The sequence below is a fragment of the Pseudomonas sp. PvP100 genome (assembly GCF_017833055.1).
GTDB classification, from domain to species: domain Bacteria; phylum Pseudomonadota; class Gammaproteobacteria; order Pseudomonadales; family Pseudomonadaceae; genus Aquipseudomonas; species Aquipseudomonas syringae.
In genome coordinates this window covers 3,336,484-3,392,811 of record NZ_JAFIBO010000001.1, presented here as the reverse complement: position 1 = coordinate 3,392,811, position 56,328 = coordinate 3,336,484, and the positions used below count along the sequence as shown (strand labels likewise).

The following is a 56,328-nucleotide window of genomic DNA, read 5'->3' as shown; positions in this document are numbered from 1 at the left end:
GCGCTTGAGTTGCTGTTCGCGTGCTTCGATACGCGACAGCATGGTGTTGAACGCCTCGGCCAGGCTGCCGATTTCATCCTCGTTACCGGGTTCTGCGCGGAGTGCGTAGTTCTCTTCGCGGGTCACCTGCCGGGACAATTCTTCCAGCTGATAAATGGGTTCAGTAATCAGGCGCCGAATCTGCCGCGCCACCACCAGCCACAGCAGCACGCTGAACACCAGAATGCCCAGGCTGGCGGTCAGCGTGCCGGTGTAGAACGCAGGAGGCAGCTCACTGCTGGCAACCAGCAACAAGTGCCCTGGCGGCTCATCGCCCTTCGGTACGGTAATGACCTGCGTGCTGCGAAATTCGGTCAGGCGCCAGCTGTCCATGTCTTTGAAGTGCTTGGGCAGCTCTAGACTTTCGCCCTGATGCATCTGTTCAAGCCGCTCGCCGTTGTTGTCATACAGGGCTGCGGCACGCAACGGTCCGTAGCTTCTCAGCTCCTTGAGCAGCGCGCGCGCCTCGTTCGGCGAGTACAAGGCCCGCTCGTTGAGGTTGGCGCTGCTGATCAGCCGACCGATGGTCTGCAGGGCCTGCGGAGCCATCGCCTCCTGAGAGATGTAATAGGCCGCGCTGATGAAGGTCAGGTTGGCGACCAGCAGTACGGTGGTCATCAGGACCAGCAGGGCAGCCAGCAGTTTCTGGCCGACTGGCAGGTTTTCCAGGCGTTGGCGCAAAGGCATTGGGCAAGTCGCAGTGACGGGTGATGCGAGCAGGGTAGCGCGGGCTAGTCGGTACGCAAACCCTTGCTTGCCAGATGAGCGGTCAGACGCGTCTGCAAATGCTGCAGGTGCGGTGCCGGGCAGCCATGACGCGCTGCGGCTGCGCATGCGTAACCCAGCAGGTAGCTGACTTCGGTGCGTCGCCCGTGAAGCACATCCTGGTACATGGATGAGTAATTGGCGGCGGTCGCCTGGATGACCCGCAGCACTTCCGCATGCAATTCCTGCGCAGCCGCCGGCTGGCCGCAGCGGCCCAGCAGATCGCTCAGCTCGGCGCACAGCGTGGCGACCTCGCAGGGGTGCTCGAGCAGGCCACCATTACGGCAGTCGTGCAGGACCGTCAGCGGGTTGATCGCACAGTTGAGTGCCAGCTTGCGCCACAGGCGGGTCAGGATGTCCGGCGTCCATTCGTGGGGAATGCCACTGTCGTGCAAGTCCTGTAGAAGCGCGGGGGCTGTCGGGGCGGATACATCACCCAGCCAGTTGAAACCATGGCCAGCGAACCTGACTCGCCAGTCCGACTCCAGAAACGCGCCTTCGGTGCTGGAGGCAAACAGGCAGCGCGCGTGGGGGATTTGCGCCGCCACAGCGTCCTGGCTGCCCAGGCCGTTCTGCAACAGGATGACGTCAGCCTGCGCCGTCAATCGCGGAGCCAGCTGAGCGACAGCCTGCTCGGCCTCGTAAGCCTTGCAGGCCACCAGCAGCCGTTCGATAGGTTGTTGATGGTCGGCGGTCTGTGCTTCGACCGGGTACGCATGGGCAATATCGTTCTCGACCAGCGTCACGCTGCTGCCATTGGCTTGATAGGCGGCCAGCCGATCCGCGTTGCGAAGGATCAACCGCACCGGCAGATTCGCGCGTGCCAGTCGCGTCGCCCAGAGACTGCCCAGGCTGCCCGCACCGAGAACATGCCATGTCACCGCCATCACAGCGGCACGTTATGGCGCTGAAGCGGTCTGCAGAAGGTGAAAACAAGGATGTGCATGGAAGGCTCACAGTGAACGCGGGAAAAGTCTCGTTATAATGAGCGTTCTTTCACACCGTCAAGTCATGCGTGCCCGAATTGTGCGCACGCCGTTTATCTGGAGAACATACATGCCCTCGTTCGACGTAGTGTCCGAATTGGATAAACACGAAGTCACGAATGCCGTCGACAACGCTATCAAAGAGCTGGACCGTCGCTACGACCTCAAAGGCAAAGGCACGTTCGAGTTCAAGGAACTGACTGTCACGCTGACTGCAGAAGCAGACTTCCAGCTGGAGGCCATGATCGAAATCCTCAAGCTGGCGCTGGTCAAACGCAAGATCGACGCGAAGTGCCTCGAGATCAAGGACGCTTATGCTTCCGGCAAATTGATGAAGCAGGAAGTCATCCTGCGTGAAGGCATCGACAAGGAGCTGGCGAAGAAAATCGTCGCCCACATCAAGGAAGCCAAACTCAAGGTCCAGGCCGCCATTCAGGGCGAGCAGGTGCGGGTGACCGGCAAGAAGCGCGACGACCTGCAAGAAGCCATCGCAGCGTTGCGTGCCTACGATTCGGGCATGCCTTTGCAATTCAACAACTTCCGCGACTGATCGTTGCATTGAAAGCCGGGGAACCCTGCGTTCCCCCGCCAGTCCGAATCGCCCTGAGCATTGAAATGACGGCAGGCCGCCGTAGTTTTGATCGCAGTTCGTGACGAGTAAGGAGATAACGATGGATTTAAACGCAGAAGTCGGTCATCTGTGGCAAGCGTCGCAGGCCTGGATTCCGATGATCATGGAGTACGGCAGCCGCTTGCTGCTGGCAGTCGTCACACTGTGCGTAGGCTGGTGGCTGATCAACCGGCTGACCGGCAAACTGGGCGCCTTGCTGGCCTTGCGACACGCCGATCTGGCCTTGCAGGGCTTCGTCAGCAACCTGGCCAACGTCATTCTGAAAATCCTGCTGGTGGTCAGCGTCGCGTCGATGATCGGCGTGGAAACCACCTCGTTCGTGGCGGCAATCGGTGCGGCCGGTCTGGCGATCGGTCTGGCGTTGCAAGGCAGCCTGGCGAACTTCGCCGGTGGCGTGCTGATTCTGTTGTTCCGCCCGTTCCGTATCGGTGACTGGATCGAAGCCCAGGGTGTGTCGGGAACCGTCGACAACATCCAGATCTTCCACACCGTGCTGCGCACCGGCGACAACCGTACCGTGATCATTCCCAACGGCAACCTGTCCAACGGCATCATCACCAACACCAACCGTCAACCAACCCGCAAGATCACCTTCGACATCGGCGTCAGCCACGCTGCCGATCTCAAGAAGGCCTTGCAGGTCCTGCTGGACATGGCCGACGACCCGCGCGTACTCAAGGACCCGGCCCCCCAGGCTGTCGTGGCAGCGCTGGGGGAGAACGCGATTACCTTGTCCCTGCGTGTCTGGACCAGCAGTGGCGACATGGGCGACGTGACGTCGATGTTCAACATCGAAGCACGCGACCGCCTGAAGGACGCAGGCATCGAGATCCCACTGCCGCAGCGGATTGTGCGGATGGTTCAGGAATAGTGGTCTGTGCGGTAAGACAAAGCCCTGGCTCGTGAGAGTCGGGGCTTTTTTGTATGCGTTCGTTAAAGGCTGGTCTTTTGTGGCGGTTACCGCCTTTATGGCCGACTCATCATCGTCTGCTTGAATATTGCGTCTACATAGATCAGACATTTTTGGGTGTGACTTTTGGGACTCATTGCAGCTTGATGATTAAAAAGCACACAAAGGCTGACGTTGCCGTCAGGCCTCCCGCCAAGGCATGTAAGAAAAAAACTGTTCGGATTTTTCTGGAGCGTCTCCACGGTTTCTTCAAATAGGCGTATATAAGCAACATTCCAGTTGCGACAAACTCTATGCCCAGGAGTGAGAATATCGTTCCGACGACAGTCAGCGCGCCCATGCCTAAATTGCTGGCCGTTTGAAGCACGTATATACAAAGGGCTATACCGCTAATGGGCAGCCAGATTCCCAAGCCAATGAGCGTGAGAAGAAAATAGTGGCCGATATGATTTTCAGCTTCTGTTGTCATTGTTCGATCCTTGTTTTTCTATCCAGTTGGCGTGCAGGTTTTTTCTTCGATAGTGAAATGTCACACCTCTCGCACGGCTCGTACTTACGGTGAACCATAGGTAAACGGATCTGCGCCACGGTTCTGGCTGTTCTTCGCTTTGCGGGCTTCATCGGGCGGGCGGACCATTTGTACGGTCAGGCTGCCATCGGTGCCGGCGTAGACCACGGCGCTGACGCCGCCATCCTTGTAACTGGCGATGGTCGCCAGATTGATCTCGACCAGCGCACCACTGACCCCGGTATTACCCAGACGACGACCGATGTCGTAGCCCTCTTCAACATTGCCCAACTCAAGACCATGGCCGTCCTTGTTCAGGTCGTGCAGGGCGTTGTTCAGGGCGATTTCCGCTTCCGGGTTATTGGTGCTGTCGTAGAACACCCGCACAGGTTTCTGACCATCTGGCAAGGTATCCAGCGCCTGCACCCAGGCGGCTTGCAGCGCTCTGGCTTGCAATGCAGGTTTCAGGCGCTTGCCGTTTTCATCCTGCATGGGCGCCTTGATCGGGCGGTGCAGATAGCCGAGAACAGGCGCAGCGTCGAACTCCTTGATCTGATGCTGACCCCAGCGGATTGGTAGCCAGGGGGAGGGCTCGAAGTTGCCGGGGCCACGGTTGCTGATGGTTTTCCAGAGGGTGGGGAGTTGGGATTGCCAGTAGGCGGTGGACATGGTGCCGGGGGCTAGTGGAATTACAACGCCCTTGGCTCTTTGTTCGTTTTCGTACTGTTCTGTAAATGCGTCATCACGATTCCAGTAGAAAGCCCAAAGCTTGCCTAGGTCGGTGTTTTTGTTCTGATTGTCTTCCGTTTCGTCGGTCGCATAGGGACGAATATATCGATCTACCCTGTCTGAACGAGTGACCAGCAGCCCGGTCATGCTCTCGAATATAGAGGGTATTACTTGAGCATTTTTTTGCAGGCCTGGAGTGCCGGCCACGCGCAAACCGTTTCGCGTGACATCACCATCTTCACTTAAGATTAGCGCTTCAGGCACCTTGGGGTTGTCGTCAAAAAAACGGAATAAACGCTCAAGCATTTTTTGAGCATGAGTAGTATTTTCAGCGTCTTGCCACAAAACGAGAGTGACTCCTAGGGTCGCAGCATTTCGACCACTCATTATGTTACTTGCAGCTCCCGTGTCTGAAGGCTGTTTGGGAGGTGCGATTGCAAATGTTGGGACAGGCCAATACGCAACAGATTCTCCAGCGGAGTGCTGGAACGCCACGCGTGTGTTTATGCTTCTAGTGATCTCGCGCGAGCTCAGGCCTGAATCGTATTCTTTGGGGGATGATGGGTATATGGATACAAAGTTGTTGTTCTTCGCGACTATTTCTCGCCAGATTGACGATTGATGCCAGTCATGGACGGTGATGCCCGTTCCGCGTATTTCTAGCGAATAATTTCGTTTTTGCGCCTCTTGCTGTTCTGATGCCTGACTCATCACTTTGGATTTGTAGGCGACTAGCTCGGCTTTTTCATGTGCGACGGCTTTGCCCCACCAGTGTCCGCTGTACGCGAAGAGAGTGATGCCTAAAACCGCTGCCACACCCCAGCGTGTTATTGAATTTATGTCACGCAGTTCCATGTTGTTTTCCTGTGCTTCCCTTGCATAGCCTGATCACAAATAAAACCCCTAGACCACTTGCACATTCATGGCATGGCTGGCCACACCCTGACAGCCGCACGCCAGCCGATGGCCGTGCAGGACCACCGGGATGCCGTTCAGCTTTCGGGTGGGGTGGCCTTCGATAAAGGCGAACTCACCCGCATGAAGCGGGCAGGTGGCTTTGTCGCCCAGCACGGCCGGAGGCTTGCCGTTGATGGTATGGGTGCCTGCCAGTTGGCAGGACACCACTCGGCCACCACTGCTGGTGGCGTCGCCCAGGCAGACCGGATAACTCACTCTGCAGGTGCCCCGCCGGTTGGCGAGCCGAAGGTGAACGGATCTGCGCCGCGGTTCTGGCTGTTCTTCGCTTTACGGGCGTCATCGGGCGGGCGGACCATTTGTACGGTCAGGCTGCCATCGGTGCCGGCGTAGACCACGGCACTGACGCCGCCATCCTTGTAACTGGCGATGGTCGCCAGATTGATTTCTACCAGCGCACCACTAACTCCGGTATTCCCCAGACGACGGCCGATGTCGTAGCCTTCTTCGACATTGCCGAGCTCGAGACCGTGGCCGTCCTTGTTCAGGTCGTGCAGGGCGTTGTTCAGGGCGATTTCGGCTTCTGGGTTATTGGTGCTGTCGTAGAACACCCGCACAGGTTTCTGACCGTCGGGCAGCGTGTCCAGCGCCTGTACCCACGCTGCTTGCAGGGCTTTGGCTTGCAAGGCCGGTTTCAGGCGCTTGCCGTTTTCATCCTGCATGGGCGCCTTGATCGGGCGGTGCAGATAGCCGAGTACCGGCGCAGCATCGAACTCCTTGACCTGATGCTGACCCCAACGGATCGGCAGCCAGGGGGAGGGCTCGAAGTTGCCAGGGCCACGGTTGCTGATGGTTTTCCAGAGGTTGGGGAGTTGGGATTGCCAGTAGGCGGTCGATATCGTACCGGGGGCGAGCGGAGCTTTAACTCCTTTGGCTTTTTCTGCATCCTCATATATTTTTCTGAACTTTCGCGGCTGATCCCAGTAGAAAGCCCACAGTTTGCCCAGGTCAGTATTTTTGTTTTGATTGTCTTCGGGTTCTTGAGTCGCGTAAGGGCGAATATACCTGTCCACCCGGTCCGAACGAGCGACCAGCAGTCCGGTCATACTTTCGAATATTGTCGGTACTACTTGGGCGTTTTGCAGTGCCGGTGTCCCAGGCTTTCGATAAACGTCACGAGTAATATCTCCATCTCTGCTTGCGATGAGGGCCTGTGGCACCTGTGAATTGTCGTCGAAAAAATTAAATAGTCGTTCGATCATGGCCTGTGCATGGGTAGTGCTTTCATCGTCCTGCCAGAGAAACAGCGCAACTCCCAGTGTTGCTGCATTTCGGCCAGAGTTGATCAAGCCTGCAGCTCTATAGGCTTTATCGAATAGATTCGGAGGCCCCAGTGCGAACACGGGTATTGGCCAATAGGCGATCGCGTCGCCAGCCGAATGCTGGAAAGCTGCACGAATTTTTATATCTCTGCTAATTTTGCGTGAGTCAAGCGAGGCATCATAGTCCTTGGCGTCATTGGAGTAGATGGATGTAAAATTATTGTTTTTCTTCTTTATGAAACTCCAAATTTCTGATTGGCTATCGTGAAAAATGGCAATTCCCGCTCCTCTTATTTCCAGCGAATATGTCCGTTGCTGAGTTGCCATTTGCTCGTTCTTTTGAGCTGTAACCTCTGTTCTATAAGCTGCCAGCTCAGCTTTCTCATGGGCGATGGCTTTCCCCCACCAGTGTCCGCTATAGACCAGCAAAACCAAGCCTAAAATGCCTGCGATGCCCCACCGCATTACTGGGTTTATGTCACGAAGTTGCATATCGTTTTCCTGTGCTTTTAGGTAGACAAGCAGGACAAATCCAAGCCAAAGTACCTGCAAAACTACGGTTGCCCAGAAATATCTTTTCAATTTCGGGCGAAGTAGCATGCTTTGTGGACGATCGATCATTGGGCACCCCGAGATTTAGGAGCGCTCTGGGTAAGTTGCGGCGGAGTTAGTGAAACTAGATCCGTTGAAGGGAACTCCCCTTCTTCATAGTACAGGTAGCTAGCCCTGACTAAATCCTGAGCTTCCTCACTGAGCCTTTCCCAGCCTGGTGACTCACTAATTGTGGAAAATTGCGCCTCGTCGATCTTCCAATCCGCAATCGCCACCAGCACATCACGCATTGCCGGATCATCCAAGCATTTAGCTTGGCCAATAGCGATGTCCATTGCAGTCACCCAGCGATGATTTTCCGGGCTACGTAGTATGCCTGAGTGATAGGAGTTTTCGCTCCATGCATCACGGTTTTTCTCCATACGATCTCGAGCTTCTTTTGGCGTTTCTTCCCTTTGGTAAATATACCCTGTCAAAACGTTGGCATAGTTTCTGGGTCTTCCTACCCGTACTTGGCGGGTTTTTTTTTCTGGATCATCAGAAAGCGCGTTGAAGCGTTCTAATGCTTGGCGCTTCGTCACTTTTGGACCGTCATATTCAGTGGGCATTTCTATCCATAAGAACGTAGCGGCGTCCTTCCCTAACGCAACGCTTTTGCCAACGTCGTCTGGTCTATCCAAGCCTGAAGTTGTTGGTGTGCCAGTTTCCGCTTCGCCGCCGAACATTTCTGGTTCATGAGGCGGAGTCAGCGCTTCGGCATTAATAAGGCGTTCTTGCCTTTCTGGGATGGGCGCGCGGGCAATCATACCGGCTCCAAATGAGCTACCTGGGTATCGAGCTTCGCCTGAGGCACGCATGAGTTCGGGTTGTGGCGTGTTGCCGATCAGGATCGGCTCACCATAGCGATGGCGCTTAGTCCACATGCGTTGATAGAAGCGTAGTTGCTGGAGCACCATCATTGCCATTCGTCCATCAGGTAGAGCATCAGGCATTCCATAGGTCCCGATGCCTTGGACGTCATCCAGTGAGACAGTGGTGTCATCCGGGCAGAAATACAGATACACCTTTCCTCGGTTATCTCGCTCGGGAAAGACTGTCATGCTGCCCACTTTATTTTTGCGGATACCTTGAGTGGGTGACCATCGCGAACCGCTTCTGCCGCAGTAGGTTTTAGCGTCCCTGAGTTCTGACATGGCTGGTTGTGTGTGTGGCTTATTTGTTATCGCAGTTACGATCCCAACTAGCGTTGAAAATGTGTCTTGGTCTTTGGGAGTGTTACCAGGCAACACACAATAAGGCGTATCAACCATGATAAAAGTATCTGCGCAACGGTCTCCTCCATCTACCAGCAACGCTTGCGCCAGCAAGGTGACTATCGTGCCTTGGCTGTGGCCCATGATTGTTATTGTCTCGTCAGGCGACACGCGACGGATCTCGCGTATCAGCATAGCCAAACGGTGAGCCGCCAATACGCAATAGTGCCGCGCTGGCGAGTGACCAAAATATAAAGCGTTGTCTGGCTTAAACGTTTCCAGAGCGATGCTTTTCAGATTGGGCCTAAAACCTTCACCATAGACATCCGGTATGTTATTGGTCGCGTTGGCAATAAAACCTCCCGCCTTGGCAAAGTGGCGGTCCAGACGGTTGCCGTTGATGTCCTGAAACTGATTACGCATTCTGAACGGATCGCCCGCGTTATCACGCTTGATTTGATCGGGTGCTGCCCGATGTCCCCAATAAAAGGGAATCAACAGGCTATGGGTTTTCGGGTCAGATGCGTCGCGCCGATAAAGATAGGTGTCAGGATCATCGAGCATGGCTTTCTGATCACTGTCCCTTTCCTCGTAGGGCACTTTTTTTGCCTCGTTGTACCTTACCCCATACCTTCCAGCCACCAGATCCGGCCGATCCAGCCGCTCATTCACCCCCTGACACAAACCGGTCTCCACCGACTCATAAGAAGCCCCCGGGTCATTCACACCGTGCAGAAAGATCACTACGCCTGGCAAATCGCCGGGCACTTCCATTTTGCAGGTGGTGTTGAGGTTGGGGATCAGGCGTGTGTTGCTTTGGGCAACGGCGTATTCATCGGCGCCGTTCATTGCGCACCTCCTTTCGGTGTGCCGCTGCGCAGTGCCGATACTTGCGCCTGATGCATCATTTCGCGTTCCACGCGCTCGGTCAGTCCGTCTGCGTTCGTCATTCCTTTCACCAGGCTGCCATCTTCCAGTTTGATTTCATACGAGTGATCCGCTGCTGCCCGCGGGCTTTGTTCGCTGTGGCCGGGGTAGTGGAAGGTGACCTGCTGGGCGGCGGGGTCGCGGCCGAATGAGGGGATCGCAGCGCTGTCGGTCTTGGGGCCGATCCAGTCGTGTTCGCTGGCGTGCACAGTGACTTTGCCTTGCGAGCCAATCTCGACGCCGCCGCCAATCTTGATGTAACTGCCGTCATCGGCGACCAGGCGGATGGTCGGCGCGGTGATGACCACTTCGCCTTCGACGGCCGAGACGTGCAGGTTTTTCTGGGCATTGAGGGCGATGTCGTCTTCCTGCGCTTGAACCAGTACTTTGCCGCGGTTGGCAATGGCGCTGATGCCTGCGTCCTGGGCGAAAGCTGACAGCCCTTTGCCCGCTTGCAGGTGCATGGCCGCGCCGCTGGTCAATTGCAGGTTGTCCTGCGCGGTGGTGTCGTGATTTTCACCGGCATAGTGAGCCTGCGAGCGTGGTGTGGCGCTGGCGATGCCTGCTGCTGCGGTCATGGCCAGTACCGGGTCGCCCAGGCCGTTATTATCCGGCGCGGGCCATTGATCGAGCGACTGGCGCAAGGCTTCTATACCTTTGACATCCACCGCCTGTCCGCCACGTGCGGCTGCGGTTTCGCCGAGGGATTTGAACAGCTCGCCGCACTCGGCCAGCAGTTTGAGCAGCTCTTCGCGGTCCAGTTGTGAGCCTTTTGCGTCGGTACGCGCGTAGGTGGTCAGCAACATGCCTTGCGCGGCACGCAGGGCGATGGCGGCATCGGTGCGCAGTTCTGCGCCGTTGCCGCGTGGCTGGGCGGTGCCGTCAGTGCGAGGGTCGGTCAGTTTGCCCAGGTTGAGGGCGGTGGCCTGATGGGTCGTGCCCATGCGTGCGCGCAGCGAGCCTGGCGTGTCATCGAACAGCAGTTCGTTGAAACCGCTGCCTTTGTGTTCCTGGGTGCGGATCCCCGACAGCGTGCGGTTGCCGGGCAGCCCCGAGGCCTTGCTGAAGCGTGGCGGCAGATTAATGTTGTTGTAGAGCACCGACGTCACCAGAGGCCGGTCGATATCGCCTGCCAGAAACGTCACCAGCACTTCCTGGCCGATGCGTGGCATGAACTGATGCCCGAAGCCGCTACCGGCACTGGGCATCGCCACCCTCAGCCAGGTGGTGCCTTGTGGCAGGCTGTCGCCGCGCTGCCAATGGAACCTGACCTGTATCCGCGCCAGTTCATCAGTGAATACTTCCTCACCTTCCGGCCCGACCACGATGGCGCTCAGCGGGCCAGCAATGCTCGGGCGCGGGACGGTAATCGGATGACGGTAGGGAATCTTGTGGCGAATGCACACGAACTCGTTCGTGTAGCCTGCGCTTTCGTCCGACAGGTAATTGTTGCTGCCCTCATGCTTGACCGTTATCAGCAGAAAACTGCGATCTTCAGCGGAGCCGCGGTCATGATCAAAATGCTGGGTCAGCTCAAAGGTGTGGCCAGGGTACATTGCGCGGCAGTTACTGTTGCCGGTGAATGTCTTGCCCTGAACTTCAATGGCCTCCAGACGCTGACGTACCAGGCGTTCACCGTCATTGAAGGTGCCATGGCTGTAGTGATCGAGCACGTCATACACTTCATACGAATCGACGTTGCCCTGCTCATTGAGGCTCGGCATGCCAACCGGCAGCGAATTGCGCGGCTGCTTGTAATCGAAAGTCTGAATGGACATGCGCCCCGATTGCAGACGTCGATGGCTGCGCCATTCGGTAATCGAATCCGCTGTCTCGGTAACGGATGCGCTGTGATAACGAATGGTGGGCTGTTGCGGCAGGGGTGACAGGTCACGCGAGTGATCAAGAATGATCAGCGTGTGCTTTTCCTGATTGTGATCGAAATAGAAGAATAGCCCTTCGTGTTCCAGCAAGCGCAATACAAAGGTCAGATCGCTTTCACGGTACTGGGTGATGTAACTGTGCGTCTTGAGTGGCTGGCTGAGTTGAAACTCGAAATCGGGCAGCGCACCATAGGCCGCAAATACCGTTCGGATAACGGCTTCGATGGTCTGTTCCTGGAATATCCGCGAGTCGACGCGCCGCGAGAGCATCCACAGCCAGGGGCTCAGTGTGGCGCTGTAACGTGCCAGACCGCCGTCGCTGCCTTCCAGGCTGAAGGTGCTGATATAGCCATTGATGAAGCGCGACTCGCCGGTGGCCAGCTCTATTGCCAGCTGTGCAGGCTGGCCGATCTGCGATTTGAGCTCCAGGCCGGCATCGCGGCTGATCATCGACAACTCGAAGCTGAACAGCTCGGACAGGCTTTCAGTACCGGAAAAACGTTCCAGCAGGAGTTCCTGTTCGTCACGGGCAACGGTCGTCAGCTTGATCAGGCGACGGTTTTGTGGCGCAAATAGCGCCGTTAGATCCTTTAACATTGTTGCTCCGTTATATAACACCAGCCGCTCGTTCCGGGCGATAGTGCTGATATAGAGAGGTGGGTGAGTCTATAGAGTTCTTTCCGGGGGCACACAGTTAAATTGCAAAGGGCCATTACTGAGCGACATTACTCTTGATGCCGCAGTGAGGTAGTGAAGAATGGCTAGCAATGTCGTCGGCCAATTCATAAGAAGCTGTAGTGCGTTTCTTACGGCGTGATGAGAGACGCCAGGAGGAAAGACTTTAAGGGGAGGGCGCGCGCTATATGAAAAAAGCCCTGGCGCGTGAGCGTCAGGGCTTTTTTAGTCGGCGATTACTGCAGGCTTATATTGGCCAGCGTAACGATAATGCCGATTGCCGCGACGAAGGCGGCGACTGCATTGATCAAGAACACGGTGCGTACGGTTGTGGAAAGTCTCCACGGTTTTACGGCGAACGCATAAACCAGCAGAAAGATGATGGCGAAGATCTCCACCTGTGCGAGCAGAACCACCGCGCCGCCGAAGGCCATTGGCCCGGAAGGGGGCGCGGGATCCTGTGACAGGTAGGAGCTCAGCAGGGTGCCGATGATCGGCAGCCAGATCCCCAGGCTGATAAGGATCAGGGGAACGGGGTTGAAAGCGCGTGCTTTGTTTTCGGTGTCCAATGTTGTTCCTTGATGAGGTAGCCAGAGATCAGGGCTTGTCGATAACGGAAGCCTCTTGAGGCGGCTCGGTCTTCGCCGTGCGTATCTCTCGGTTCCATTGCAGGATGATCATCACCAGCGTCGGAATGCCCAACAGCGCGGTGATCAGGAAGAAGTTGTGGTAGCCGTACTTTTCCACCACCACACCGGAATAGCCGCCCAGCAGGCGCGGTAGCAGCAGCATGATGGAGCTGAGCAAGGCATATTGCGTGGCAGAGAATTTCAGGTTGGTGAGGCTCGACAGGTAGGCGACGAACGCCGATGTCGCGAGCCCCGAGCTGAGGTTGTCCAGCGAGATGGTGACGATCAGCATCTTCACGTTCGGGCCCATGTCCGCCAGCAACAGGAACAGGATATTGGTCGAAGCCGAGGCCAGTCCACCGATGAACAGGATCGGCATGATGCCGAAGCGCACAATCAGCAGCCCGCCGATACCGGCCCCCAGCAGGGTCATGATCAGGCCGAAGATTTTGCTGACGCTGGCGATCTGGTCCTTGGTAAAGCCCTGGTCGATGTAGAACACGTTGGCCATGACGCCCATCACCGTGTCCGACATCCGGTAGGTCGCGATCAGGCCCAGCAACAGCAGCGCCTGCCAGCGGTAGCGCATGATGAAGTCGTTGATCGGGGTGAGAACCGGCGCCAGTCCGCGGCGACCCATCGAGGACAGGCAGGCGATGGTCAGGAGCGTGTAGAGAATCGCGCGTAAAAACGCCCGGTCTTCCAGCAACAGGTCCATCCAGCTGGTGCCGTTGAACAGCACGCTGGCGAAGTCGGTATTGTAAAGCTGGGTAAACATCGCCGGTACGGAGACCAGCAGCACAATCAGCACGAACACCGAGGCCAACTGGTGCGTAAAGCCATAGCGCGCTGCCGACAGCTGGGTGCGCAGCGGCACCGGCGGCTCGCGCATGATCAGCGTGGTGACCAGAGCGGGCAGCATCAGCAGTCCGAACAGCACATAAGTGCCGGTCCACGCTGAATGCTTGTAGGCAAAGCCCGTCGAGCCGAAGCCCTCGGCGAAATACAGCGCACCCGCAGTCGCCAGCAGTGCAGCGACCCGGTAGCCGGACATATAGCTGGCGGCCAGGGCAGCCTGTTGGGTGTCCTGGGCAATTTCCAGGCGATAGGCATCAATGGCGATGTCTTGCGTGGCGGACGAGAAGGCGACCACCACGGCAATCGCGATCAGCCACGAGAGATGCTTTTGCGGGTCGCAGAAGCCCATGCCGATCAGGCCCAGAATCACCAGGCTCTGGGACAGCACCAGCCAGGAGCGACGCCGCCCGAGTTTGCCAAGCAGGGGCAGACGCCATTGGTCGAGCAATGGCGACCAGACCCATTTAAAGGCGTAGGCAAGGCCGATCAGGCTCGCATAGCCGATGGTCTCGCGCGCGACACCGGCTTCGCGCAACCACACGGACAATGTCGAAAAGACCAGCATATAAGGCATGCCCGCAGCGAATCCGAGCAGCAGTAACACTAATGTCGACGGGCTGGCATATGCGGCGAGCGCGGCGCGCCAGGTTTTACGGGGCATGGGCTGGAATCTGCCTCAGGTTACGAAAACAAAGGGCGCACTCTAACCGCTGTGCTATAGGGGACGCCAGCCATGGCGCTGCATATCAACCCGATTATTCACAATGGTCACGCCCTCGGCGCGCAAACGTGCCCGTTGTTCGTCACCCGAAACGCTGCCAGGCGGCAGACTGAGCCGCCCACCGGCGCCCAAAACCCGGTGCCAGGGCAGCGAAGAACCGTCCGGCAACTGGCTCAACGTACGACCCACCCAGCGTGCTGCGCGACCGAGGCCTGCCAGTTCGGCGAGTTGCCCGTAGGCGACCACTTTGCCTTCCGGTATCTGCGCCATCGTCAGGTAGAGGGCGGTGCGTCGCGCCTCGTTCGGCGACTGTCCTGCCGGGTAAAGTAATGTCAAGTCCGAGTCTGCCACGCGATAATCCTGTATAAAACGCTATTGATTGCTGTTCGCTGAACTTTTGCTTCTCCGGGCTGTCAGTTACCACCGTGCTTGATGGTACATGGATCGCACCGACACCTCCCCGCAGGAAAATGCCTGATTCCCGCCTTACAGAGCCTAGTTATCGCTTATGTTGTCCAGAACCCTGTTGTGCCTTGCAATCACCGCTGTTTCCACTCCATTGCTTGCCGATACCGTCTGGTTGAAGAATGGCGACCGCCTGACCGGCACAATCAAGGTGTTCGACGGCGGCAAATTATTGCTGCAAACCGAATACGGTGGCGCTATCGCGCTGGACTGGAAGCAGGTCAAGACCCTGAAAAGCGATCAGCCGTTGTTGGTCAAGCAGGATGAGCATGGCGGCGAAGTCTCCAATTCGCTGCAGGCAGCGGATGATGGCAAGGTCGTGCTGGCCAATGGCGATGCACCCAAAACCGTCGAGCTGGCAAGTATCCATCAGATCATCAAGCCCAAGCCGGTTATCACGGATCTTGTCTGGAAAGGCAACATCGATGCGGCGCTGGATTTCCAGCAGGCCGAAAACGATACCAATGATTACAACGTCGCCTTCAAGACCTCGGCTCGCCATGGCGACTGGCGTCACAACGCCAAGGGCGATTACAACCGCGAGACCACCGACGACGTGGTCGGCACTGACAACTGGAGCGCCGAGTACTCGCTGGACCGCTTCCTGACCGAGAAATTTTTCTGGGATGGTCGCGTCAGCTACAAACGCGACAAGGTCGAGGATCTGTCTCGTCAGCGCGTAGTCGGTACCGGTCCAGGTTACCAGCTGTGGGATGACGAACTGGGTGCATTCAAGGTCGGTGCGCTGCTCAACCGTACCGATTTCGAGTTCTCCAACGACGAGAAGGAAAACTTCTATTCCGTTGCCGGCACCTGGGATTACAACCGCTACCTGATCGGCAAGAAGGTCGAGTTCTTCACCAACGGCGAGCTGGGCAAACCGCTGAGTGCCGTCGCCGACTACTCGCTGGATGTCGAAGCGGGGCTGCGTTACAAGGTGACCGACTGGGCGTCGCTTAACCTGAAAGCCGAGAAGAACGTCATCAGTGGTTCGAGCAATGGCGATGTCGACAAGACACGCTACACCGCTGGCTTCGGCGTAAGCTGGTAAGCGAAGGGCAGGCGACGCACACCCTGTGCGTCGCCTGCTGCTTTTACGGGCTGACTAGATTCGCATCGCGCCATCCAGCTCAAGGATGCGTCCGCTGTAATAATCGTTTTCCAGAATATAAGCCACCGAGTGTGCAATCTCGTCCGGCCTGCCCATGCGCTTGAGCGGGATCGCCGAGGTCATCTTCTCGAGGGCTTCGGGGCGCATGCTGCCGGTCATTTCGGTTTCAATGAACCCAGGCGCCACGCCCGCCACACGGATGCCGTAGCGCGCCAGTTCCCTTGCCCAGGTAACCGTCGCAGCCGCCACACCGGCCTTGGCTGCCGAGTAGTTGGTCTGTCCGATATTGCCCGCACGTGAAATCGACGAGATATTGATGATCGCGCCCTGACTCTTCTGCTCGATCATTTTCGCCGCCACTTCACGTGTGCAGAGGAATACGCCGGTCAGGTTGACGTCGATCACCGCCTGCCATTGCGCAAGGCTCAGTTTGGTCATCTCGCCATCCTTGACCTTGACCAGCAGGCCGTCACGCAGAATGCCAGCGTTGTTGACCAGGCCATGAATGGCGCCGAAATCCTCGGCGACCTTGCTGACCGTGTCGACGACCTGTTCTTCATTGGCAACATTGCACAGATAGGCGCGAGCCTTGACCCCGAGTGCTTCGCAGGCGGCGACGGCCTGATCGAGTTTCTCCTGATTGAGGTCCAGCAGCGCCAGGTTGGCGCCTTTGCCGGCCAGGTATTCGGCCATGGCTCTGCCCAGCCCCTGGCAGCCGCCGGTGATGATTATCAGCTTGTCTTTCAATTCCATATGCGTGCCCAATCACAGTTGATCGTTTCCATGGCATCACTGGCGGGTTGCGAGTGCTTATGCCATAGCCAGAGCACGTTATAGGCTGTTTTTACGCGTTCGTCTCGGGCGGGCCGCCTGGCCCTGAAATACACCGATACACGTTTGTGAAGGCCTGGTTCAGCTCACTTGTGCGCATAATTTAGCGGTAAGCCAGATGCAGGGAGCTTGAATTAACGACCTTATGACATCACATACGGTCTACTCGGAAGGCATTCTTCCCTTGAGGAACTCATTTGATGCGTGTTTTTTTGCTGCTGTTTCTATTATTCCCGGTACTTGAGCTGTTTCTGCTGGTTCGTGTCGGGATGTCCATCGGCTTTCTCTGGACCTTTCTGCTGGTCGTCGCGACGTCGATGCTCGGCTTGTTCGTGATGCGCGTAGCCGGTTTCGCGACGGCGCTGCGTGCACGCGAAAGCCTGGCGCGTGGCGAGTTGCCTGCCCAGGAAATGCTCGAAGGCCTGATGGTTGCCGTGGGCGGCGGTCTGCTGCTGTTGCCCGGTTTCATCAGCGACATTCTGGGTGTGATCTGCCTGCTGCCGATCACCCGTCGTCTGCTGATCAACAAGGTCCGCCAGCGCGCCCAGGATCAGGCCATGCGTCAGCGAGCCTTCGCCGATGATTTGCAGACACCTGCCAATCAGGGCGCGTCGAGTCATCGCCCGACGGCGATTCACCAGCCTACCCGCGAGCCCGACGTCATCGAAGGCGAGTTCGAGCATCGCGACAAGTAATCTTCCACACCCCCCGGCAGCGCGGCACCTCAGGGTGCCGCGTTCGTTTTGACCAGCCGGTTCGGGTGTAAAAAAATTCAACCCAAGACTTGTAATCACTTTGCTCGCCCTTATGTATGGGTCACCGCAAGGTTTCTGGCCTGAAGGCCAGACCGTATTCTGCGGTTCGCGCGTCGAACCGTAACCGGCAAGTCCGGATTTAAACCGGCCGGTGCACTCACCGGACGATCAAACAAACATAATCAGGAGATCGACAATGAAGCTTCGTCCTCTGCATGACCGCGTCGTCATCCGTCGCAGTGAAGAAGAAACGAAAACTGCCGGCGGTATCGTTCTGCCAGGTTCGGCTGCTGAAAAGCCTAACCGCGGCGAGATCGTTGCTGTGGGTACCGGCCGCGTGCTGGACAACGGCGAAGTACGTGCGCTGGCTGTGAAAGTGGGTGACAAGGTTGTGTTCGGCCCTTATTCCGGCAGCAACACAGTGAAAGTAGACGGCGAAGACCTGCTGGTGATGAGCGAGAACGAGATTCTTGCTGTCGTCGAAGGCTGAGTGCTCCCGCTGACTTCCGTTACTACTAAGTATTCAAGGAATAATGATCATGGCTGCTAAAGAAGTTAAATTCGGCGATTCTGGCCGCAAAAAAATGCTCGCCGGTGTAAACGTCCTGGCTGACGCAGTTAAAGCGACCCTGGGCCCTAAAGGCCGCAACGTTATCATCGAGAAAAGCTTTGGCGCTCCGCTGATCACCAAAGACGGTGTTTCGGTTGCCAAGGAAATCGAGCTTAAAGACCGTTTCGAAAACATGGGCGCGCAGCTGGTCAAAGACGTTGCTTCCCGTGCTAACGATGATGCAGGCGACGGTACCACTACCGCTACCGTTCTGGCTCAGGCCATCGTCAACGAAGGCCTGAAGGCTGTCGCTGCCGGCATGAACCCGATGGACCTCAAGCGCGGCATCGACAAGGCGACCATCGCCATTGTTGCCGAGCTGAAGAAGCTGTCCAAGCCATGCACCGACACCAAGGCAATCGCCCAGGTCGGCACCATCTCGGCCAACTCTGATCACTCCATCGGCGACATCATTGCCGAAGCCATGGAAAAAGTGACCAAAGACGGTGTTATCACCGTTGAAGAAGGTTCGGGCCTGGAAAACGAGCTGTCTGTTGTAGAAGGCATGCAGTTTGACCGTGGTTACCTGTCCCCGTACTTCATCAACAAGCCGGACACCATGGTTGCCGAGCTGGACAGCCCGCTGCTGTTGCTGGTCGACAAGAAGATCTCCAACATTCGCGAAATGCTGCCGGTTCTGGAAGCAGTCGCCAAGGCTGGCCGTCCTCTGCTGATCGTTGCCGAAGACGTTGAAGGCGAAGCGCTGGCGACTCTGGTGGTCAACAACATGCGCGGTATCGTGAAAGTTGCAGCCGTCAAGGCTCCAGGTTTCGGCGATCGTCGCAAGGCCATGCTGCAGGACATCGCTGTTCTGACTGGCGGTACCGTTATCTCCGAAGAGATCGGCCTGAGCCTGGAAACCACTACTCTGGAACACCTGGGTAATGCCAAGCGCGTCATCCTGAACAAAGAAAACACCACCATCATCGATGGTGCTGGCGTGAAAACCGATATCGACTCGCGTATCTCCCAGATCCGTCAGCAAATCGGCGACACCAGCTCGGACTACGACAAGGAAAAACTGCAAGAGCGTCTGGCCAAGCTGTCTGGCGGCGTTGCAGTGATCAAGGTCGGTGCCGGTTCCGAAGTCGAGATGAAAGAGAAGAAAGCCCGCGTTGAAGACGCCCTGCACGCAACCCGCGCAGCCGTTGAAGAAGGCGTGGTACCTGGCGGTGGCGTGGCACTGGTTCGCTCCCTGCAGGCTATCGAAGGTCTGAAAGGCGACAACGCTGATCAGGACGTCGGTATCGCTCTGCTGCGTCGTGCAGTCGAAGCGCCTCTGCGCCAGATCGTTGCCAACTCCGGTGACGAGCCAAGCGTTGTTGTCGACAAGGTCAAGCAGGGTTCGGGTAACTACGGTTACAACGCTGCTTCCGGCGAGTACGGCGACATGATCGAAATGGGTATCCTTGACCCGGCCAAAGTGACTCGCTCTGCTCTGCAGGCGGCGTCCTCCATCGCCAGCTTGATGATCACCACCGAAGCGATGATCGCTGACGTGCCTGACGACAAGCCAGCAGGCGGCGGCATGCCGGACATGGGCGGCATGGGTGGTATGGGCGGCATGATGTAAGCCAGCTTTACCCCCAGCGTTACACCCATAAAAAACCCCGCCTTGTGCGGGGTTTTTTTATGGTCTTTGTGTGCCGGATCAATCACTGCGTCGGTTGTACCTTGCTGTTCTCGAGCCCCTTGGGTTCGGGGCGGTAAAGCACGAAGTAATAAACCCCCAGACAGATCAGCCAGCAGAACACTGCGGTCCAGATGTTATGGGAAAAGAAGTGCGCACCTTGCAGCATCCGCCCGACAGAGAACACCGTTCCAAGGCCGAACGCCAGAGCCAGGCCCATTTTCGCCATCCGTGGACGACGGTCGCGAAAAGCGAAGAACAGCGCGAACAGGGTAAAGCCGGTCGCCGCATGCCCGCCCGGCCAGCAGCGTCCCGGTTTATCGGTCGCAGGGCGTGGGCTCAACAGTTCGCTGTAGGTTTCCTGCCCACCGAATTCTTTCAGGCTCCAGGGGCACTGCACTGACGTCACCACTTTCACCGGGGTAACGAAGGCGGTTGATAGCGCCATGGACAGCACCAGGCAACCCAGCTCCCTGCGCCATGGGATCAGGCGCTGTACTTTGAAGGACGCCGCAAAGCCGATCATGGCCACCGCGCCGAATACCATGACCAGTTGTTTGGCGCGGTCGTGGAGAACGTCTTCGAGAAAATAACTGTGCCTGCCGATGAACTGCCCGCTGACGGGATCGAAGGCCAGTTTGGCGATGTCCATGTCCAGTGACGTCAGTTCAAGCAGCATGAGGATCAGTGCCACGGCGACAGGAATACCCAGGTAAATCCACGGGTTGATCGAACGGGAGTAGGGTGGGGCGACGGTTTTCGACATATCGAATCCAGATCTTTGAAGGGCATGCCGCGATTATTGTGTGCGACGGTTCGTCTCAAAGTGTGTCATGAGCCTTATGAATCATAGGTGAAAAAAACGTCATGCCATTTCGGCGCTGGCCCTCACGACCACTTCGTCTTAAGCTGCGCCAGCCCAAACTGCATATGAGAGTGTTTTATGCGAATTCTTCTGGTTGAAGACAACCGCGACATCCTGGCGAACATGGCCGATTACCTGGGCATGAAAGGCTATACCGTCGATTGCGCCCAGGATGGCCTCTCAGGACTGCATCTGGCAGCCACCGAGCACTACGACCTGATCGTTCTCGACATCATGCTGCCCGGTATCGACGGCTACACCTTGTGCAAGCGCCTGCGCGAAGATGCCCGGCGCGACACGCCGGTCATCATGCTCACCGCCCGCGATCAGCTGGACGACCGTCTGCAGGGCTTCCGCTCCGGTGCTGACGACTACCTGCTCAAGCCGTTTGCCCTGTCTGAACTGGCCGCGCGGATCGAAGCGGTATTGCGTCGTGCTCAAGGTGGCGGGCGGCGAACCTTGCAGGTGGCCGATCTGGTCTATGACCTCGACACCCTCGAGGTCACGCGTGAGGGGCGCATGCTCAAGCTCAACCCGGTCGGCCTCAAGCTGCTCGCCGTGCTGATGCAGAAAAGCCCGCACGTGCTGCGTCGCGAGATTCTCGAAGAAGCGCTGTGGGGCGATGACTGCCCGGACAGCGACAGCCTGCGCAGCCATGTGCACCAGTTGCGTCAGGTGATCGACAAACCGTTTGGCAAACCGCTGTTGCAGACCGTGCATGGCGTGGGCTATCGCTTGGCCGAGGGCCGGGATGGAGTTTAAACAGAGTCTTGCGCAACGGATCATCATTGCCTTCGCATTGATGAGTGCACTGGTGGCCGGGTCGTTCGCCATCGGAATCATCTCCACCGTCCACCTGGTCGAAGAAAAGCTGATTTCCGCCGGCCTCGGTGGTGACCTCAACCGTCTGATGCTGATGGACAGTGTCAGCGACTGGAGCCACCGGCCCAAGCCCGACCAGTTGTTCTATTTCACCAATGGTCCGGGCGACTTCGACCTGCCCAAGGATATTCGTCACCTTGAGCCAGGTTTCCATGAGGTGTTCCGTGGGCCGTTGTCCTACCACGCCATGATCGAGGTGGTGGATGGCCGGCATTACGCCCTGTTGCAGGATCAGAGCGATTTTGAAGAGCGTGAGCGGGTGCTGTTCGCCGTCGTGCTGGTCGGTTTCGTTCTGGCCTTGGCGCTGGCGGTGTTTCTGGGCTGGGTGCTGGCGCGCCGGGTCATGGCGCCTGTAGTACGTCTGGCCCGGCAGGTTCGTCACCGTGACCAGTTGCTTGGACTGGCACCGCCACTGGCGCCCGACTATGCCGCTGACGAAGTCGGCGAGTTGGCGGTGGCCTTCGACGCAACATTGGGTCGCTTGCGGCAGGCGTTGATTCGTGAGCGCATGTTCACCAGCGACGTGAGCCATGAACTGCGTACGCCGTTGATGGTGCTGGCCAGCTCTTGTGAGCTGCTGCTGGAAAACCCTGCGCTCGATTTGCGCGGCCGCCGTCAGGTCGAGCGTATCGGCCGTGCCTGCGAAGAAATGCGCGATCTGGTGCAAACCTTCCTGATGCTCGCTCGCACCCAGCGCGAAGACCCGGCCATGACGCCCAAGGCCACGCTGGTCGGGGTGGCCGAGCAATTGATTTCCCAGTGGCGTGACCCGATAGAGAGCAAGGGGCTGCAGTTGAGCTATACGCCACCTGCCGATGACCAGCTGTCCGATATTCGTTACAACGCGACCTTCCTGCATGCCGTGATGGGCAACTTGCTGCGCAATGCGCTGCACTACACCGATCACGGATTCATCGCGCTGACCCTGCACGCAGAAAGCTTCACCGTGGAAGACAGTGGAGTGGGCATTCCCGAGGAAAAACGCGAGGCGATGTTCGAGCCTTTCGTACGTGGCAACGAGCAGCGCGGAGAGGGGCTGGGCCTCGGGCTGTCGCTGGTGCAGCGCATTTGTACCAATCAGGGATGGAGCGTGGATCTCACCCCAATGGAACCCCATGGTTGCCGGTTCAAGGTGACGCTCCACGTGATCAAACCCTGACCTTTCTCTCGAGTAGACCGGCCTTATTGTGTAGCGGCCAATCGATTGCACTTCGTCGATTGGCCACACACGGCCTCTAACTCTCTGTAAAATCTCGAAACACCTGACGTTAAAAGGTAACATTTTTTTCACATTCAGATGACCTGACGGTGACGGCCGTGCCTTTAGTTTGGCGCCCATCAACATCAGGAGCTGCTCTCATGAGCGATCGCATCGAACTCGAGTTTTCCCGAAAGTACGACAAGACACACGCCCGCCAGTACCTCGAAAAGCATCAGGACGGTATCTGGCGCAAGCTGTCGCATCACCGCGATGAACAGCTGGCGAGAAAGGCGCTGCACATGGCCGGGGACCCGGGCCTGGTGCTGGACCTGCCTTGTGGTGCTGGACGCTTCTGGCCGCTATTGGCCGAGAAGCCGAACCGCTCGATCATCGGTGCCGATAACTCCGCAGACATGCTCAGTACCGCCTGTGCCTCGCAGCCGGCAGACGTTGTAAAAAGGGTACAACCTTTGCAGACATCTGCCTTTGCCATCGACCTGCCTGATAACGCAGTAGACAGCATCTTCTGCATGCGCTTGTTGCACCACGTCGGTCAGTCCAGCGACCGGATGGCTCTATTGCGCGAGTTTCAACGCGTAACCCGTGACAGCGTGATCGTCTCCCTCTGGGTGGATGGCAATTTCAAAGCATGGAAGCGTGCGCGCCTCGAGAACAAGCGCCAGCAAAAAAACGGGCGGGAAAGTTACCAGAATCGTTTTGTGTTACCCGTTGTTACCGCAGAAACCGAATTTGAGCAGGCAGGATTTCGCATTCAGAACCGAATGGATTTCCTGCCCATGTACGCCATGTGGCGAGTCTATGTCCTACGTAAAAGGTAAAAAGATGGGTTTGCAGTCCGTGAAAGAACCAGTTGTGAACCCGATCCAGAATGAGTTTGATCAGTTCTGGAGCCAGCGTGGCGAATGGGTTGAAGAACCCAATGTGCGTCGCGGCGGAGAGAGTGGTGTGCAGCGGTTGATCATGGACAACGGGCAGACCCTCTATGCCAAACGCCAGACAGGTCACATCTACCGCAGCCTGCTGCACCCGCTGGGCCGACCCACCGTACTGCGCGAGCGCGAGGCGCTTGAAGGTCTACGCAAGCTTGGCGTCGTCGTCCCCGAAGTGGTGTTTTGTGGTGCCGAGCGGGGTGAGGACAACGCCTGGCGGGCATTGCTGGTCACCGTAGCGCTGGAAGGCTTCGAGGAAATTGAAAAGTGGCAGGCTGCCGGAGGGCGCGAGCGTCACGGCGAGCTGTTCTATGAGCGTGTGCTCAAGGAAGTGGCAGCCACTCTGGCCCGCATGCACCTGGGCCGCTGGCAGCACAGCTGTCTGTACATCAAGCACATTTTCGTGCGAGTGACGGGGGAAGGGGCGGACGCCAACGTCGAGGTCGCCTTGCTCGATCTCGAGAAGGGCCGTCGTCGCCTTACCGCTCAAGGCGCAGCCCAGCACGATATGAAACAGCTACGACGCCATTCGTCATTCAGCGCTGCAGACTGGCAGAAGTTGATCTACTTTTACCAGGCAGCGTTTGGCAGCTCTATCAAAGGTTTAGAGTCATGAAGCTAGAAATGGCAAGAGGTTTGTTTATCTTCGGTGCACTGGCAGTTGCCACCGTCGCCGTGGCGGCGCTTGAACAACCGTCTACCCGCATACTCATCACGCAGCATGGCGAGGGCTACTGCCCACTGCCACGCGTGGCGAAGAATCTTGTGAACGTGCAGCCGGACCACGACCTGTTGCTGTTCATGTATAGCCTGGCGCAGGGTACCGGGATCAAAAACTGAAGCCTTGGGCTCTCTTACCTAACCCACCTGAGCCAGATGAAGATGGTTGTCCCACAACCCGGCTGGCAGGTCCAACGGCTGGGCCAGCAGTTGCGCCTTGCGACAGTCATAGAAGCGGCAGCGTCCCTGGCCTGAGGTCACGACAAAGCCGTCGGCGACAGCCCCCACTCCCGCACAGTCCGGCAACGGCGCATCCAGTTTCAATGCGCCACTGTCCAGATCCCAGATAAAGAAGCGGTTGCCGCGGGGTGCCGTCAGAGCCACCAGCCGCAGTTCACTGTGCACTGCGACGCTGGCGGTGTAGTGGGCCATCGCGCGCAATTGCTCTTCTGCCACCGGAAACGCCTGGAATGGCTGGCCTGGACGCTTGATTGCCAGCAGTTCGGCCAACTCGTGGCTGTCGCCCATGAACTGTTGACCCGCGACGATGGTGCCATCGCTGGCGATGCCCATGTGGCGCACGCTGTTCATCTGCTGGGAAAGCGCTTCCTTGCTGAGCAAGGTACCGTCACGCTGCATGATGACCAGGCTGGGTTGCATGGCATCGAGGTTCATCTCTACCCGGCTTTCCGCTTCGGTGCGAATGCCACCATTGGCGACCACCAGCGTTTCACCGTCCGGCATCCAGGAGACCTGATGCGGGCCGATGCCATGCGTCGGGATCTCGGCCGAGTGCACTAGTCGCTCGTCGATGAAGCGGTAGACGCCCAATAAACCGCGGCCTGGATCGCGGGTATCGTTTTCCGTCGTATACAGCCATTCGCCGTCGCGATGAATCACGGCATGGCCGTAGAAGTGGCGGTCGGGCTGCGAAACGATGGTTTGCAGCAAACATCCATCGCGCAGGTCGATCAGGTAGCTTTCCGTGCCAGGACGACGGGCGATGAACACCGCGAGTGGCAGCTCAGGATGATTGATGATGTCGTGGCAGCGCTGGCCCACCCGGGTCGCGAATACCTGCGTTCCGTCGAGCTTGAAACCCACCGCATAGTGCTTGCCGTCGCCATCGTCGCGAGCGGAAAGCAACAAGGGGCGTGTGTTCTTTTGCTTGAACAGGGTCCAACCACCCAGCGTGCAGGCGCTGCGCAGAAGACTGCCGAGCGCCATGGCCTGACGTCGCAACATCACCTCTACCTCTTGATCAATCGCCGTCGTTGGCGTTGAAACCCAATTGAATGCCGAGGGCCTTGGCCAGCTCGCCTTCGTGCAGGCGGTGTACGGCATTCAGGCTGTCGTAAAACGCATTGAGTTGCTGGCGTCCTGCATCCGTGGCCAGCAGGTCGGCCAGCGGCGGCTTGAGTTCCGACAGCAATTTGCGGCTGTTAGCGTAGGCGGCATCGATTTTGTCGGCCAGCGGTTTCTGCTCGGCGGGCAGCAGGCTGCGCAAGCCCTTGTTGTCGACACCGGTCCACACCGTCTCGGCGCTGATCAGGCTGGCTTCCAGGCTGCTGAGCGACGACTTGCTGCGCCAGGCATCTGCCTGGAACGGCTGTGGCTGCCCCTTGCTCTGACGACCCAGTGGCGTGCCGAGCTTCTTCTTCAGGCTGTCGAGGGCGGTGACCTGAACCCGCAGCAGTTCGGCAATCGCTTCATGAGAATCGGCGTAGCGCTGATTGGGGAACTTGCTCAGTTGCGCGAGCATGCCGTCGGTGCTGTTCCAGCTGTTGAGGATTTCTTCGGCAAGCAGCTTCTGGCGTTCACCGATGGCCATCAGTAGCGGGCAATAGCGTGCTTTTTGCTCGGCATTGGCCATGTCGATGTCAGCGTCGAAGAGGATGTATTCGTAGGCGGACAAACCCTGCACCACGACACTGGCCTTGGACAGTTCCTGGGCGGTGATCTGCGGCTGTGCAGTCACCAGTTGCTCGACCTGACGGCCCACCAGATTCTTCTTGTCTGGCCAGAACTGTATTTGCCAGGCGCGATTGCCTTCGGCCAGAGGGCCGATCAACAGCGGTTGCAACTCGGCCCAGGTCTTCTGTGCTTTCAGAAAGTCGGCGCGGGCGGTGGCCAGATCAGTCTTGCCCTGGCAGAACGCCAAGGCGCTGGCTGCCAACTGACGATCAGCCTCTACCCAACGGCTGTAGGTCGGCAGGATGACCTGTTTGGCAATCGCTGCGGACGTTACCGCCTGAGGGTCGGATGGCGAGCAGGCACCCAAGGCAAGCGCCGCAAGGCTGGTCAGCAACAACTTGGGTCGGAACATGTCCGGCTCCTTATTTCTGAAAGGAAGATGTGTGAACAGGAAGATTCTGCAAAGGGCGCAATCATAACGAATTCAGGAAGGCCAGCAGCGCTTCACGTTGCTGTGCGTCAAAAGCCAGAACCTGGCGCTGCGCCGCCTGGGCTTCGCCGCCGTGCCACAGTATCGCCTCAAGCGCATTACGCGCGCGACCGTCGTGCAACAGTTGGGTGTGTCCGCTTACCGTGCCGGTCAGGCCAAGCCCCCACAAGGGTGGGGTGCGCCACTCACTACCGGTGGCCTGGAACTCGGTACGGTTATCGGCCAGCCCTTCGCCCATGTCGTGCAGCAGCAAGTCGCTGTACGGGCGAATCTCCTGATTGGCCAGCTCGGGTTCGGCGGCGTCGCTACGGGTTTTGAAAGCGGGTGTGTGACATTGCTGGCAGCCCGCCTGGAAAAACAGGTTCTTGCCTGCCAGCACTTGAGGGTCGTCGACCTTGCGACGCGCCGGAACACCCAGGTTGCGGGTGTAGAACTCCACCAGGCGCAGGATGTTGTCGCTGACTTCCGGTTCGCCCTCCGGGCCATTGCCATTGGGTGCAGCCAGGCAATCGGTCTGGGCCGGCGTGCAGTCATCGAAAGGGCGCAGGCTGGTGGTCAGCCCCATGTCGCCGGAAAACGCGTGCACGTTCTGCTGGTTGAGGTTTGGCTGTCCGGCTTTCCAGCCAAACCTGCCCATCACCACTTTCTGCTGAGCATCGTCCCACACCCAGTTGGGACGTCCCGAGATGCCATCGGCGTTCTTGTCATCGGGGTCGGCATTGGCAAGGATGGCATCATCGGCAATCGCCTCGAGCAAGCCCAGGCCGATCATCGGCGGTGCCACGCGAGCCGAGATGTGAGTATCGGGGTGCATGGGGCCATAGCCCAACTGGGTGATTCTGAGGGTCGGCTGGCGCAGCTCGACTGACGTGCCATCGCGAAACTCGACCGTCAGCGCATCGTACTCGACCCGCACCTTGCCCTCGGGCGCAACGCCGGGGTTCGACATGTCCTGCAATTGCCCGCCGTAGACCGGTTCGGGCAGCACGCCGTTGCGCTTTATGAGGTCGGCATAGGCCGGGTCATCGGGAATCGACAGCCTGACCAGCATGGATACGGCATTGCTGTCGCCAGCCTCCGGCGGGTGACCGCGACCGTCCTTGATGTGGCAGTTCTGGCAGGCATTGGTGTTGAACAACGGCCCCAGCCCATCGCGAGCCGTGGTAGTCGACGGCGCAATCACCCACGGGCTGCGGAAAAAGCTGTTGCCGACGCTGAAATCCAGCCGCCGCACGGGTGCCAGGTTGGCCGAGGGCATCGAGAAGGCGTTCTGGTCGCTCTTCCTGACGGTGGCGCTGCCACCCGACAAGGCTTCTCCCGGCTCGGCATGCGTGAAACGCGGGGCGTCATCGCACGCGCTCAGGACCAGGGTCGTGAACAAGGCAAACGATAGACGGAGCCGCGTACTCATAGACATCCTGCAACGGGGCGAAAAATCGGGGCGTGCAAGCTTATCAGCCTGGTGCGGTTTGAATAAGAGGGATTATCGTTTGCGACGTCTCATGCAATGTGATGTTACGAATCTTTGAGGCTGGTCGGGTCCTGATGTTTTTGCCTATGCTGCGCAGGCTGCTTCACACGATCAGTCACATGACGCTGGCAGCATGCATACACCAACGGCCAGCAGAGATTATCCAATGAATAACCCGGACAACAGCGCGTTCGTGACCACCCTCCAGGCACTGGAAGCGATCTATGGTCCGATCGCACCTCCTTCGCTCCTCAAGGAAGTTGACCACATCCACGAGGTCTACCGGCCTTTCATCGAGCAGGCACCGTTCGCCGTGCTTGCCTCTGCCGGTCCTGACGGGCTCGATGCTTCTCCACGTGGAGATCAGGCGGGCCTGGTGCATATCGAGGACAGCAAGACGCTTTACCTGCCGGACCGACGCGGCAACAACCGCATCGATACGCTGCGCAACATCGTCAACGATCCGCGCGTCGCGCTGCTGTTCCTTATACCCGGCGTGGGTGAAACCCTGCGCGTCAACGGAACCGCACAGATATCGGTTGAGCCCGAGTTGCTGTCGCGCTTCGCAGTGAAGGGCCAGTTGCCCAGGTCTGTCCTGCGTATTTCAGTGACCAGCGTGTATTTCCAGTGCAGCAGGGCGACCATCAGGTCCGGTTTGTGGGACCCGGCGAAGCACATCGAACGCAGTGCGCTACCCACTGCCGGGCAGATCCTCAAAGCGGTTTCGGCGGAGCAGATCGACGGCGAAGCCTACGACAAGGCGTTGCCGGGACGTATTGCGGATACGTTGTACTGATGCTCGGGAGTCTGCCCATGTTGCAGGTCAACGCGCACGGCAGTTGCAAACGATGCCTGTCGATCAGACACAAAAAATGCCGGTCAGCGAACTGACCGGCATTGATCGTTACTGCAACAAACGCGGTTGATCAGAACTCGTGATCGGCGTTGTCCGGGTTCAGGTCGGTGATGCCCAGCTTGCCAGCCGCCTGCTCGATAGCGCCTGTCTGTTTGACCAGCGCGGCGATGGCGTCACGCACCACCTGATTGCCAGCTGTGTTGCCGGCAGCGATCAACTGGTCGAAATGCTCGCCCTTGTTCGCATGATCGACGATGACCTGCAACTTGGCCTGAGTGTCGTCCAGATCAGCGCGCAAGGTGGCGTCCGTGGCCGGGTCTGCCTTGGCGACCAGAGACGAAAGGCTCGGCCCGCTGACTTTGCTGCCGTCAGTACGGGTGTACTCGCCCAGGTAGACATTGCGAATGCCTTTGCCGTTGTAGAAGTGCGAGTTGTGCGTGTTGTCGCTGAAGCAGTCGTGTTCGTCTTCGCTGGAGTTGGCTTCCAGTGCGACTTTCATGCGCTCGCCCGCCAGTTCACCCAGCGACAGGCTGCCCATGCCGAAGAGCATTTTGCGCAGACCGCTTTCGCCGGACTCTTCTTCCAGCGTGGCGCGGTAGTTGTCGGGCACGCCGGCCTTCCAGTTACCGGACATTTCTTCAAGGTCGCTGACCAGCAGGTCGGTGACGGCCTTGAGGTAGGCGCGGCGACGGTCATTGTGGCCGCCGGTTGCGCCAGCCCCTTGCAGGTAATCGCTGGCCGGACGTGCGCCGGCGCCAGGGCCGGTACCGTTCAGGTCCTGGCCCCAGAGCAGAAATTCGATGGCGTGGTAGCCGGTGGCGACGTTGGCCTCGGAACCGCCCAGCTCGTTCAGGCTGGCGAGTTTTTCGGAGGTGATCTCCTTCACGTCGACCTTGTCTTCGCCGACCTGAATTTCGGTGTTGGCGATGATGTTGGCAGTGGCGCCCGGGTTGCCCAGCGCGTGCTGGTAATCCTTGGCCACATAGTCGATCAGGCCTTCGTCCAGGGGCCAGGCGTTAACCTGTCCTTCCCAGTCGTCGATGATGGTGTTGCCGAAGCGGAAGACTTCGCTCTGCATGTAAGGCACACGCGCAGCGATCCACGCCTCACGGGCGGCTTTCAGGTTTTCATCGTTGGGTTTGGCCAGAAATGCGTCGACGGCAGTGCTGAGTTTTTTCGCTCCGGCCTCGGCATCGTCGAACACGGCGGACACCATGTTGGCGTAGTTCGCGACCACAGCCTTGGCCGCCGCATCGTCAGTCTGGGCAGCGGCTGCCGGAGCAGGGGCCGCAGGCGTCACAGCTGGCGTCGCCGGAGCAGCGGCTGGCGCGGGCGCCGGGGCGGCAGCCTTGTCCTTGCCTTCGCCACAACCGGCGAGAGAGATAGCGATGGCCAACAGACTAGCGGTTGCCAGAGGCATACGAATCATGACGGAATCCTGCGTCGATAAAGGTGATGGCGGGGGTGCGCCCATAAAATCTGCGACATAATGCGAAAGATTTGCATTCGATGTAAAGGCAAAACGCCTGTGTGGGCGTGTTCAGGCATCCGGCAGGTTGTAACAGTCGGTTTCAAGATGACCTGAATGGCCGGAAGCGTGCAAGCCGGCTCACAGGCTGGCGGCGTGGTCCTGACGCGACTGCTTGAGGTAAGCCAGCAACTCCCGACCCGGCAGCGGCTTGCTGTACAGATAGCCCTGGCCTTCGTGACAGCCCTCGGTCATCACATAGGCCTCCTGCTCAACGGTCTCCACGCCTTCGGCAATGACTTGCATGCCCAGGCTTTTGCCCAACTGGATAATGGCTCGCACGATGGTGGCGTCATCGTCGTCATCGATCAGGTCCTGCACGAAGCTGCGGTCAATCTTGATCTTGTCCAGCGGCAGGCTTTTCAGGTAGCTCAGGGATGAATAGCCGGTGCCAAAGTCATCGATGGCAATCAAGGCGCCGGAACGGCGCAAGCTCAGCAAGTGCTGGGCGGCGGTGTTGATATCTTCCATAAGCCCGGTTTCGGTCACTTCCAGTTCCAGGCTGCGCGGTGGCAAGCGGTAGATCTGCAGCAGGTTGTTGACCACGCGGGGGAGTTCGGCGTGATGCAGTTGCACGGTCGACAGATTGACGGCCATGCGCAAATCGGTGAAGCCTTGATCGAGCCATTCGCGCAGTTGGCGGCAGGCCTGATCCAGCACCCATTCCCCTATGGCGATGATGGTGCCGTTCTGTTCGGCCAGCGGGATGAAAACGTCCGGCGGCACCAGGCCATGCTCCGGATGCTGCCAGCGGATCAGTGCTTCCACACCGACGATACGGTGATCGCGGTAGCTGATCTGTGGTTGATAGACCAAGTACAACTGATTGAGTGGCAGGGCTTCGCGCAGGTCTTTTTCGAGTTCGCGGCGGCGACGCATTTCGCTGTCCACGCTGGCGATGTAGAACTGATACCGGTTACGTGAGCGGGCTTTGGCCAGCGTCATGGTCTGCTCGGCTTTTTGCAACAGCTTCTCGGTGTTGTCACCGTCTTCCGGGAACAGCGTGATGCCGATGGTTGCCCGCAGTCGAATCTGCTGATCACCGACGATGAACGGTGCTTCCAGCTCATCCAGGATATTTTGCGCCAGCTCAGCCGCCTCGTAAGGCTGCTCGATGTTGGACTGGACCAGCGCGAACTGGTCGCCGCCCAAGCGCGCAAGGGCGCCGAGTCTTACGCTGTGCGCGCGCAAGCGATCAGCGAGGGCGAGCAGCAATTGGTCACCGGACTGATAGCTGAACTGTTCGTTGATGCCCTTGAAGTCATCCAGACCTACACAAAGAACCGCCACTCTGTGTTGCTGGCGTCCCGCGTCTTCCAGAATCCTGTCCAGTCCGGTCTGCAATTGAAGTCGATTGGGCAGGCCGGTGAGAAAGTCGTACTGCGCCATGCGCTGCAGGTTGTTCTCGGCCTCATGGCGCAGGTAAGTGTGGCGCTCAATGGAAGCCAGCAACTGGTTAGCGGTGTTGACCCAGATTCCCAGTTCGTTTTTCTCGTGGCCTTTGAGCAGCGGCAACTGGTGTTCGCTGGGGCGGTCGGGATTGATCGCGATCAGGTGTTCGATGATCTTTGACAGCGGTCTGGTCAGCAGCCAGTGATAGACCAGATACAACACCAGCCCCATTGCCAGCGCACGCAGCACGCCCGCGATAAAGATGATTCCGGCATTGACCAGAAAGCTTTCGCCGTAATTGGCGGTGTCCAGCGTGATGCGCAGGTCGCCGTAATACTCGCTGTAGGGGTTGCGGCCTACCAGTTGAGTGGTGAAGCTGCGCTCCTGGCCGAGGATGATGTCTGTCAGCCAGCGGGTAGAGGAGGTTTTCAGTGGCCGGTTTTTCTCGGCGAGCAGGCTTTCGTTGGGGTGCCCTATGGACGCCATGCGTACCGAATCATCCTGGAACAGGCCCTCGATGACCTGCATGCCCATCTCGCGGTCCAGGCTGTAGACGGCCTGCGTCGAAGGATCGCGAAACATGCCGAGAATTCGCTCGGCATCGCTCGCCACGGCCTGACGTGTCTTGTAGGCGTCGAAGACGATTTGCGCACAGCTGAGCAGGATGCCTACCAGAAGCGCCGAAAGCAGCACAACGCGCAGCAACTTTACCGACAGGCTGTTCTTGAGTTCCAGCTTCAATGGCCGTTCCTTAGTTCGTGTCGCAGGGCATATCGCCTCATGACCCTCGAAAAACCAGACCCGCACGCTGTGACCTTGTCACAACCGGTGCGCCTTGCTGATCTTCGCGTTCCTTGCACCTGCTGGCCAAAGCCACCTCAATGTGTCGGGTGGCCATGTAGGTAACTAGAGCAGAACACTGTAAAGAATTACTTCATAGAGAATTACGTTGGGGTACGAGTCAGCTAGCGTTTTCTGACAATACACAAAGTACGAGCGGCAGGCGAAAAAAGATTTGCGATTCGCCTGACGGGCAGGCCGGTGTTCGACGCCGTCGGTAAAACAGGCGTCTGGTGAGCGGCCTGTACAGGCTGCAAAACATAAAAAACCCGGCGCGAGGCCGGGTTTTTTCGATGACGCTGGACTCAGGCTGCGAATTGCTTGGCCACGAAGTCCCAGTTGACCAGGTTCCAGAACGCTTCTACGTACTTCGGACGCAAATTGCGGTAGTCGATGTAGTAGGCGTGTTCCCACACATCGCAGGTCAGCAGCGGGGTGTCGCCGCTGGTCAGCGGGTTGCCGGCACCGATAGTGCTGGCCAATGCCAGGGAACCGTCAGCCTTCTTCACCAGCCAGCCCCAGCCGGAGCCGAAAGTGCCGATGGAAGTCTTGCTGAACTCTTCCTTGAACTTGTCGAAGGAACCGAATGCCTTGTTGATGGCTTCGGCCAGAGCGCCGGTAGGCTCGCCGCCAGCGTTAGGGGCCAGGCAGTTCCAGTAGAACGTGTGGTTCCAGACCTGAGCGGCGTTGTTAAAGATACCGCCCGAGGAGGTCTTGATGATCTCTTCCAGGGTCTTGCCTTCGAACTCGGTGCCAGGCACCAGGTTGTTCAGGTTCACGACGTAGGTGTTGTGATGCTTGTCGTGGTGATATTCCAGAGTCTCCGCAGAAATGTGCGGCACCAGAGCGTCTTTGGCGTAGGGCAGTGGCGGCAATTCAAAAGCCATGGTTTATCTCCTTTCAGGTCAATTGCGGTAGTCGCACGGCCGATCACGGGCGGCCAGATACAGCATGCACCGGGAGTTTTACTCTTTTGCGGCGCAGACCCCGGATCATAGCACCGGGTCTGCGCCTTAACCACGCAACAACTGTGTGGGATAGAGGTTCCCACGCGTTTGACTCTGCGGTCATGAAATCCGTCAGGCTGAGCGGATTAACTGGAAGGCCACGCTGAACATCATCACCGCGATCATCAGGTCCAGCATGCGCCAGGTGGCAGGGCGCGCCAGCCAGGGAGCCAGCCATGCCGCGCCCAGGGCCAGGCTCGAGAACCACAGCAGCGAGGCGCTGGCTGCGCCGGCGACATACGCGCCAGGTACGCCCTGTTGCGCGCCCAGCGAGCCAATCAGCAACACGGTGTCCAGATAGACGTGCGGGTTCAGCAAGGTGACGGCCAGTGCGCTGAGCAACACGGTGCGCAGCGATTTTCTGCCGACCGCTGCACTATGCTCCAGGCTTTGCCGCGAGCAGGCGCGGCGCAATGCCTGCAGGCCGTACCAGCTGAGAAATATCACGCCGCCCCAGCGCGCCACCGCCAGCAGGGTCGGATTCTGTGCCAGTACATTGGCCAGGCCGAATACACCTGCCGCTACCAGGATGGCGTCGCAGACGATGCACAGCATCGCCACGGCCACATGATGTTCACGACGCAGGCCCTGAGCCAGCACAAAAGCGTTTTGAGTTCCGATAGCCATGATCAGGCCTGCCGCGATCAGCAGCCCATTGAGGTAGCTTTGCCACATAAGGATGTTCCGTTGAGCAGATTCAGATGGTCATTCTTATGGGTGGAGAGATATAAGGAAAACCAATAATCTTCATCGCTCATTAGGAAAACTGATGTTCGACTATAAATTGCTGTCGGCGCTGGCGGCCGTGATCGAGCAAGCCGGCTTCGAGCGTGCCGCTCAGGTGCTCGGACTTTCCCAGTCAGCGGTCTCGCAACGCATCAAATTGCTGGAGGCACGCATTGGCCTGCCGGTGCTGGTGCGCGCCACGCCGCCGAGCCCTACCGACATTGGCCGGCGGCTGCTCAATCACGTGCAGCAGGTCCGTTTGCTGGAGCGCGACCTGCAAAGTCAGGTGCCAGCATTGGACGAGGAGGGCATGCCCGAGCGTTTGCGCATCGCCTTGAATGCCGACAGTCTGGCAACCTGGTGGGCGCCAGCCATTGGCGCGTTTTGTACGCAACACCGTTTGCTGCTGGATCTGGTTGTCGAAGATCAGGACGTAGGCCTTAAGCGCATGCGCGCCGGTGAGGTAGCGGCCTGCCTGTGTGGCAGCGAGCGTCCGGTGGCCGGGGCCCGCAGCCAGTTACTGGGGGCCATGCGCTACCGGGCGCTGGCCAGTCCGGCGTTCATCGCCCGCCACTTTCCGGACGGCGTCAGCCCTGAAGCGCTCGTCAGATCCGCAGCTCTGGTATACGGGCCGGACGATCTTCTGCAGCATCGTTATCTGGCACTGCTGGGTGTTCAGGACGGCTTCGAGCATCATTTGTGTCCGTCCTCCGAGGGTTTCATCCGTATGATCGAGGCGGGGATGGGCTGGGGGCTGGCGCCCGAGTTGCAGGTGCGCGACCAGTTGCGCAACGGCACGCTGCTCGAATTGCTGCCGGACCGTTGCATCGATGTGCCGCTCTACTGGCATCATTGGCGCAATGGTGGGCAGCTTCTGACGCGCCTCACCGAACATCTTGCGCAACATTCGGCTCACTGGCTGGTGCCGCTGAGCGAAGACTGATCGTCAACAGGATCATGTGTAATCCATGCAGGCAGGGTTTTCCTTTCCTGCAGACGCGTTAATGGAGCGGTAAATGAAGATTCTGGTCACCGGCGCGAGCGGCTTCATCGGCGGACGCTTTGCGCGTTTTGCCCTTGAGCAGGGCATGAGCGTGCGGATCAATGGCCGTCGTGCCGAAGGTGTCGAGCACCTGGTCAGGCGCGGTGCCGAGTTTATCCAGGGCGACCTCGCCGATCCCTATCTGGTGCGCGCATTGTGCGATGACGTGGAAGCGGTCGTGCATTGCGCAGGCTCGGTCGGTACGTGGGGACGTCGCCAGGATTTCATGCAGGGCAACGTGCAGCTTACGGAAAACATCGTCGAGGGCTGCCTGAAACAAAGGGTGCGACGGCTGGTTCATCTTTCCTCGCCGTCGATCTACTTTGATGGGCACTCGCACCGCGGGATCAAGGAAGAGCAGGTGCCCAAACGCTTTCACAATCACTACGCGGCCACAAAATACCTGGCCGAGCAAAAAGTCTTTGGTGCCGAAGAATTCGGGCTGGAAGTCATTGCCCTGCGGCCACGCTTTGTCACCGGCGCGGGCGATAACAGCATTTTCCCGCGTTTGCTGCACATGCAGCGCAAGAGGCGCCTGTCGATCGTCGGCAATGGCTTGAACGTGGTGGACTTCACCAGCATGCAGAACCTTAACGAAGCCCTGCTGAGCAGCTTGCTGGCAACGGGTTCGGCATTGGGCAAGGCCTACAACATCAGCAATGGAACGCCGGTCCCGCTGTGGGACGCGATCAATTACGTGATGCGCCAGATGCACTTGCCGCAGGCTACCCGTTATCGTTCGTACGGGCTGGCCTACAGCGCCGCGGCGATCAATGAGGCTGCCTGTATGCTGTGGCCGGGCAGACCTGAACCTACCCTGTCGAGAGTGGGCATGCAGGTCATGAACACGGATTTTACGCTTGATATCAGCCGCGCCAGGCATTATCTGGATTATCAGCCCCAGGTCAGTCTGTGGGCGGCGCTGGATGAATTCTGTGGCTGGTGGCAGGCACAGCACGCCATCTGAATGCGGCAGTAGCACAGTGAGATTGATTCTGCGCTGTTGTTATACTGCCCAACTTTGATTTAACAGCTTCCTGAAGGGTTATTCATGCGCAACGATCCCTACGACGACGTCGATGACGTTCCCAGCCTGAGCGCCAAGGACGATGACGACGACTTCGCGCCGAGCAATGGCGCACGCGAGCGCACCACCGTCTATTCGCGCACCACGCCTGTAGTCAAGGTCAAGGCGCCGAGCACCGGGCCTTTGTGGGCGTTGGTCGGTGCGTTGTTCATCGCCTTCTGCGGTCTGGGCTGGTGGAGCTTTCAGCAGGTTTCCCTGATGGAACAGCAGTTGGTAGCGACTCAGGAAAGCTTTGCGCGCATCAGCGAAGAAGCAGCCGGGCGCTTGCAGGATATTTCCGGCAAGGTCGTCGCGACCGAAGCGCTTTCCAGTGATGGCGAGGCGCTCAAGCAGCGTATCAAGTTGCTCGAAGCGCAACTGGAAGATCAGGACAAACAGCGTGAAGGTGTCGAAGGCCAGCAGGGCAGTCTCGACAAGCGTCTGGAGCAGATGGCCGCGCAAACCGCCCAGCAGCAGAGTGAAAACGCGCAGTTGCAGGAGCAGCTCAAAAGCGTCGTCGCTGAACTGACCACTCTGAAGGCTGCGTTGCCTGACCTGAAGACCGCTCAGGCCGATCAGGGCAAGCTGGATGCGCAGATCAAAAGCGTGGCAGCCGATGTCGCCACGTTGAAAAAGCAGGGCAACCCGTCTGCCGCTGTAGAGCGCCTGGAACAGGACCTGATGGTGCTGAAAAGCGAACAGGAAAACCGCCCGGCTCCTTCAGCGCAAGCCAATACGGCCGAGTTCGATGCGTTTCGTGCTCAGGTGACTCGTAACATCAATACCCTGACCAGCCAGATTCAGAACCTGTCGCAACAGCTCAACGCACGCCGTTGACCCTGGCAGCATCTGCCGCCGTCAGTGCGGCAGGTCGACCAAGGAGCGCAGGCCAGAAAATTCAGGTGCAGATACAAAGAAACCCCGATTCCTGCGAATCGGGGTTTCTGCTTTCACGACAGCGGCTTACATCCGTGGGTAGTCGATATAGCCGACTGGCCCTTTGGCGTAGAACGTCTCCGGATGGGCTTCATTCAGAGGCGCATCGCTGGCCAGACGCTCAGGCAGGTCGGGGTTGGCGATGTACGGCACGCCAAAGGCAATGGCGTCGGCCTTGCCTTCTGCCAGCCAGGCGTTGGCCGTGTCCTTGGTGAATTTTTCATTGGCGATATAGACGCCGCCGAAATCCTTCTTCAGCTGTGGGCCGAGGCTGTCTTCAGCATCATGCTCACGGGCACAGATGAACGCGATACCGCGCTTGCCGAGCTCTTTGGCCACGTAGCTGAAGGTTTCAGTACGATTTGCATCGCTCATGTCGTGCATGTCGAAGCGAGGCGAGAGGTGAACACCTACACGGCCAGCGCCCCAGACATCGATGACTGCGTCGGTCACTTCGAGGAGCAGACGCGCACGATTTTCCACCGAACCGCCGTACTCGTCGGTGCGCTGGTTGCTACCGGTCAGCAGGAACTGTTCAAGCAGATAGCCGTTGGCGCCATGCACTTCCACGCCGTCGAAGCCCGCAGCCTTGGCGTTTTCCGCACCGATGCGATAGGCCTCGACGATGTCACCGATTTCCGCCAGTTCCAGCGCGCGCGGGGTTGGCAGTGGAGTGATCGGACGCATCAGGCTGACGTGGCCTTCGGCGGCAATGGCGCTAGGTGCGACCGGGGTTTCGCCGTTCAGGTACGAAGGGTGGGAAATGCGCCCTACGTGCCACAACTGCAGGGCGATGCGGCCACCGGCGTTATGCACCGCCTTGGTGATGTTGCTCCAGCCACGCACCTGGTCGTTGGACCAGATGCCCGGGGTGTCGGGGTAGCCCACGCCCATTGGGGTGACGGAAGTGGCTTCGGTCAGGATCAGGCCGGCCGAGGCGCGCTGAACGTAATACTCGGCCATCATCGCGTTCGGCACACGGCCTTCATCGGCACGGCAGCGCGTCAGTGGAGCCATGATGATGCGGTTGGGCAGTTGCAGATCGCCCAGGGTGATCGGGTCAAAGATAGTCGTCATGTGTCTAATCCTCGTAATTGATCAATGCGTAGCAGGGGCCAGATCGGGGTTGCCGGTCTGACGAAAGGTAATCAGGGTAATCAGCAGCGCCAGTACGGCCAGGATGGCGGCGGCCAGCGGTACGCTGGTCAGCCCCAGACCGTGGGCGATGACGCTGCCACCGACCCAGGCGCCCAGCGCGTTGCCGACGTTGAAGGCGCCGATGTTCAGGGTTGAAACCAGGTTCGGTGCGGCTTTGCCGAACGTCACCACGTTGATCTGCAGGGCCGGGACGGCAGCGAAGGCTGCGACTGCCCAGAGGAACAGGGTGATTTCAGTCGGGATCAGCGCGGTGCTGGTCCAGCTGAGTACGGTGGAGATCACCGCCATCGAGACGAATACGCCAATCAGCGTGGACGACAGGCGGCGGTCGGCCATCTTGCCGCCGATCACGTTGCCGGCGGTCAGGCCCAGGCCGATCAGCAGCAGGGTCCAGGTCACGCCGTTGGGCGGTACACCGGTGACTTCGCCCAGCAGCGGAGCAATGTAAGTGAACAGGGTAAACATGGACGCCGAGAACAGCGCAGTCATGGTCAGCGACAGCCAGATGCCGGCCCCTCGCAGAGCGCCCAGTTCAGCGCGCATGTCGAGCTTTTCTTCATTGCGGTTGGTCGGCAGGAAGCGGATCAGGCCGATCAGCGCAATCACGCCGATGACCGTGACGGCCCAGAACGTCGAGCGCCAGCCTGCGTATTGACCCAGTGCAGTACCCAGCGGCACGCCCAGTACGTTGGCCAGGGTCAGGCCGGTGAACATCAAGGCCACCGCCGAGGCACGACGGTTGGCGGGCACCAGACCTGCGGCAACCACCGAGCCGATGCCGAAGAACGCACCGTGACACAGTGCAGTCACCACGCGGGCGAACATCAGGACGTTGTAGTCACTGGCCAGCGCACAGAGCAGGTTGCCGATGATGAAAATCCCCATCAGCGTGACCAGCGCGGCCTTGCGCGGCAGTTTTGCCGTGGCCATGGCCATGAACGGCGCACCAACGGCGACACCCAGCGCGTAGCCGGTCACCAGCCAGCCTGCGCCGGGGATCGATACGCCAAGGTCGGCTGCTACATCGGGCAGCAGGCCCATGATGACGAATTCGGTGGTGCCGATGGCGAAGGCGCTCAGGGCCAGAATGAGTAGCGAAAGAGGCACGGGGCAGCTCCTGGTAAACGTTGGAAAATCAGGTCGGGTTGTTCAGTTCTTCAACCAGCGCCTGAACGAATGCCTGTATGACTTCTTCGTTGCGTCTGAAGAAATGCCATTGGCCGACCTTCTTGCTGCTGATCAGACCAGCGCGTTGCAAGGTCGCCAGATGGGCCGAGACAGTGGATTGTGACAATCCCGCACGCTGATCGATCTGTCCGGCGCACACGCCGTGTTCGATCGAGTATTCCTGGGCGGGAAAGCTTGCGCGGGGGTTCTTCAGCCAGGTCAGGATTTCTCGGCGGACCGGGTGGGCCAGGGCTTTTATTATGTCGTCGAGGTCGATAGGCATGTCGTTCTCACAGGCGGTGTAGCGTTATATCGCGATAGAGCGAACCTTATATCTGTATTTCGCGATATACAAATATGATTATGTGCTTAGGATCAGTGAAATCGCTATATCGGGTTATAACGATATATGGACAGTGGGCCCGAAAGCGGCCTAGGCTTGCAGCCATGAACTACTTGGCACATCTTCATCTTGGCGGGCACCGGCCCGCTCAATTGCTTGGCAGCCTGTATGGCGACTTCGTCAAAGGTCCGCTGCCGGGACGTTTTCCTGCGGAACTCGAAGCGGCGATTCGTCTGCACCGTAGCATCGACGCCTTCACTGACAGTCATCCGCTGATCAAGGCTTCCATTGCCCGCTTTCCGCTCCAGAGACGGCGTTATGCGGGCATCATGCTCGATGTCTTCTTCGATCATTGCCTGGCGCGCGACTGGCATCGTTATGCCGACCTGCCGTTGGACGCATTCACCCGCAAAGTCTATGGCACGCTGGCTGCCGAGCCGCAATTGCCCGAGCGGCTGGCGCTGATCGCACCGCGCATGGCCGCGCAGGACTGGCTGGGGTCGTATCGGGATTTCGAGGTGCTGGAGCAGGTGTTGAGCGGCATATCCCGACGCTTGTCAAAACCCGAAGGGCTGGCCGGCGGCATGCAGGAACTGCAGGCGCTGTACCAGCCCTTGAGTGCGGATTTCGCCGAGTTCTATCCGCTACTCGAAGATTTCGCTCAGGCCGCTCTGGCCGGACGCGAAACCACTTCGCTCGGCTGAGCCGGCGGCTCGCCAAACAACGCCACCTGAACGGCCTGTTGGGCCTTGAAGGCCAGTGCGGCACGTTCCTGGTCAGCGGTCGGGATTGGTGTCAGCAGGTGGATATGCACATCGCTCTGCTCGTTGGCGAACAGCCGGCGCAGATGCGATAGCAAGTCATCGTCGCCAATGAACGGGGCTATGGGGTCCGGTTTGCCGTCACGTGAGTAACCAATGGCCACCGGCTGGATTGGCACGCCAGCGTCGATGGCGCTGGACAGCAGGCGACCGTGAAAGGTGCGCAGGCTTTTGCCGTCCGTGGTGGTGCCTTCGGGGAAGATCAGCAGTGCGTTGCCTTGTTGCAGGTGGTTGCACATCTGCTTCTGGATCAAACGGCTGTCGCCCGATCCGCGACGAATGAACAGCGTACCGGCCTTTAGCGCCAGCCAGCCCGCTACCGGCCAGGTCCGTACTTCGGCTTTCGACAGAAACGACAGCGGTGCGAGCATGCCGAGCAGGGCGATGTCGGTCCATGACACATGGTTGCTGACCCACAGCATGGGCTGGGTTGGCAGTTGACCTGTCACGGTGACGCGAAATGGCAGGGCGTTGGTCAGGCGTGCCATGAACCAGCGGCTCCAGCGCTGCCTGCGCTCCATCGAACCTCCGACCTTGGTGCGTTCCAGGATCGAGAACGCGCTGGCAATCGTCAATCCGAGCGCTACGACCAGTAGCACCCGGACTACGCGGGCGTAGCCGCGTAACCGGCTCATCACACGGCCGCCTTGAAGTGGCGGGCGTAGCGCGGGCACAGGTCGTCGCGCTTGAGCAGGATGAACACGTCGGCCACCTGGAAGTCTTCGTCCCAGCACGGTTCGCCGCAGATCTTGGCCCCCAGACGCATGTAGGCCTTGAGCAGCGGTGGCATCTCGCAGATCACATTGCTCGGGATGTCGAGGGTCGGCAGCGGGTTCTTTGGCTCGGCGCGCAGGTGCTCGTTGCACAGGTAGCGTTCGCGCAGGCGTTGCATGATCGCATGGGCCTGAATACCGCCGTCCTGCATCGGGATGCTCGCGCAGCCCATCAGGTAGCTGTAACCGCCTTCGTTGAGCACCTCGGCCAGTTCGCTCCACAACACCGCGATGGTGCCGCCGTTGCGATAGGTTGGATCGACGCAGGTGCGGCCCAGTTCGAGGATAGGCCCTTGCAGATTGACCAGCCCGTGCAGACTGAACTCTTCTTCGCTGTAGAAGCGCCCCAGCGTGTTGGCGGCCTTATGGTCGAGCAGCCGGGTCGTGGCAACCAGACGCCCGGTGTTCAGGTCGCGTACCCCGATGTGCGAGCAGTGAACATCGTAATCGTCGATGTCCAGGCCTTGTTCAGCGCCGTTGAGACGGGCGTTGAACTCTTCGCTGAACACACTGAAACGCAACGCCTGTGCTTCCTGCAAGGCGCGCGCTCCAATCAGGCGCTCGGCCTGAAGACGACGTTCAGAAGTGTTGTCACGAATGCGGGCGATCTGGGTCATACGAATCTCCATGAGCCAGCCTTGCAGATGCAGAGAGGGCTGGTTGACTGATTTGTCCAGGCGCTTTGCCGTACTTGCAGGCTAGGGAGATGGCGTGTCATGCCTGTGAAGCTTTGGTGATGGTTGTGTGACGGGGGATGCTGGGGCCATTTCCCCTGTGTCCGGTCTTGAGGGTTGCAGGGCGGCGCAGATTTGTGACGCTCTGCGTCTGCTCCCGAGGTAATGGCTGACTGTCATGAAACGCTGATACGGTGTGCGGATTATTCTGTAGAGGCCTTGTCATGCCGCGTGGATTTGTCCGTCTGTGTCTGGTTCTGATTCTGGGTTTCAGTGCTCAGGGAGTCGTTGCTCAACCATGGCCGGCAGAGCAATGGCCTTCTCAGTCTGTGCCGCTATCGGCGGCCATCGAAGAGCTTGAGGCTTACGCCTTCCCGCCCCGTGACGACGCCACGCGCAAGGGCATACGCACCGATGCGCTGCTGGTGATTCGTGATGGCGAAGTTGTGTACGAGCGCTACGGCGGTGTAACCACTGCGCAAACGCCGCACCTGACCTGGTCGATCAGCAAAAGCGTCATGGCGACAGTGCTGGGCGTGGCGTTTGCAGAAGGGCGCTTTCAACTGAATGATCCGGTGGCGAAGTTCTACACGCCGTTCAAGGCGCACCCCGAGATCGCCATCAAAGACCTGATGCACTGGGCGTCGGGTCTGGATTGGCAGGAAGACTACGAATACGCTCCGCTCAACTCCTCGGTGGTCGCCATGCTCTACACCCGCGGGCGTGACGACATGGCACGCTTCACCGCCGATCACCGCGCTGCCCAACCCCCCGGCAAGACTTACCTTTATTCCAGCGGCGACAGCACCGTCCTGGCTGCGGCCTTGAAAAAGATGGTCGGCGATGAGGCTTATCCGGGTTATCCATGGACCGCGCTGTTCGACCCGCTCGGCATTCGCAGTGCCGTCTGGGAAACCGATGGCGCGGGTACATTTGTAGGCTCTTCCTATGCCTACATGACCGCCCGCGATCTGGCCCGCATCGGCCTGCTGATGCAGCGCGGCGGGCAATGGCAGGATCGGCGACTGCTCAACAAGGAGTGGATGGACTTCGCGCTGATGCCATTTGCCGGTGCAGGCGTGGATGCCAGCGTTGAAGTGCCCGGAGGCCAATGGTGGCTCAACCGTACTGCCGATGGCGGCAAAGGACCGTGGCCGGACGCTCCCCCTGACACCTTCGCGGCACTGGGGCATTGGGGGCAGGCGCTGTATGTGATTCCCGATCAGAAGCTGGTGATCGTGCGTTATGCCGATGACCGCGACGGTACCTACAACCACAATGAGATGCTCAAGCGCGTACAGGCCGCGTTTGGCAAGGAGGGCGGTCAATGAGCACGCGTCGAATGTTCATCCTGCGCCGTCCCTTCAGCAGCCTGCTGTTGCTGATCGTTGCCGCACTTGCCGTACTCGCCTGGCAGTACCGTGTGAACCTGCAGGCATTTCCGACCATCATCAGTGCCTACACCGCCAAGGAATACTGCTCATGCAGGTACGTCATGAACAATTCCGAAGCGTATTGCCAGGGCTACATCAAGCAGTATCTGCCCAGCACCCTGGTCGACGACAGCAGTCAGAAACGGGTCATTGCCAGCGGCCTGGGACGCACCAGCAGCGCGTCGTGGCAGGGTGAGCGACAGGGCTGTCGCCTGCTGCCATGAGGGCTTGATGGGGTGCCGCCGAACGCAGTCGTTTGCCAGCGGTCAGACAGGCGGATAAGGTGGCCCTCAATTGTAAGTCTGGAGTCTGCATGCTCACTATGAATCGCCTGCTGCTGGTCCTGCTGGCCGCAGTGGCGTTACCTGCCCATGCGAACTGGTATCTGGATAACGAGTCGTCGCGACTCTCGTTCACCTCGACCAAAAATGCCGATATTGCCGAAGTGCATCGCTTTCTCGTGCTGCATGGCAAAGTCGACGCCAAGGGGCTGGCTGAAGTGGAAGTTGAAACCGATTCAGTCAGCACCGGCATCCCTCTGCGCGACGAGCGCCTTCGAGAGCAGGTGTTTCAGGTGCGCAAGTTTCCGACTGCTCAGATCAATGCGCAGCTCGACATGCGCCCGATCAACGACCTCGCGCCCGGCGCGCAACTGGAACTGCGTTTACCGCTGACCGTCAGCCTGCGCGGCAAGACCCACAGCTATAACGCCGAGCTGCTGGCGACGCGTCTCGACGAGCGGCGCTTTCAGGTCGTGACGCTCGAGCCGCTGGTGATCCATGCCCAGGATTTCGATATGGCCCCGGATTTCAAGGCTTTGCGCAATGCCGCAGGATTGTCGGCGGTGAGCCTCTCGGTCCCGGTCGGGGCTGTCCTGATCTTCACGGCGCGCTGATATGAACGGTGCGATTTTTCCGTGGCGTGAAAACAACCGCTTTCAATTGCTGATCGACGGTCCTGCGTTCTTTCCGCGCATGATCGCAGCCATTGATCGCGCCGAGCAGCAGGTCGATCTGGAGTTGTACCTGGTCGAAGCCGGGGCCTGCGCCGACGCCATCGTGCGCGCGCTGGTCGAGGCGGGCAGGCGTGGCGTGATCGTGCGCTGCCTGTTCGATGACTTCGGTTCAAAAGCCTTCGACGCCGGCCTGCGCAAGCAACTGACCGATGCCGGTGTGATTCTGCGTTTCTACAATCCGATCCACTGGCGGCGCGGCGTGCGCAACTTCTACCGCGACCATCGCAAACTGCTGTTGGTGGACAAGGCCTTGGCCGTGGTGGGCGGCACCGGTGTGACCGACGAGTTCTGGGAGCCGGACAAGGACGCCAGCCAGTGGCACGAAGTGATGGTCGAAATCACCGGGCCGCTGGTGATTGACTGGCAGGCGCTGTTCAACCGGCAGTTCCACGCCAACGCCCGGCGTTTCGCCTGGCGTCCGAAAGAAAACTTCGGTCTTGATCACCTGCCCAAGGCCCCGACAACCGGCGAGGGGCTGGGCCGCGTGGCGTATGCCGATTCCCGCCAGCACCGCGACATCCTGCAATCGCTGGTGCGTGCGCTGAACACCGGGCAAAAGCGGATCTGGCTGGCAACCCCTTACTTTCTGCCCACCTGGAAAGTTCGCCGCGCCTTGCGCCGGGCGGCGGCGCGTGGCGTTGATGTGCGTTTGCTGCTGACCGGACCGCGCACCGATCACCCGTCCGTACGCTATGCCGGTCAACGCTACTACCCGCGCCTGCTACGCGCCGGGGTCAAGGTGTTCGAATACCAGCCCTGCTTTCTGCACCTGAAAATGGTCCTGATCGACGACTGGGTGAGTCTCGGCTCGTGCAACTTCGATCACTGGAACCTGCGCTTCAACCTGGAAGCCAACCTCGAAGCCCTCGACCCCGGGCTGACCCGCGACGTGGTCGCCAGCTTCGAAAAAGACTTCGCCCTGAGCGCCGAAACCACGCTGGCAGACTGGAAGGCCAGGCCGCTGTGGCGACGGGTCAAGCAGCGCTTGTGGGGCTGGATCGACCGGCTGGTGGTGAACTTGCTGGATCAGCGTAACTGAGGTTTGCGCGGGGCCGATCGTGGCCCCGGCTTGTCATCTGGTCAAACGATGCATTCCAGTGAACGGTCAACCATGGCTTTGGCCATCTCGGCCATGTGCAACACCGAAAACGCCAGATCACGGCTGGTGCCCTGGGTGCTGTCGCCGGACTCATAGGCCGTCGTAATGATGCAGCGCAGCAGATCCGAAGCGTAGTTGAGCGCCTCTTCCTGGCTGACGGATGCGTTGACGGTGAACAGGGCGGTGGGCGGGTCGGGGACGATTTTATCGGGCATGTTTGCAACTCCTGATCAATGAAAGGAGCCGCCCCTTTCGCTACCAAACGATCAGGGTGGCGGCCGTACGCAGGTTGGTAGACCGGTGACCAGGCAAGCCGGTGCGTCCGAAGACGCCAAGCGCACGGCCACCATAAACGCAGGCCGAAAAAATGCGCCTTGAGAAGGTGGCGCATTGCGCACAGGTCACTCAGGTCTACCAAACCTGATCGCTGATTGGGCAGCGATCGATGAAGGCTAGAGACCTGAATAGCCAAGCGCAAGAGGCCGGGATTTTCTCGGAAATTTCCTTCAATTGGAAGGGAGGTGTCCTGCTGATAATTTCCTACAAGAATTATCGAAATGGGTTTTCTGAAGATGTTTTCGGTGTAGGCGGGGAAGTGACGAGGGCTGTTTGTCAGTATTTCAGCAAGCAGTACATCACCGAGGGCGATACGTTAAGACGCTATCGGATCACAGTGAATCAGCATGATGTGTCTCCGCCCTATAGATAATGTGCGGAGTAGAGCGCATGTAATGAAAATAGCCTGTGCAGCGTTTGCTGGACAGGCTTGTTGCATGAATGGAGTCGTTAAGGCTTTTTAATATTCTTCATGTAGGTATGATTTGGATCTGTAACGACTTTCTTCGTCAGCGCGTCCAGTTCCTTGCTGTGATACATGTCCAGGCATTTCAGCAGGTCGAATTTTATACCCTTGATCTGGGATTCGGCCAAAGGGTTTGTGTAGTCTCGCGCGAGGTATTTTTTTACCAACGCTCTGATTTCATCTGGACCTTCCTCCCAATCGTAGTTTGCCCAGTCTTCCATTGCAGTGACGCTGCTGCCCGCGTCAATTCCTACCTTGACATCATACGCATAGGCATTTGCTATGCAGCTAGCGAGCACCAGGTCCTTGTAGTTCTGTGCATAGCTTCTATGCATGCCTTCCGGTGATGAAGGTAGTGTGTCTGCAAAACAGTTGGTTGTCGCGAATACAAGAAATACTGTCTTGATTGCAAAAGGTATCCTCATTATACGTAACTCCATTTCGCGTTTAGGGTCGCTTGTAGTCTTGCACGTCGGTATGTGTAGGGTTTATTACGGCTTTTTTTGTCTGCGCATCCAGCTCTTTGCTGTGGTAAAGATCAAGGCACTTAAGCAAGTCAAATTTCACGCCTTTTATTTCGGATTCGACAAGAGGGTTTGTGTAGTCCCTTGCAAGATAATTGTCTACGAATTCTCTGGGCTTCTCAGGGCTTTTTTCCCAGTCATAGTTGGCCCACTCGCGCAACGCTGTGACGCTACTGCCAGCGTCAGTCCCGACGTTGGCACTGAATTTGTAAGCGCTCGCAATGCAGGTGGCAAGAACCATGTCTTTATAGTTTTGCGCGTGTGTTCTATACATACCTTCCGGCGATGATGGCTGAGCAGATGCATGAATAGTAAGCGCGGTGAGCGAGCAGCAGGCCAGTACGGTCGTAAAAAGTGATTTCATTGCGTAAGGCTCCAGAAATTAGCCCTGTCTGTACGGTAATTAACGTCATGCTCATTAAAATAGCAATGATCATAGCAGGCGTTTCCGTCGAATAGCGTTGCGTGGCCTCTGGCGTTACTCCAACCCGATATTTCAAATATTATAATTCCTCTTTTGTTTTTCAGCGCTCCGCCATTAGAGGGTGGGTACCTAACTATTTCAGGTTTTCCCCAGCTGTTTTTCAAAAAGGCGATCAGGTTTTCAATTCTGTAAAAGTATTGTTTATTATCGCCTCCGGTTACTGTTTCACCAAGGGTTCTGGGAACTGCTGAGCCCGCGTAGTTTAATATGTAGCTTATTCGGACGGCGCAGGTGTTTTCCCATCTTTGTAACGGGTCGGGGTTGTTTATGTTCTTCGCGACGAACCCCCCAATCACCTCTGCCACTCGCTTTTCCGGCGCTACCGGATCATAAATATGTTGCGAAGCCGCCCAGGCGGCGGTAAAAAATGGCCGTGCCATAGTCCTTCCTTGATCATGTCGTGACGTTTGATACGTGCGCTTTCAAGATGTCAGGAATAGACCTTGTTGTTGATACGGTTCCAGCCACCTGAGACATTCCCTCCACCGGCACCGTCAGATCTTTTCTGCTGGGTGTAGGTGGTTTTGATTTTTCCGTAGTTTAGGCTGATGGTCTCGCTGGGGATGCCATCGTTGGCATGCTGGGTGTAGTTGGAAATGATGACTTCTTCCAGCAGCACTTCAAAGTATTTGACCTTGTCTCCGCCTGCACGATGCAGTGACAAGACGACTTCCTTCAGGTGCTTGCCCGCGCACAAACTTTCCATGAGCTTGCAGCTCGACTTGTCCAGTGATTTGGTGAACGTGAAATCACTCAAGGACGTCCGACCCGACGAGGCGCCTCCTGAAGAGCTCGCCGTGGCGGAGGTACTTTGGTGCATGCCGAAACCATACCCGGTGATCTCGATGCAGTCCTTGTAGCGGTCATCCAGCGCTTCGCCTGGAATGCCTTCGATTTTGATATATGCGTCAAATGCCATGTTTAAAACTCCACGTTCGATCGGTCTTACGTTGCATACAGGTATCCATATGTTTCAGCAGCGTAATCTTTATTTTTATCGAACGCGGTGGTCAGCAACCTTTGCAATGCACTGAAATATCTCCATTTTTTGTGGGAAATGTAGTACAGATTTAAGTGTGTTGGCTTTATTGTTATTGCCTTGCTCAGCGCATTGTAATATCACGTTTCAAGTTTTATTATATTGAAGCTCTTCTGCCAGGGCGGACATTTGTCCAGCGTCCTTCACCATTTAGTCCGCGCTTGAAACCGCGAAAAAAAATGTTGGACAGTGATCGTTGTTCCGGTTGCATGTTATCTGTGCGGGGTGTCTCACGGTAGAAAAACTTATCGTGAGGTACGGCGTATGCTTTATTTTCTTCCGCGGTTGCCGGCAGGAAGCTGCGGATCAACCAGGGGCCGGTCATGTGCATGGTTAACTTCAATCGGCTGAATAGTCCTTCACCCGGGGTACTTCGTTTCGTTTTCCATCCATAATTTTCATTGTTCTCCATCATACTAGGGCTTGTTGTGTAAAGGTCAACGATGGTGTCCATTATTTCACCAGCCATTTTGCCTCGGGGTTCGGAGGCGAGTACGGCGTTAGACGTCAAATTGTCTTCAATGTGTACAAGAAATCCATTGGGTGCATCGAGGCTCCCGAGCGGCTGTCCGACCGCGATATCCGCGTCCATGTACAGGCCTCCCTCCATGTAAGTTGAGGCCAGCTCTATTATATCGCTGGCTGCAGCGTAATTCTTATAAGGCCCATTTGTCTCGCGGCTATAGATCGCTTCGATTTTTTTTGCGTTTGGGTAGGCCTGGCCCAGTGAGCTGAATAGCTCTTCAGGATTGCACTGTATTAACGAATCGCCATGCGCCAATGCCAGATGGCGTTCGGCAGGGTCATTGCTTTCACTCATTTCAGCTAATGGGTTTAGTAGGTGCTTTACCTTGGAGGTCCACACATTGACTTGGTAGTCGGGATTTATTTCTTTAAAAAGCAGCATGTTCTGCAGGTGCGGTATTGGAATGTCGCCACCTTCCCAGTAAAAATGTGCGTTAAGGGGTATGGCTACGTTACCTTTCAGGTCAACATGATTAAGAGGGTTGTTTTTTAGCATTCTATAAAGATTAAGGTCAGTATCCTCGCCGGATACATCCGGATTTATCCACCGCTGTAGCCACGGCGCGTAATACCTGAACCCGTAATAATAAAGCCCGCTCGCATCGCGCTCCTTACCCGAGTAACGCACTGTCTTGTACTTCGCTTCCACTGCACTGCGCGCCGCCCACCAGGCCGTACCGCCAAAGGGGTAATAATTTTCCTGGTTGATCAGACCGCCTTGCTGATCAAGCTCCAGCGTGCTTGAGCCCAGATGATCACCCAGGCTGTAACGCACCTGATCGTTCTCAACAGCGCCCGGTTTTCCAGCCTCCCAGTGCAACCCCCGCACACTGTTGCGACCCGCCTGAGCCGTAACGACGTGAAGAGTTTCTCCATCGGCCGTGGTCCGAACTTCCAGTCCCGGCAGGTAGCGAACTTCATTGGTCAGTGTGCGACCTGATGCCTGCGCGGTGCTGATCTTGCGACAACGTTGACCCTGGCCGTCATAGACATAGCGTTCGTCATCGTTCGGTGCGTCTTTACGCTGCACAGTGGTGATGTGCTGCAACTGGTTACGCGCATCCCAGCCCATAACCTGCCCGCGAACCAGTTGCAGCAGATTGCCATTGGCATCAAAACTCGTAGCGAAATCCACATCCCCGTCATCGTCGGGCAGGCTGCGATTGCTGTCGGGATCAACGTGCATGTTGCGGGTGAAGTTGTGCGCGCCTTCGTGGCGCATTTGCAGCAGATTGCCCGCTGCGTCGTAGCTGTAATTCTGTCTGTAGTTGCTGACCTGGCAAGGATCGAGCGTCGGAACAGGTTGCAGACCGGGCAGCGCCGGACCATGGCTGGCCCCGTTTCTCACCTCCCGGCCAGTGGCTTCGATCAACTGATACAGCGTGTCGTAACGGTAACGGCTGATCGGTTCGATAAGCTGGTTGTCGCAATACCGGTCTGGTTGCGAGGTATCGTTGACGAGCAGGATATTGCCCACCGGGTCATAGCTGTAATTGAGTTGCTGCAGCAGCGTGCCGTCAGCAGAGATCGCGCTCAGCCCGATCAGCCTGCCGTCCTGCTGATCATAGGCGTAAAGGCTGACTACGCCATTGCCCGCTGTTTCCTGTTCGACCTGGTTGAAGGCGCTATAGCGAATCGCGCTGACCAGCGTCCGCGCATGCATGCTGCCGTTCAATATCAGGTCTGTGCTGTGCAGCTGACCGGCCAGATTATGAGTCGAAAGCTGGCTATTACCACTGGCATCGGTCTGCGTCAGCACTTCACCTTGTGCGTTGAAAACGCGACAGGTCTGAAGGCCGGCCGGCTCCACCAGCTCATTACGATCAGGCTCGGCTGATGGCCAGTCCGCTGCTTCTGCGGCGAGCATGAAATGTCGTGTTTCACTGAGTACCGACCCATGCAGGCTGTAATCCTGCAGCAAGCGCGAGCCCGCCGTATCGTCATGGCGGACCAGTTGATTGCACTGGTTGTGTCCTGCCGCATCTTTCTGGCCATAAGTGAACCGCTCAGCACACCGATTTTGTTCGATGATGTTTCTCAGGCGTAACAGCAGGTCGTACTCTAACTGCCGCTCGTTACCGCGAGCGTCCCAGCCATTCAAGACCTGGCCAGCCTCGCCGAACAGCGCAACTCGCCAGCCGGCATCGACGCTCTCGGCGGCCAACGCGTTGCCGCCAAGGCTGTAGACAGTGCTCCGGTTGGCGTCGGCCAGACGTGGATCAGTGGCGGCGATCATTCTGCCTGCCAGGTCGAAACGCTGCCTGGTAACCCGCATTGCGGCGGCTTCTGCGGCTTCTGTTCGATGTAAGAGGACCTGGCGCACGACCAGCCCACGAACCTCGGAAACGAGCAGTTCCGGCGTATGGGAATGTACCGCGCTATTAACCACGCTCGGCTGCCTTTCTCGCGGCCAGCACTTCCTCGGCTGTATCGTTTTCGTCCTCACTGATGGTGTACCAGACCCGATAGGTCTGTCGGCGCATCCAGCCTTTGGCGGTGATTGTGATGGTCGGACGCCCCAGCGGGTCGTAGAACTGTTTGTCGACAATGTTTTGTGAGCGTATCGATGCGTCGTTCACATACAGATGACTGTTGGCGAAATACGGCCGGTAAACGCGCACCGCCAGGCCTTTATTGTTGTATTCCACACGTTCACTGACACGCCAGCGCGGTGATGCGTGGACAATTTTCGGTTCACCGCCGACCAGTTCGAGATTGCCCCATTCATCGACTGAATAGGCGTTGCCGTCCTCCACCTTTTGACGGGTTTGCAGCGTGCGACCGAAGCCGTCTATCGACGCCATGCTGATGCGGATCTGCCTGTCCAGGTCTTCCGGGTAGCGGTCTGCCGCGAGGGCAGCGGTGGCCAGCGGGATGTGGACCTGCCCCAGAGCCGTGTTGCCGTCGTAATAGAGCGCGCTGGCTTGTCTTCCCAGAGCGTATTCGGGTTGCAGCGCTACCTCGCCGGCAGAAGACCAATAATGCGCGGCGCGATTGAGTGGAGGAAAACCGACTGCCTCACCCAGTTCCGTGCCGTAAAAGCTGGTTGCCCATATTCTGCCGAAGGCGTCGTAATCAGCTTCCTGACTGTTCTGGTTGGGGTCGATGATTCGTTTTGGTTGCAGCACACGATAATCGTATTCAGCGGTAGTGACGCAGCCTGCCGGGTCGGTGATGCGAGTCGCGAACAGATGGTAGGCGTCGTATTCGACGAGACTCCAGCCGTGACTGCGCGTGGGCCTGAACTGAGTGGGATGAAAGAAGTGCTCCTGACCCGCATAGGTGGCGAAGCCGCGTTTTACCGACCATAGATTCAGGCTGTCTGCTGGCAGAAAGCTTGGCATCTGCTGATAACCGATCTTGACGAGTTTTTCGGCCAGAGTGACGCTGTCCATGACCCGCTCATAGGCGCTCAGTGCATGATCATCCAGTTCAGCCGTTTCAACGGCGTCAGCCAGCGCCTGAAAGGTCGCCTCGCCATCGCCGCAACCGATGTAGCGTTGCACCGACAGACTGGTGAGCGTACGTGGCAAGGTTGCGAAGGGCCCGGACAGATCGGCGAACTGTTCGTAGCTGATCTGCTCAGGCGTCAAGGCGCTTGCCGGAATGAGCATGGCGTCGCCGCGTGTGCGGTAAGGCAGCCCCAGACGCCAGCTCTGCGGGCTGTCCAGGTGGATTGCTTCGGCGTGCATTTCATTCAGGTAGAACTGTTGCTGGGAGTCGTCGTGTGACGCCTCCCACCATTGTTGCTGGTGAGGGTCCGCAAAGGGTGGCGCGTCACCCGGTTTCTTGCGCCGGGCATAGTTGACGCTGACTGAGTGGAGCGTCGAGCCGTAGCGGTCCCACGCCAGGTTCAGGCTGTGTTCGCACATCGGGTCCTCCAGTTCCTCGGCCTCGTAACGATAGGTGATGACTTCCAGGCTCAGCGGCAGCATCGACGCGTAGGGTCGATGTGCGCTCAATGCTTGCAGTTGGCGAACCAGATAGCGGCAGGACTGCGTCGAATACAGCGCTGTGGGACGTTGACTGGCGTCGAGTCCAAAGACTTCGCTGCGCAGTACCGAGCCGCTCAGCGCTCGCGCCATTTCCTGCAAGGTCGCGTCATCCGCGTCCGTTATTGGCAGCTCTGTCTGGGTTGCGGCGTCGAGTCGGGACAACACATGCTCGCCGGGCAGGCGTGCCAGTGGGTCGCTGCGGTCGTGGTCGGTGCAGGGTCTGGCAGGATAGCGTCCGGTGTGGAACCAGGTCTTGTTCAATACCGCAGCGGTAAAGTCTTCCTGATCCTGCGACGACGTTTCGGTGTCGGTCTGCAGGAGCAGGCCGAAGCCGCGAAACTCCCGTTCGCGAGGGTCATAGAAACCCTGTCGATAGCGGAACAACTGAGTCAGCGTATTGCCAGTGACCTTGTCCTGCATGGTTTGCCTGACGACCACATGAACCGGGAACGGTAATTCCGAGACAGCAACGCTGCCTGCGGTCCGCAGCTCGTTTTTTTCGTCCAGCCATTCTTGGGCCGAACTGCGATAGCTGACTTCTCCGGCAGCACCGAGATTGTTATCCGAGGCCTTCAGCAAATAAGGTTTGCGCACCGAGCCTGCCCGGTCCTCCGCGTAATAAAGGCTCCAGTGCCGTGGCGCCATGTGCGGTACGGTCAGCACCAGGCTGGAGAAACCCAGGCCCAGCAGATCGACCGCACTGAACTGGCAGAACCGGTCATAACGCACGCCCTCCGGCCAGGGCTGATCGAAGGGCGCGGCCAGACCGTTGCCGCCCCGGTTCATGAAGACCTGAAAGCCATCGGCTTGCAGGTACAGCACGTCACTGGCACCTGAACCGTCCAGGTCGGCCAGCCGCACCTGGCTCGAATCAAAGACCTCATAGGTGTAGGGCAGGGTGGCAAACAACTGGCCCTTGCCGAACCGGCCTCGGCCCAGGTTTGGCCAGACGCGGATCTCGTTGTGCCGGATCCGGATCAGGTGTTGTTGCCCCGTACCCAGCAGGTCGCTAAACGCCACGAGTTCAGTGGAACTGTCGCTGAGCAATGGCAGGCGATCCTCGTCGTGAGGGATGTCCACTGCTGCGGCGAATCCATCGGCTCGACGGTTGGCATACAGGCGAACGCTACGTGGGCCAATCAAGGCCAGATCTGACAGCCCGTCGCCTACAAGGTCCGCCATCTGGCCTTGCGGGTGGAAAAACTCTGTAGGAAAAGCCGAGAACGTGGCGTAGTTCGACCAGCTTCGATCAGGGTTGAGCGTAAAGAATCCGGCCATTCCCGGCTGGGCGACAACCCAGTCCAGCCGCCCGTCGCCGGTCAGATCCGTGAGGACCTGACGTACCGGTGTGGCTGAATCAGCCGTGGGGATGCGGGGTAGCGGTTGACAGGTTCCGTAGGCAACGGCGTCCGCTGTGCCAGCGGTATCACGGACCGGTTCGCGATAAAGCCACGCCTTGTCGTCTCGATACAGAATGCCGGGCAAGCCGTCGCCATACAGATCGACCAACTGGTATTGCTGGCCGTCATTCAAACCGGCCATGGGCTCCAGCGGCGTGTAGATGCCTGACTCAAGACTGAAATCGGTGTATTGAAATTGCACAGGAGGTTGCTGATCGACGCGCCGCCAGTCCGTACCATCCCATGCCTGCGAATGCGCTGCGCTCAGCAGGTTGTAGCCGAGAGCTGTCTGATAATGCTCCAGCAGCAGTCGCCGGGTCAGCAGCGGGGCTTCTCCGAGCTCATCCGGGAAGTGATGGAACATCAGAACCTGCCGGCACAGGCGCAGATTACCCAGCTCAAAACCATAGGCGAAACCTGAATGCGGATCACTGCGCACCGGCCAGGTAAATTGCTCATCGTATTCGGGGGGCGGGTCACTGCGGGTGTCGCGCTGGTCATAGTCGAATATCAGGTCGAAATGCCATAGCAAACCGTCCAGCGAATCTTCCTGCCACAGGTAAAGTACGGGGTGCGCCTTGGCATTGCCGTAGCGAACCCGGCTCAGGTAGCGTTGGGCGCGGAAGTTTCTCGGGTGATCCTCCGCCAGGCCCTGATGGTCTTCGGGCTTGTACTCATAGAGGATGTGTTCGCCGACGGCATTCATGCTTTCATCCAGCAACCATTCGGCAACCCGATTCATGTCTGCCGGGTCGGCAATGCGCGACGAGGTCCTCCTGCCATAAAGGTTCAGGCTGCCGTCGGCGCCGTGGATCAGCCAGAAGCCGGGATCTGCAATGTCTACGCGCCAATGCTCGACGCGCGCAAAGGCCCCTTCGACTCGGCTGAAGTAACGCACCACCTGATAAGTCTCATTCAAATCATGACCGTTGTAGCGGCTGACCTGACTCGAAACCAGCGCGCCGCTGTCGTCGCGTTCGGGCAGGCAGACATCGCCTCCGGGGCCGAAAATGAGGTCGTCGTCGGTGTAGTTCGGTACGCCCTTGCTGGCACGACGCGCCACTTTGCTGGTGTTCAGGTTCCAGCCAAGTCCGAATACGCCGTTGCCGGAAGTGCTCTGATAACTCAGCGACAGGGCGGGCGCGTAACCGCGGCCCTGGCTGATCGGCAGGGCGATTTCCAGTGACGCCGCGCCGTTGGTGCCAACGGCTCCCCAGCCCTTGCCGATGCTTTGAATCGCGCCACCGCCTTTGGGTAATGACGGAGTGGCTACAGCCGGTTGCAGGGACGGCGGCGATTGATTTTGCGATTGAGCTTCCATGGAGCTTGCTCCCAGTCGGTTAACGGCTTTTCGCCGTGTAGCGCATGTGCACGATAATGTCGGTGATCGAGTCGATCATGTCGCGCTGCGCCGCCGGGTTGGAAAAGCTCAGGGTCCAGCGAGAGATTGCGCCAGTGCCCTCGAACGGCAGATAGCGCTCATCG

Annotated in this window: 52 protein-coding genes (1 of these 52 only partly in view); 20 read left to right on the top strand and 32 right to left on the bottom strand. The window is 58.3% G+C overall.

All coding sequences use genetic code 11. The features are described 5' to 3' along the window. Nucleotides 1–726: the 5' end (the start) of an ATP-binding protein gene (locus JOE39_RS14415; RefSeq protein WP_210078610.1), read on the bottom strand. It extends 1,311 nt beyond the left edge of the window; the window shows 726 of its 2,037 coding nt (coding positions 1–726); it begins with the start codon at nt 724–726; the stop codon falls past the left edge of the window. 44 nt (nt 727–770) lie between these two features. Next, nucleotides 771–1,691, bottom strand: a complete 921-nt coding sequence (locus JOE39_RS14410; RefSeq protein WP_046719020.1) for a putative 2-dehydropantoate 2-reductase — start codon at nt 1,689–1,691, stop codon at nt 771–773. A gap of 169 nt (nt 1,692–1,860) precedes the next feature. On the opposite strand from JOE39_RS14410, the gene JOE39_RS14405 reads away from it, so the two are divergent. Beyond that, nucleotides 1,861–2,340: a YajQ family cyclic di-GMP-binding protein gene (locus tag JOE39_RS14405; protein WP_003304827.1), complete on the top strand. Its 480-nt coding sequence runs from the start codon at nt 1,861–1,863 to the stop codon at nt 2,338–2,340. 121 nt (nt 2,341–2,461) lie between these two features. Next, entirely contained in the window at nt 2,462–3,292 is an 831-nt protein-coding gene (locus JOE39_RS14400; protein WP_210078611.1) for a mechanosensitive ion channel family protein, read from the top strand. A 172-nt stretch (nt 3,293–3,464) separates the two neighbouring features. On the opposite strand, the gene JOE39_RS14395 is transcribed toward JOE39_RS14400, so the two are convergent. From JOE39_RS14395 to JOE39_RS14355, 9 genes are all read right to left on the bottom strand, one after another. Beyond that, on the bottom strand, nt 3,465–3,800 hold the full coding sequence (locus tag JOE39_RS14395; RefSeq protein WP_010423807.1) for a hypothetical protein: 336 nt from the start codon (nt 3,798–3,800) through the stop codon (nt 3,465–3,467). A gap of 84 nt (nt 3,801–3,884) precedes the next feature. Then, complete coding sequence (locus JOE39_RS14390) at nt 3,885–5,423, bottom strand: DUF2875 family protein (RefSeq protein ID WP_210078612.1); 1,539 nt, start codon at nt 5,421–5,423, stop codon at nt 3,885–3,887. Nucleotides 5,424–5,471: 48 nt separating this feature from the next. Then, a complete protein-coding gene (locus JOE39_RS14385) occupies nt 5,472–5,741 on the bottom strand; it encodes a PAAR domain-containing protein (RefSeq protein ID WP_210078613.1) in 270 nt (89 codons plus the stop codon). Continuing rightward, nucleotides 5,738–7,426: a DUF2875 family protein gene (locus JOE39_RS14380; protein ID WP_210078614.1), complete on the bottom strand. Its 1,689-nt coding sequence runs from the start codon at nt 7,424–7,426 to the stop codon at nt 5,738–5,740. Before JOE39_RS14380 ends, JOE39_RS14385 begins: the two co-directional genes overlap by 4 nt. After that, nucleotides 7,423–9,459, bottom strand: coding sequence for a DUF3274 domain-containing protein (locus JOE39_RS14375; protein WP_209995763.1), 2,037 nt, complete (start codon nt 9,457–9,459; stop codon nt 7,423–7,425). The genes JOE39_RS14380 and JOE39_RS14375 overlap by 4 nt, the downstream gene beginning before the upstream one ends. After that, complete coding sequence (gene tssI, locus JOE39_RS14370; RefSeq protein WP_010423820.1) at nt 9,456–12,017, bottom strand: type VI secretion system Vgr family protein; 2,562 nt, start codon at nt 12,015–12,017, stop codon at nt 9,456–9,458. The genes JOE39_RS14375 and tssI overlap by 4 nt, the downstream gene beginning before the upstream one ends. Nucleotides 12,018–12,331: 314 nt before the next feature. Next, complete coding sequence (locus JOE39_RS14365; protein WP_010423822.1) at nt 12,332–12,664, bottom strand: hypothetical protein; 333 nt, start codon at nt 12,662–12,664, stop codon at nt 12,332–12,334. A gap of 28 nt (nt 12,665–12,692) precedes the next feature. Next, nucleotides 12,693–14,243: an AmpG family muropeptide MFS transporter gene (locus JOE39_RS14360; RefSeq protein ID WP_004416219.1), complete on the bottom strand. Its 1,551-nt coding sequence runs from the start codon at nt 14,241–14,243 to the stop codon at nt 12,693–12,695. Nucleotides 14,244–14,297: 54 nt separating this feature from the next. Then, on the bottom strand, nt 14,298–14,654 hold the full coding sequence (locus tag JOE39_RS14355; protein WP_003313518.1) for an MGMT family protein: 357 nt from the start codon (nt 14,652–14,654) through the stop codon (nt 14,298–14,300). Between the two features lie 157 nt (nt 14,655–14,811). Here JOE39_RS14355 and JOE39_RS14350 point away from each other — a divergent pair, with 157 nt between their 5' ends. Further along, nucleotides 14,812–15,819 (top strand): DUF481 domain-containing protein, encoded by a 1,008-nt coding sequence (locus tag JOE39_RS14350; RefSeq protein WP_003395309.1) that lies wholly within the window; start codon nt 14,812–14,814, stop codon nt 15,817–15,819. Between the two features lie 54 nt (nt 15,820–15,873). Here JOE39_RS14350 and JOE39_RS14345 read toward each other — a convergent pair whose 3' ends face one another. Beyond that, nucleotides 15,874–16,632 (bottom strand): SDR family oxidoreductase, encoded by a 759-nt coding sequence (locus tag JOE39_RS14345; protein WP_003313516.1) that lies wholly within the window; start codon nt 16,630–16,632, stop codon nt 15,874–15,876. Nucleotides 16,633–16,910: 278 nt separating this feature from the next. On the opposite strand from JOE39_RS14345, the gene JOE39_RS14340 reads away from it, so the two are divergent. The 3 genes from JOE39_RS14340 (at nt 16,911) to groL (ending at nt 19,648) form a co-directional block, all read left to right on the top strand. Then, nucleotides 16,911–17,405: an FxsA family protein gene (locus JOE39_RS14340; protein WP_003363969.1), complete on the top strand. Its 495-nt coding sequence runs from the start codon at nt 16,911–16,913 to the stop codon at nt 17,403–17,405. A gap of 256 nt (nt 17,406–17,661) precedes the next feature. Next, on the top strand, nt 17,662–17,955 hold the full coding sequence (locus JOE39_RS14335) for a co-chaperone GroES (protein WP_003304675.1): 294 nt from the start codon (nt 17,662–17,664) through the stop codon (nt 17,953–17,955). 49 nt (nt 17,956–18,004) lie between these two features. Beyond that, entirely contained in the window at nt 18,005–19,648 is a 1,644-nt protein-coding gene (gene groL / locus JOE39_RS14330) for a chaperonin GroEL (RefSeq protein WP_003413326.1), read from the top strand. Between the two features lie 82 nt (nt 19,649–19,730). Here the strand turns inward: groL and JOE39_RS14325 are convergent, their stop codons facing one another. Continuing rightward, nucleotides 19,731–20,471, bottom strand: coding sequence for a phosphatase PAP2 family protein (locus tag JOE39_RS14325; RefSeq protein WP_032662752.1), 741 nt, complete (start codon nt 20,469–20,471; stop codon nt 19,731–19,733). A gap of 177 nt (nt 20,472–20,648) precedes the next feature. Here JOE39_RS14325 and colR point away from each other — a divergent pair, with 177 nt between their 5' ends. The 5 genes from colR to JOE39_RS14300 all read left to right on the top strand — a co-directional run bounded on the left by colR (nt 20,649) and on the right by JOE39_RS14300 (nt 24,443). After that, the gene (gene colR / locus JOE39_RS14320; RefSeq protein WP_002555020.1) at nt 20,649–21,332 is read left to right on the top strand and encodes a two-component system response regulator ColR; all 684 of its coding nucleotides are present in this window, start codon (nt 20,649–20,651) and stop codon (nt 21,330–21,332) included. Then, nucleotides 21,322–22,611, top strand: coding sequence for a HAMP domain-containing sensor histidine kinase (locus JOE39_RS14315; protein ID WP_024649479.1), 1,290 nt, complete (start codon nt 21,322–21,324; stop codon nt 22,609–22,611). The genes colR and JOE39_RS14315 overlap by 11 nt, the downstream gene beginning before the upstream one ends. A gap of 200 nt (nt 22,612–22,811) precedes the next feature. Further along, the gene (locus JOE39_RS14310; RefSeq protein ID WP_003313508.1) at nt 22,812–23,492 is read left to right on the top strand and encodes a class I SAM-dependent methyltransferase; all 681 of its coding nucleotides are present in this window, start codon (nt 22,812–22,814) and stop codon (nt 23,490–23,492) included. 4 nt (nt 23,493–23,496) lie between these two features. Then, the gene (locus JOE39_RS14305) at nt 23,497–24,219 is read left to right on the top strand and encodes a lipopolysaccharide kinase InaA family protein (protein WP_016568884.1); all 723 of its coding nucleotides are present in this window, start codon (nt 23,497–23,499) and stop codon (nt 24,217–24,219) included. Beyond that, nucleotides 24,216–24,443 carry a hypothetical protein gene (locus JOE39_RS14300; protein ID WP_017278167.1) on the top strand — a complete coding sequence of 76 codons (228 nt, stop codon included), beginning with the start codon at nt 24,216–24,218 and terminating at the stop codon, nt 24,441–24,443. The genes JOE39_RS14305 and JOE39_RS14300 overlap by 4 nt, the downstream gene beginning before the upstream one ends. Before the next feature lie 18 nt (nt 24,444–24,461). On the opposite strand, the gene JOE39_RS14295 is transcribed toward JOE39_RS14300, so the two are convergent. From JOE39_RS14295 to JOE39_RS14285, 3 genes are all read right to left on the bottom strand, one after another. After that, nucleotides 24,462–25,568: a DUF1513 domain-containing protein gene (locus JOE39_RS14295; RefSeq protein ID WP_210078615.1), complete on the bottom strand. Its 1,107-nt coding sequence runs from the start codon at nt 25,566–25,568 to the stop codon at nt 24,462–24,464. 16 nt (nt 25,569–25,584) lie between these two features. Beyond that, a complete protein-coding gene (locus tag JOE39_RS14290; RefSeq protein ID WP_003413318.1) occupies nt 25,585–26,649 on the bottom strand; it encodes an imelysin family protein in 1,065 nt (354 codons plus the stop codon). Nucleotides 26,650–26,710: 61 nt separating this feature from the next. Beyond that, nucleotides 26,711–28,138 carry a di-heme oxidoredictase family protein gene (locus tag JOE39_RS14285; RefSeq protein ID WP_210078616.1) on the bottom strand — a complete coding sequence of 476 codons (1,428 nt, stop codon included), beginning with the start codon at nt 28,136–28,138 and terminating at the stop codon, nt 26,711–26,713. Nucleotides 28,139–28,364: 226 nt separating this feature from the next. Here JOE39_RS14285 and JOE39_RS14280 point away from each other — a divergent pair, with 226 nt between their 5' ends. Continuing rightward, nucleotides 28,365–28,994, top strand: coding sequence for a pyridoxamine 5'-phosphate oxidase family protein (locus JOE39_RS14280; RefSeq protein WP_198699197.1), 630 nt, complete (start codon nt 28,365–28,367; stop codon nt 28,992–28,994). Nucleotides 28,995–29,124: 130 nt separating this feature from the next. Here JOE39_RS14280 and JOE39_RS14275 read toward each other — a convergent pair whose 3' ends face one another. From JOE39_RS14275 to JOE39_RS14260, 4 genes are all read right to left on the bottom strand, one after another. Then, complete coding sequence (locus JOE39_RS14275; protein ID WP_210078617.1) at nt 29,125–30,483, bottom strand: imelysin family protein; 1,359 nt, start codon at nt 30,481–30,483, stop codon at nt 29,125–29,127. 180 nt (nt 30,484–30,663) lie between these two features. Next, a complete protein-coding gene (locus JOE39_RS14270) occupies nt 30,664–32,715 on the bottom strand; it encodes a GGDEF domain-containing phosphodiesterase (RefSeq protein ID WP_024693116.1) in 2,052 nt (683 codons plus the stop codon). Nucleotides 32,716–33,119: 404 nt separating this feature from the next. Continuing rightward, entirely contained in the window at nt 33,120–33,701 is a 582-nt protein-coding gene (gene sodB, locus JOE39_RS14265) for a superoxide dismutase [Fe] (RefSeq protein ID WP_003313497.1), read from the bottom strand. A 192-nt stretch (nt 33,702–33,893) separates the two neighbouring features. Further along, nucleotides 33,894–34,496, bottom strand: coding sequence for a LysE/ArgO family amino acid transporter (locus JOE39_RS14260; protein ID WP_003313496.1), 603 nt, complete (start codon nt 34,494–34,496; stop codon nt 33,894–33,896). Nucleotides 34,497–34,590: 94 nt separating this feature from the next. On the opposite strand from JOE39_RS14260, the gene JOE39_RS14255 reads away from it, so the two are divergent. From JOE39_RS14255 to JOE39_RS14245, 3 genes are all read left to right on the top strand, one after another. Beyond that, on the top strand, nt 34,591–35,490 hold the full coding sequence (locus JOE39_RS14255; RefSeq protein WP_003395283.1) for a LysR family transcriptional regulator ArgP: 900 nt from the start codon (nt 34,591–34,593) through the stop codon (nt 35,488–35,490). 73 nt (nt 35,491–35,563) lie between these two features. After that, nucleotides 35,564–36,556, top strand: a complete 993-nt coding sequence (locus JOE39_RS14250; RefSeq protein WP_003313494.1) for an NAD(P)-dependent oxidoreductase — start codon at nt 35,564–35,566, stop codon at nt 36,554–36,556. Between the two features lie 84 nt (nt 36,557–36,640). After that, nucleotides 36,641–37,492, top strand: coding sequence for a hypothetical protein (locus JOE39_RS14245; protein WP_003345326.1), 852 nt, complete (start codon nt 36,641–36,643; stop codon nt 37,490–37,492). A gap of 126 nt (nt 37,493–37,618) precedes the next feature. Here JOE39_RS14245 and JOE39_RS14240 read toward each other — a convergent pair whose 3' ends face one another. Genes JOE39_RS14240 through JOE39_RS14230 form a run of 3 tightly spaced genes read right to left on the bottom strand, consistent with a single transcriptional unit; the run spans nt 37,619 to nt 40,199 of the window. Beyond that, a complete protein-coding gene (locus JOE39_RS14240; protein ID WP_032662760.1) occupies nt 37,619–38,668 on the bottom strand; it encodes an alkene reductase in 1,050 nt (349 codons plus the stop codon). Nucleotides 38,669–38,689: 21 nt separating this feature from the next. Further along, complete coding sequence (locus tag JOE39_RS14235) at nt 38,690–39,856, bottom strand: MFS transporter (RefSeq protein ID WP_032662762.1); 1,167 nt, start codon at nt 39,854–39,856, stop codon at nt 38,690–38,692. 28 nt (nt 39,857–39,884) lie between these two features. Continuing rightward, complete coding sequence (locus JOE39_RS14230; protein ID WP_003313487.1) at nt 39,885–40,199, bottom strand: helix-turn-helix transcriptional regulator; 315 nt, start codon at nt 40,197–40,199, stop codon at nt 39,885–39,887. A 164-nt stretch (nt 40,200–40,363) separates the two neighbouring features. Here JOE39_RS14230 and JOE39_RS14225 point away from each other — a divergent pair, with 164 nt between their 5' ends. Then, a complete protein-coding gene (locus JOE39_RS14225; protein ID WP_003313486.1) occupies nt 40,364–40,963 on the top strand; it encodes an ACP phosphodiesterase in 600 nt (199 codons plus the stop codon). Here the strand turns inward: JOE39_RS14225 and JOE39_RS14220 are convergent. Next, complete coding sequence (locus tag JOE39_RS14220; protein ID WP_210078618.1) at nt 40,921–41,715, bottom strand: lysophospholipid acyltransferase family protein; 795 nt, start codon at nt 41,713–41,715, stop codon at nt 40,921–40,923. The genes JOE39_RS14225 and JOE39_RS14220 overlap by 43 nt on opposite strands. Continuing rightward, on the bottom strand, nt 41,715–42,470 hold the full coding sequence (gene olsB / locus JOE39_RS14215; RefSeq protein ID WP_003424385.1) for an L-ornithine N(alpha)-acyltransferase: 756 nt from the start codon (nt 42,468–42,470) through the stop codon (nt 41,715–41,717). The genes JOE39_RS14220 and olsB overlap by 1 nt, the downstream gene beginning before the upstream one ends. 281 nt (nt 42,471–42,751) lie before the next feature. On the opposite strand from olsB, the gene JOE39_RS14210 reads away from it, so the two are divergent. From JOE39_RS14210 to JOE39_RS14195, 4 genes are all read left to right on the top strand, one after another. Beyond that, entirely contained in the window at nt 42,752–43,858 is a 1,107-nt protein-coding gene (locus JOE39_RS14210) for a serine hydrolase (RefSeq protein WP_210078619.1), read from the top strand. Beyond that, nucleotides 43,855–44,184: a hypothetical protein gene (locus JOE39_RS14205; RefSeq protein ID WP_003395271.1), complete on the top strand. Its 330-nt coding sequence runs from the start codon at nt 43,855–43,857 to the stop codon at nt 44,182–44,184. Before JOE39_RS14210 ends, JOE39_RS14205 begins: the two co-directional genes overlap by 4 nt. A gap of 89 nt (nt 44,185–44,273) precedes the next feature. Next, nucleotides 44,274–44,855: a YceI family protein gene (locus JOE39_RS14200; RefSeq protein ID WP_004416281.1), complete on the top strand. Its 582-nt coding sequence runs from the start codon at nt 44,274–44,276 to the stop codon at nt 44,853–44,855. Nucleotide 44,856: 1 nt separating this feature from the next. After that, the gene (locus tag JOE39_RS14195; protein ID WP_003313479.1) at nt 44,857–46,014 is read left to right on the top strand and encodes a phosphatidylserine/phosphatidylglycerophosphate/cardiolipin synthase family protein; all 1,158 of its coding nucleotides are present in this window, start codon (nt 44,857–44,859) and stop codon (nt 46,012–46,014) included. Between the two features lie 41 nt (nt 46,015–46,055). Here JOE39_RS14195 and JOE39_RS14190 read toward each other — a convergent pair whose 3' ends face one another. From JOE39_RS14190 to JOE39_RS14155, 7 genes are all read right to left on the bottom strand, one after another. After that, nucleotides 46,056–46,289, bottom strand: a complete 234-nt coding sequence (locus tag JOE39_RS14190) for a DUF3077 domain-containing protein (RefSeq protein WP_003313478.1) — start codon at nt 46,287–46,289, stop codon at nt 46,056–46,058. A gap of 571 nt (nt 46,290–46,860) precedes the next feature. Continuing rightward, nucleotides 46,861–47,301: a type VI secretion system amidase immunity protein Tai4 gene (locus JOE39_RS14180; RefSeq protein WP_057445446.1), complete on the bottom strand. Its 441-nt coding sequence runs from the start codon at nt 47,299–47,301 to the stop codon at nt 46,861–46,863. Between the two features lie 22 nt (nt 47,302–47,323). After that, nucleotides 47,324–47,764: a type VI secretion system amidase immunity protein Tai4 gene (locus JOE39_RS14175; RefSeq protein WP_003424371.1), complete on the bottom strand. Its 441-nt coding sequence runs from the start codon at nt 47,762–47,764 to the stop codon at nt 47,324–47,326. Further along, nucleotides 47,761–48,264, bottom strand: a complete 504-nt coding sequence (locus JOE39_RS14170; RefSeq protein ID WP_003395262.1) for a type VI secretion system amidase effector protein Tae4 — start codon at nt 48,262–48,264, stop codon at nt 47,761–47,763. The genes JOE39_RS14175 and JOE39_RS14170 overlap by 4 nt, the downstream gene beginning before the upstream one ends. Nucleotides 48,265–48,314: 50 nt before the next feature. Continuing rightward, nucleotides 48,315–48,803: a type VI secretion system tube protein Hcp gene (locus tag JOE39_RS14165; protein WP_003345343.1), complete on the bottom strand. Its 489-nt coding sequence runs from the start codon at nt 48,801–48,803 to the stop codon at nt 48,315–48,317. Between the two features lie 217 nt (nt 48,804–49,020). After that, the gene (locus JOE39_RS26350) at nt 49,021–51,837 is read right to left on the bottom strand and encodes an RHS repeat-associated core domain-containing protein (protein ID WP_348529906.1); all 2,817 of its coding nucleotides are present in this window, start codon (nt 51,835–51,837) and stop codon (nt 49,021–49,023) included. Next, nucleotides 51,830–56,164, bottom strand: coding sequence for a SpvB/TcaC N-terminal domain-containing protein (locus tag JOE39_RS14155; protein ID WP_210078620.1), 4,335 nt, complete (start codon nt 56,162–56,164; stop codon nt 51,830–51,832). Before JOE39_RS14155 ends, JOE39_RS26350 begins: the two co-directional genes overlap by 8 nt. Nucleotides 56,165–56,328: the final 164 nt, after the last annotated feature.

Excerpts from the sequence above, each read along its gene's own strand:
- JOE39_RS14410 (WP_046719020.1), bottom strand. The coding sequence starts at position 1,691 with ATGGCGGTGACATGGCATGTTCTCGGTGCGGGCAGCCTGGGCAGTCTC.
- JOE39_RS14405 (WP_003304827.1), top strand. The coding sequence starts at position 1,861 with ATGCCCTCGTTCGACGTAGTGTCCGAATTGGATAAACACGAAGTCACG.
- JOE39_RS14400 (WP_210078611.1), top strand. The coding sequence starts at position 2,462 with ATGGATTTAAACGCAGAAGTCGGTCATCTGTGGCAAGCGTCGCAGGCC.
- JOE39_RS14395 (WP_010423807.1), bottom strand. The coding sequence starts at position 3,800 with ATGACAACAGAAGCTGAAAATCATATCGGCCACTATTTTCTTCTCACG.
- JOE39_RS14390 (WP_210078612.1), bottom strand. The coding sequence starts at position 5,423 with ATGGAACTGCGTGACATAAATTCAATAACACGCTGGGGTGTGGCAGCG.
- JOE39_RS14380 (WP_210078614.1), bottom strand. The coding sequence starts at position 7,426 with ATGATCGATCGTCCACAAAGCATGCTACTTCGCCCGAAATTGAAAAGA.
- JOE39_RS14375 (WP_209995763.1), bottom strand. The coding sequence starts at position 9,459 with ATGAACGGCGCCGATGAATACGCCGTTGCCCAAAGCAACACACGCCTG.
- tssI (WP_010423820.1), bottom strand. The coding sequence starts at position 12,017 with ATGTTAAAGGATCTAACGGCGCTATTTGCGCCACAAAACCGTCGCCTG.
- JOE39_RS14360 (WP_004416219.1), bottom strand. The coding sequence starts at position 14,243 with ATGCCCCGTAAAACCTGGCGCGCCGCGCTCGCCGCATATGCCAGCCCG.
- JOE39_RS14350 (WP_003395309.1), top strand. The coding sequence starts at position 14,812 with ATGTTGTCCAGAACCCTGTTGTGCCTTGCAATCACCGCTGTTTCCACT.
- JOE39_RS14345 (WP_003313516.1), bottom strand. The coding sequence starts at position 16,632 with ATGGAATTGAAAGACAAGCTGATAATCATCACCGGCGGCTGCCAGGGG.
- JOE39_RS14340 (WP_003363969.1), top strand. The coding sequence starts at position 16,911 with ATGCGTGTTTTTTTGCTGCTGTTTCTATTATTCCCGGTACTTGAGCTG.
- JOE39_RS14335 (WP_003304675.1), top strand. The coding sequence starts at position 17,662 with ATGAAGCTTCGTCCTCTGCATGACCGCGTCGTCATCCGTCGCAGTGAA.
- groL (WP_003413326.1), top strand. The coding sequence starts at position 18,005 with ATGGCTGCTAAAGAAGTTAAATTCGGCGATTCTGGCCGCAAAAAAATG.
- JOE39_RS14325 (WP_032662752.1), bottom strand. The coding sequence starts at position 20,471 with ATGTCGAAAACCGTCGCCCCACCCTACTCCCGTTCGATCAACCCGTGG.
- colR (WP_002555020.1), top strand. The coding sequence starts at position 20,649 with ATGCGAATTCTTCTGGTTGAAGACAACCGCGACATCCTGGCGAACATG.
- JOE39_RS14315 (WP_024649479.1), top strand. The coding sequence starts at position 21,322 with ATGGAGTTTAAACAGAGTCTTGCGCAACGGATCATCATTGCCTTCGCA.
- JOE39_RS14310 (WP_003313508.1), top strand. The coding sequence starts at position 22,812 with ATGAGCGATCGCATCGAACTCGAGTTTTCCCGAAAGTACGACAAGACA.
- JOE39_RS14305 (WP_016568884.1), top strand. The coding sequence starts at position 23,497 with ATGGGTTTGCAGTCCGTGAAAGAACCAGTTGTGAACCCGATCCAGAAT.
- JOE39_RS14300 (WP_017278167.1), top strand. The coding sequence starts at position 24,216 with ATGAAGCTAGAAATGGCAAGAGGTTTGTTTATCTTCGGTGCACTGGCA.
- JOE39_RS14295 (WP_210078615.1), bottom strand. The coding sequence starts at position 25,568 with ATGTTGCGACGTCAGGCCATGGCGCTCGGCAGTCTTCTGCGCAGCGCC.
- JOE39_RS14290 (WP_003413318.1), bottom strand. The coding sequence starts at position 26,649 with ATGTTCCGACCCAAGTTGTTGCTGACCAGCCTTGCGGCGCTTGCCTTG.
- JOE39_RS14285 (WP_210078616.1), bottom strand. The coding sequence starts at position 28,138 with ATGAGTACGCGGCTCCGTCTATCGTTTGCCTTGTTCACGACCCTGGTC.
- JOE39_RS14280 (WP_198699197.1), top strand. The coding sequence starts at position 28,365 with ATGAATAACCCGGACAACAGCGCGTTCGTGACCACCCTCCAGGCACTG.
- JOE39_RS14275 (WP_210078617.1), bottom strand. The coding sequence starts at position 30,483 with ATGATTCGTATGCCTCTGGCAACCGCTAGTCTGTTGGCCATCGCTATC.
- sodB (WP_003313497.1), bottom strand. The coding sequence starts at position 33,701 with ATGGCTTTTGAATTGCCGCCACTGCCCTACGCCAAAGACGCTCTGGTG.
- JOE39_RS14260 (WP_003313496.1), bottom strand. The coding sequence starts at position 34,496 with ATGTGGCAAAGCTACCTCAATGGGCTGCTGATCGCGGCAGGCCTGATC.
- JOE39_RS14255 (WP_003395283.1), top strand. The coding sequence starts at position 34,591 with ATGTTCGACTATAAATTGCTGTCGGCGCTGGCGGCCGTGATCGAGCAA.
- JOE39_RS14250 (WP_003313494.1), top strand. The coding sequence starts at position 35,564 with ATGAAGATTCTGGTCACCGGCGCGAGCGGCTTCATCGGCGGACGCTTT.
- JOE39_RS14245 (WP_003345326.1), top strand. The coding sequence starts at position 36,641 with ATGCGCAACGATCCCTACGACGACGTCGATGACGTTCCCAGCCTGAGC.
- JOE39_RS14240 (WP_032662760.1), bottom strand. The coding sequence starts at position 38,668 with ATGACGACTATCTTTGACCCGATCACCCTGGGCGATCTGCAACTGCCC.
- JOE39_RS14230 (WP_003313487.1), bottom strand. The coding sequence starts at position 40,199 with ATGCCTATCGACCTCGACGACATAATAAAAGCCCTGGCCCACCCGGTC.
- JOE39_RS14225 (WP_003313486.1), top strand. The coding sequence starts at position 40,364 with ATGAACTACTTGGCACATCTTCATCTTGGCGGGCACCGGCCCGCTCAA.
- JOE39_RS14220 (WP_210078618.1), bottom strand. The coding sequence starts at position 41,715 with ATGAGCCGGTTACGCGGCTACGCCCGCGTAGTCCGGGTGCTACTGGTC.
- olsB (WP_003424385.1), bottom strand. The coding sequence starts at position 42,470 with ATGACCCAGATCGCCCGCATTCGTGACAACACTTCTGAACGTCGTCTT.
- JOE39_RS14210 (WP_210078619.1), top strand. The coding sequence starts at position 42,752 with ATGCCGCGTGGATTTGTCCGTCTGTGTCTGGTTCTGATTCTGGGTTTC.
- JOE39_RS14205 (WP_003395271.1), top strand. The coding sequence starts at position 43,855 with ATGAGCACGCGTCGAATGTTCATCCTGCGCCGTCCCTTCAGCAGCCTG.
- JOE39_RS14200 (WP_004416281.1), top strand. The coding sequence starts at position 44,274 with ATGCTCACTATGAATCGCCTGCTGCTGGTCCTGCTGGCCGCAGTGGCG.
- JOE39_RS14195 (WP_003313479.1), top strand. The coding sequence starts at position 44,857 with ATGAACGGTGCGATTTTTCCGTGGCGTGAAAACAACCGCTTTCAATTG.
- JOE39_RS14190 (WP_003313478.1), bottom strand. The coding sequence starts at position 46,289 with ATGCCCGATAAAATCGTCCCCGACCCGCCCACCGCCCTGTTCACCGTC.
- JOE39_RS14180 (WP_057445446.1), bottom strand. The coding sequence starts at position 47,301 with ATGAGGATACCTTTTGCAATCAAGACAGTATTTCTTGTATTCGCGACA.
- JOE39_RS14175 (WP_003424371.1), bottom strand. The coding sequence starts at position 47,764 with ATGAAATCACTTTTTACGACCGTACTGGCCTGCTGCTCGCTCACCGCG.
- JOE39_RS14170 (WP_003395262.1), bottom strand. The coding sequence starts at position 48,264 with ATGGCACGGCCATTTTTTACCGCCGCCTGGGCGGCTTCGCAACATATT.
- JOE39_RS14165 (WP_003345343.1), bottom strand. The coding sequence starts at position 48,803 with ATGGCATTTGACGCATATATCAAAATCGAAGGCATTCCAGGCGAAGCG.
- JOE39_RS14155 (WP_210078620.1), bottom strand. The coding sequence starts at position 56,164 with ATGGAAGCTCAATCGCAAAATCAATCGCCGCCGTCCCTGCAACCGGCT.